41 protein-coding genes and 1 tRNA gene (2 of these 42 running past the window's edge) are annotated in these 57,671 nt (G+C 71.5%); 20 read left to right on the top strand and 22 right to left on the bottom strand.

The window, feature by feature from the left end; translation table 11 throughout:
- Together HNR57_RS28000 and rpsA are read right to left on the bottom strand one after the other, a co-directional pair.
- On the bottom strand, positions 1-43 hold the 5' end (the start) of the coding sequence (locus tag HNR57_RS28000) for a PAC2 family protein (protein ID WP_184564157.1). 896 nt of this gene lie to the left of the window's left edge; only the first 43 of its 939 coding nucleotides appear in the window; its start codon is at positions 41-43; the stop codon falls past the left edge of the window.
- Positions 44-269: 226 nt separating this feature from the next.
- Entirely contained in the window at positions 270-1,763 is a 1,494-nt protein-coding gene (gene rpsA / locus HNR57_RS28005; RefSeq protein WP_033310631.1) for a 30S ribosomal protein S1, read from the bottom strand.
- 314 nt (positions 1,764-2,077) lie between these two features.
- Here rpsA and HNR57_RS28010 point away from each other — a divergent pair, with 314 nt between their 5' ends.
- Both HNR57_RS28010 and hrpB read left to right on the top strand, forming a co-directional pair.
- Positions 2,078-2,938 carry a class I SAM-dependent methyltransferase gene (locus HNR57_RS28010; protein WP_376772296.1) on the top strand — a complete coding sequence of 287 codons (861 nt, stop codon included), beginning with the start codon at positions 2,078-2,080 and terminating at the stop codon, positions 2,936-2,938.
- Between the two features lie 36 nt (positions 2,939-2,974).
- Positions 2,975-5,515: an ATP-dependent helicase HrpB gene (gene hrpB, locus HNR57_RS28015; protein WP_184564159.1), complete on the top strand. Its 2,541-nt coding sequence runs from the start codon at positions 2,975-2,977 to the stop codon at positions 5,513-5,515.
- Here hrpB and pgfA read toward each other — a convergent pair.
- The 3 genes from pgfA to HNR57_RS28030 form a co-directional block, all read right to left on the bottom strand.
- Positions 5,505-6,497: a cell envelope lipid trafficking protein PgfA gene (pgfA, locus tag HNR57_RS28020; protein ID WP_184564161.1), complete on the bottom strand. Its 993-nt coding sequence runs from the start codon at positions 6,495-6,497 to the stop codon at positions 5,505-5,507. The genes hrpB and pgfA overlap by 11 nt on opposite strands.
- 25 nt (positions 6,498-6,522) lie before the next feature.
- A complete protein-coding gene (locus HNR57_RS28025) occupies positions 6,523-6,657 on the bottom strand; it encodes an SPW_0924 family protein (RefSeq protein ID WP_114251457.1) in 135 nt (44 codons plus the stop codon).
- A 161-nt stretch (positions 6,658-6,818) separates the two neighbouring features.
- A complete protein-coding gene (locus tag HNR57_RS28030; protein ID WP_184564163.1) occupies positions 6,819-8,561 on the bottom strand; it encodes a lytic transglycosylase domain-containing protein in 1,743 nt (580 codons plus the stop codon).
- 342 nt (positions 8,562-8,903) lie between these two features.
- Between HNR57_RS28030 and HNR57_RS28035 the strand changes: the two genes are divergently transcribed.
- Positions 8,904-9,761: a DUF4184 family protein gene (locus HNR57_RS28035; protein WP_184564165.1), complete on the top strand. Its 858-nt coding sequence runs from the start codon at positions 8,904-8,906 to the stop codon at positions 9,759-9,761.
- Here HNR57_RS28035 and HNR57_RS28040 read toward each other — a convergent pair.
- Both HNR57_RS28040 and polA read right to left on the bottom strand, forming a co-directional pair.
- Positions 9,679-10,404, bottom strand: coding sequence for a hypothetical protein (locus HNR57_RS28040; RefSeq protein ID WP_184564167.1), 726 nt, complete (start codon positions 10,402-10,404; stop codon positions 9,679-9,681). The genes HNR57_RS28035 and HNR57_RS28040 overlap by 83 nt on opposite strands.
- Before the next feature lie 255 nt (positions 10,405-10,659).
- The gene (gene polA / locus HNR57_RS28045) at positions 10,660-13,386 is read right to left on the bottom strand and encodes a DNA polymerase I (protein WP_184564169.1); all 2,727 of its coding nucleotides are present in this window, start codon (positions 13,384-13,386) and stop codon (positions 10,660-10,662) included.
- Positions 13,387-13,595: 209 nt separating this feature from the next.
- On the opposite strand from polA, the gene HNR57_RS28050 reads away from it, so the two are divergent.
- The 8 genes from HNR57_RS28050 to HNR57_RS28085 all read left to right on the top strand — a co-directional run bounded on the left by HNR57_RS28050 (position 13,596) and on the right by HNR57_RS28085 (position 23,985).
- Positions 13,596-15,875: an FdhF/YdeP family oxidoreductase gene (locus tag HNR57_RS28050; protein ID WP_184564171.1), complete on the top strand. Its 2,280-nt coding sequence runs from the start codon at positions 13,596-13,598 to the stop codon at positions 15,873-15,875.
- Positions 15,876-15,930: 55 nt separating this feature from the next.
- Positions 15,931-16,419 (top strand): PaaI family thioesterase, encoded by a 489-nt coding sequence (locus HNR57_RS28055; protein ID WP_161366572.1) that lies wholly within the window; start codon positions 15,931-15,933, stop codon positions 16,417-16,419.
- Between the two features lie 119 nt (positions 16,420-16,538).
- Positions 16,539-17,411, top strand: coding sequence for a trypsin-like serine protease (locus HNR57_RS28060; protein WP_184564173.1), 873 nt, complete (start codon positions 16,539-16,541; stop codon positions 17,409-17,411).
- Positions 17,412-18,270: 859 nt separating this feature from the next.
- A complete protein-coding gene (locus HNR57_RS28065) occupies positions 18,271-19,500 on the top strand; it encodes a branched-chain amino acid ABC transporter substrate-binding protein (RefSeq protein WP_184564449.1) in 1,230 nt (409 codons plus the stop codon).
- A gap of 142 nt (positions 19,501-19,642) precedes the next feature.
- A complete protein-coding gene (locus HNR57_RS28070) occupies positions 19,643-20,572 on the top strand; it encodes a branched-chain amino acid ABC transporter permease (RefSeq protein WP_184564175.1) in 930 nt (309 codons plus the stop codon).
- A gap of 4 nt (positions 20,573-20,576) precedes the next feature.
- Complete coding sequence (locus HNR57_RS28075) at positions 20,577-22,391, top strand: branched-chain amino acid ABC transporter permease (protein ID WP_184564177.1); 1,815 nt, start codon at positions 20,577-20,579, stop codon at positions 22,389-22,391.
- Between the two features lie 5 nt (positions 22,392-22,396).
- Positions 22,397-23,272 carry an ABC transporter ATP-binding protein gene (locus tag HNR57_RS28080; protein WP_246555035.1) on the top strand — a complete coding sequence of 292 codons (876 nt, stop codon included), beginning with the start codon at positions 22,397-22,399 and terminating at the stop codon, positions 23,270-23,272.
- Entirely contained in the window at positions 23,269-23,985 is a 717-nt protein-coding gene (locus HNR57_RS28085; protein ID WP_184564179.1) for an ABC transporter ATP-binding protein, read from the top strand. The genes HNR57_RS28080 and HNR57_RS28085 overlap by 4 nt, the downstream gene beginning before the upstream one ends.
- Before the next feature lie 76 nt (positions 23,986-24,061).
- Here the strand turns inward: HNR57_RS28085 and HNR57_RS28090 are convergent, their stop codons facing one another.
- A complete protein-coding gene (locus HNR57_RS28090) occupies positions 24,062-24,718 on the bottom strand; it encodes an ANTAR domain-containing response regulator (protein WP_033310604.1) in 657 nt (218 codons plus the stop codon).
- A 102-nt stretch (positions 24,719-24,820) separates the two neighbouring features.
- Here HNR57_RS28090 and HNR57_RS28095 point away from each other — a divergent pair.
- A tRNA-Leu gene (locus HNR57_RS28095) sits at positions 24,821-24,895 on the top strand.
- Positions 24,896-25,001: 106 nt separating this feature from the next.
- Positions 25,002-25,745, top strand: a complete 744-nt coding sequence (locus HNR57_RS28100; RefSeq protein WP_184564181.1) for a helix-turn-helix domain-containing protein — start codon at positions 25,002-25,004, stop codon at positions 25,743-25,745.
- 5 nt (positions 25,746-25,750) lie between these two features.
- Here HNR57_RS28100 and pyk read toward each other — a convergent pair whose 3' ends face one another.
- Positions 25,751-27,172, bottom strand: a complete 1,422-nt coding sequence (pyk, locus tag HNR57_RS28105; protein WP_184564183.1) for a pyruvate kinase — start codon at positions 27,170-27,172, stop codon at positions 25,751-25,753.
- A gap of 163 nt (positions 27,173-27,335) precedes the next feature.
- Complete coding sequence (locus tag HNR57_RS28110) at positions 27,336-28,052, bottom strand: SIMPL domain-containing protein (RefSeq protein ID WP_184564185.1); 717 nt, start codon at positions 28,050-28,052, stop codon at positions 27,336-27,338.
- Between the two features lie 161 nt (positions 28,053-28,213).
- On the opposite strand from HNR57_RS28110, the gene HNR57_RS28115 reads away from it, so the two are divergent.
- Positions 28,214-30,010: a bifunctional metallophosphatase/5'-nucleotidase gene (locus HNR57_RS28115; RefSeq protein ID WP_184564187.1), complete on the top strand. Its 1,797-nt coding sequence runs from the start codon at positions 28,214-28,216 to the stop codon at positions 30,008-30,010.
- A 13-nt stretch (positions 30,011-30,023) separates the two neighbouring features.
- Here the strand turns inward: HNR57_RS28115 and HNR57_RS28120 are convergent, their stop codons facing one another.
- From HNR57_RS28120 to HNR57_RS28145, 6 genes are all read right to left on the bottom strand, one after another.
- Positions 30,024-31,442: a lysine N(6)-hydroxylase/L-ornithine N(5)-oxygenase family protein gene (locus HNR57_RS28120; RefSeq protein ID WP_184564189.1), complete on the bottom strand. Its 1,419-nt coding sequence runs from the start codon at positions 31,440-31,442 to the stop codon at positions 30,024-30,026.
- On the bottom strand, positions 31,439-32,839 hold the full coding sequence (locus HNR57_RS28125) for a pyridoxal phosphate-dependent decarboxylase family protein (protein WP_184564191.1): 1,401 nt from the start codon (positions 32,837-32,839) through the stop codon (positions 31,439-31,441). The genes HNR57_RS28120 and HNR57_RS28125 overlap by 4 nt, the downstream gene beginning before the upstream one ends.
- Positions 32,840-33,159: 320 nt before the next feature.
- Positions 33,160-35,652 (bottom strand): aminopeptidase N, encoded by a 2,493-nt coding sequence (gene pepN, locus HNR57_RS28130; protein WP_184564193.1) that lies wholly within the window; start codon positions 35,650-35,652, stop codon positions 33,160-33,162.
- Between the two features lie 67 nt (positions 35,653-35,719).
- Complete coding sequence (locus tag HNR57_RS28135) at positions 35,720-36,271, bottom strand: response regulator (RefSeq protein WP_184564195.1); 552 nt, start codon at positions 36,269-36,271, stop codon at positions 35,720-35,722.
- Between the two features lie 138 nt (positions 36,272-36,409).
- A complete protein-coding gene (locus tag HNR57_RS28140; RefSeq protein ID WP_184564197.1) occupies positions 36,410-36,760 on the bottom strand; it encodes a chorismate mutase in 351 nt (116 codons plus the stop codon).
- A 20-nt stretch (positions 36,761-36,780) separates the two neighbouring features.
- Positions 36,781-37,254, bottom strand: a complete 474-nt coding sequence (locus HNR57_RS28145; protein ID WP_313674975.1) for a GNAT family N-acetyltransferase — start codon at positions 37,252-37,254, stop codon at positions 36,781-36,783.
- A 125-nt stretch (positions 37,255-37,379) separates the two neighbouring features.
- Here HNR57_RS28145 and HNR57_RS28150 point away from each other — a divergent pair, with 125 nt between their 5' ends.
- Positions 37,380-38,267 (top strand): hypothetical protein, encoded by an 888-nt coding sequence (locus tag HNR57_RS28150; RefSeq protein ID WP_184564199.1) that lies wholly within the window; start codon positions 37,380-37,382, stop codon positions 38,265-38,267.
- Between the two features lie 39 nt (positions 38,268-38,306).
- On the opposite strand, the gene qcrB is transcribed toward HNR57_RS28150, so the two are convergent.
- From qcrB to HNR57_RS28165, 3 genes are all read right to left on the bottom strand, one after another.
- On the bottom strand, positions 38,307-39,962 hold the full coding sequence (gene qcrB / locus HNR57_RS28155) for a cytochrome bc1 complex cytochrome b subunit (RefSeq protein WP_184564201.1): 1,656 nt from the start codon (positions 39,960-39,962) through the stop codon (positions 38,307-38,309).
- A 111-nt stretch (positions 39,963-40,073) separates the two neighbouring features.
- Positions 40,074-40,808 (bottom strand): vWA domain-containing protein, encoded by a 735-nt coding sequence (locus tag HNR57_RS28160; RefSeq protein WP_184564203.1) that lies wholly within the window; start codon positions 40,806-40,808, stop codon positions 40,074-40,076.
- Between the two features lie 13 nt (positions 40,809-40,821).
- On the bottom strand, positions 40,822-41,553 hold the full coding sequence (locus HNR57_RS28165) for an ABC transporter ATP-binding protein (protein ID WP_184564205.1): 732 nt from the start codon (positions 41,551-41,553) through the stop codon (positions 40,822-40,824).
- A 138-nt stretch (positions 41,554-41,691) separates the two neighbouring features.
- Between HNR57_RS28165 and HNR57_RS28170 the strand changes: the two genes are divergently transcribed.
- From HNR57_RS28170 to HNR57_RS28180, 3 genes are read left to right on the top strand one after another with little or no spacing between them, the layout of a single operon-like run.
- Positions 41,692-45,027, top strand: a complete 3,336-nt coding sequence (locus HNR57_RS28170) for an FtsX-like permease family protein (RefSeq protein WP_184564207.1) — start codon at positions 41,692-41,694, stop codon at positions 45,025-45,027.
- Entirely contained in the window at positions 45,027-47,759 is a 2,733-nt protein-coding gene (locus HNR57_RS28175; protein ID WP_184564209.1) for a thioesterase domain-containing protein, read from the top strand. The genes HNR57_RS28170 and HNR57_RS28175 overlap by 1 nt, the downstream gene beginning before the upstream one ends.
- Positions 47,756-48,736, top strand: coding sequence for an ABC transporter ATP-binding protein (locus tag HNR57_RS28180; RefSeq protein ID WP_184564211.1), 981 nt, complete (start codon positions 47,756-47,758; stop codon positions 48,734-48,736). The genes HNR57_RS28175 and HNR57_RS28180 overlap by 4 nt, the downstream gene beginning before the upstream one ends.
- A 101-nt stretch (positions 48,737-48,837) precedes the next feature.
- Here HNR57_RS28180 and HNR57_RS28185 read toward each other — a convergent pair whose 3' ends face one another.
- From HNR57_RS28185 to HNR57_RS28195, 3 genes are all read right to left on the bottom strand, one after another.
- Positions 48,838-50,301 carry a glutamate synthase subunit beta gene (locus HNR57_RS28185; RefSeq protein ID WP_184564213.1) on the bottom strand — a complete coding sequence of 488 codons (1,464 nt, stop codon included), beginning with the start codon at positions 50,299-50,301 and terminating at the stop codon, positions 48,838-48,840.
- On the bottom strand, positions 50,294-54,892 hold the full coding sequence (gltB, locus tag HNR57_RS28190) for a glutamate synthase large subunit (RefSeq protein WP_184564455.1): 4,599 nt from the start codon (positions 54,890-54,892) through the stop codon (positions 50,294-50,296). Before gltB ends, HNR57_RS28185 begins: the two co-directional genes overlap by 8 nt.
- 381 nt (positions 54,893-55,273) lie before the next feature.
- Positions 55,274-56,005 carry a VIT1/CCC1 transporter family protein gene (locus HNR57_RS28195; RefSeq protein WP_184564215.1) on the bottom strand — a complete coding sequence of 244 codons (732 nt, stop codon included), beginning with the start codon at positions 56,003-56,005 and terminating at the stop codon, positions 55,274-55,276.
- A 215-nt stretch (positions 56,006-56,220) separates the two neighbouring features.
- Here HNR57_RS28195 and HNR57_RS28200 point away from each other — a divergent pair, with 215 nt between their 5' ends.
- On the top strand, positions 56,221-57,228 hold the full coding sequence (locus HNR57_RS28200) for an ADP-ribosylglycohydrolase family protein (protein ID WP_184564217.1): 1,008 nt from the start codon (positions 56,221-56,223) through the stop codon (positions 57,226-57,228).
- A protein-coding gene (locus HNR57_RS28205) for an ADP-ribosylglycohydrolase family protein (protein ID WP_425583471.1) crosses the window boundary here: on the top strand, positions 57,153-57,671 show its beginning. 801 nt of this gene lie beyond the right edge of the window; only the first 519 of its 1,320 coding nucleotides appear in the window; it begins with the start codon at positions 57,153-57,155; its stop codon lies off the right edge, out of view. Before HNR57_RS28200 ends, HNR57_RS28205 begins: the two co-directional genes overlap by 76 nt.

Genomic DNA, 57,671 nt, shown 5'->3' on the forward strand with positions numbered 1-57,671 from the left:
GCCCCTTCGGCTCCCAGGCGTACAAATCCTGCGGATCAAGCACAGTGACCGCTCCTCCTCGTGTTCACACTCCACAACGCCGTTACGGGCGTGGGCATTCCCGCAGGAGGAGATTCATGATCTTGACAGTGGGGGCAGCGCCCCTCAGGGCGCGGGGAACTGCGCGACACGCCCCCACGGCCCGCAGCCGAACGACGGCCCGAAAACACCAAGGGGCCGCACCTCGAAAGGTACGGCCCCTTGATCAGGAACTACAGCTCAGTGGGCGTTCAGCTCTGCCCACCGGCCAGCTTCTCGCGCAGCGCGGCCAGCGCCTCGTCCGAAGCCAGCGCGCCGGAGTTGTCCGGGCCCTCGGAGGAGTACGAACCGCCACCGGACGCGGCCGGAGCGGCGGCCTCGCCACCCTCGGCAGCGGCCTTCTCGTCCGCCTCGCGGGACTTGATGACCTGCGCCTGGTGCTGCTCGAAGCGCTGCTGCGCCTCGGCGTACTGGGTCTCCCACGCCTCGCGCTGGGTCTCGTAGCCCTCGAGCCAGTCGTTGGTCTCGGGGTCGAAGCCCTCGGGGTAGATGTAGTTGCCCTGGTCGTCGTAGGACGCGGCCATGCCGTACAGGGTCGGGTCGAACTCGACCGAGGCCGGGTCGGCACCGAAGGACTCGTTGGCCTGCTTCAGCGAGAGGCTGATGCGACGGCGCTCGAGGTCGATGTCGATGACCTTGACGAAGATCTCGTCGTTGACCTGGACGACCTGCTCCGGGATCTCCACGTGGCGCTCGGCCAGCTCGGAGATGTGGACCAGACCCTCGATGCCCTCGTCCACGCGGACGAACGCACCGAACGGAACCAGCTTCGTGACCTTGCCGGGCACGACCTGGCCGATCTGGTGGGTGCGGGCGAACTGCTGCCACGGGTCTTCCTGGGTCGCCTTCAGCGACAGGGAGACACGCTCGCGGTCCATGTCGACGTCGAGGACCTCGACGGTGACTTCCTGGCCGACCTCGACAACCTCGGACGGGTGGTCGATGTGCTTCCAGGAGAGCTCGGAGACGTGGACCAGACCGTCGACGCCACCCAGGTCCACGAAGGCACCGAAGTTGACGATCGAGGAGACGACGCCGGAACGAACCTGACCCTTCTGGAGGGTCGTGAGGAACGTCTGGCGGACCTCGGACTGGGTCTGCTCCAGCCAGGCACGGCGGGACAGGACCACGTTGTTGCGGTTCTTGTCCAGCTCGATGATCTTGGCCTCGAGCTCCTTGCCCACGTAGGGCTGGAGGTCGCGGACACGGCGCATCTCGACCAGGGAGGCCGGGAGGAAGCCACGGAGGCCGATGTCGAGGATGAGACCACCCTTGACGACCTCGATGACGGTACCGGTGACGATCCCGTCCTCTTCCTTGATCTTCTCGATGGTGCCCCAGGCACGCTCGTACTGGGCGCGCTTCTTCGAGAGGATCAGGCGGCCTTCCTTGTCCTCCTTCTGGAGAACAAGGGCTTCGATCTCGTCACCGACGGCGACGACCTCGTTGGGGTCGACGTCGTGCTTGATCGAGAGCTCGCGGCTCGGGATCACGCCTTCGGTCTTGTAACCGATGTCGAGCAGGACCTCGTCCCGGTCGACCTTCACGATGACGCCGTCGACGATGTCGCCGTCGTTGAAGTACTTGATCGTCTCGTCGATCGCGGCGAGGAAGGCTTCCTCGTTACCGATGTCGTTGACCGCTACCTGCGGGGTGGTGGCGGTGGTCTCGGTGCTGCTCGTCATGTGGGAAAGGGCTCCGGTACGGACATTGAAGTCGTAGGTACTGCTACGCCGGGAGCCCGTTTCGCTCTGCAGAAGCCGGACAGCCAAGGAAGCGCCACGCGGAAACGGTGGCGCCTCGACAACCGAGGGGACATACATACAGATGCGAGCGCAGCCTGCTACGTCTGAGGTGCGCAGGCCCGCAGCGCAACTTGTAGCATACGGGGGCAGCCGGGCAGGGTCAATGCGCGAAGCCGCCCACGCGGGGCGGATCGCCGCATTCCCGGCACAAGTCGTGTCGTCCGAGGCCACGCGGGCCGTACGACGCCCCCTTTGTGCCACCGCCGGGACCGGCTGGACGGAAGAGTACGACGAGGGAGCCGATCATCCAAGAGTCCGAAGCGTCCGAACCCGAGGCCACCCGGCGTGATGCCGATGGCGCGGAAAGTTCCCGGGCCAATCGTGGCTGGTGGGACCGCAACGCGGACGAGTACCAGATCGAGCACGGCACGTTCCTCGGCGACGACCGCTTCGTCTGGGGGCCCGAGGGCCTGGACGAGGTGGAGGCCGAACTGCTCGGCCCGCCGGAGGGGCTGAAGGGCCGCGACGTGCTGGAGATCGGCGCCGGCGCCGCCCAGTGCTCGCGCTGGCTGACCGCCCAGGGCGCGCGGCCGGTCGCCCTGGACATCTCGCACCGGCAGCTCCAGCACGCGCTGCGGATCGGCGGTTCCTTCCCCCTGGTGTGCGCCGACGCCGGTGCGCTGCCCTTCGCGGACGGCTCGTTCGACCTGGCCTGCTCGGCGTACGGGGCGCTGCCCTTCGTCGCCGATCCGCGCCAGGTCCTGCGGGAGGTGCGCCGGGTGCTGCGGCCCGGGGGCCGGCTCGTCTTCTCGGTGACGCATCCGATCCGCTGGGCCTTCCCGGACGAGCCGGGGCCGGAGGGCCTGTCGGTGTCGGCTTCCTATTTCGACCGCACTCCTTATGTCGAGCAGGACGACGAGGGCCGGGCGGTCTACGTGGAGCACCACCGCACGCTGGGCGACCGCGTCCGGGACGTCGTGGCGTCGGGCTTCCGGCTGGTCGACCTGGTGGAGCCGGAATGGCCCGTCTGGAACACGTCCGAGTGGGGCGGCTGGTCTCCGTTGCGCGGGAACCTGATCCCCGGCACGGCGATCTTCGTGTGCGAGCGGGACTGACCTACGGGCTCTTCCCCGGCGTACGACACTGAGGGCGTGATCCGTGACGACGCCCTGGCCTCCCTGCCCGTACGCGCTGCCCTGCCCGCACTGCGCGAAGCCCTCGACGGGCACGGCACCGCCGTCCTCGTGGCGCCGCCCGGCACCGGCAAGACGACCCTGGTGCCGCTGGCGCTGGCGGGACTGCTCGGGGAGGGGCCCGGGCGGCGGGTGATCGTGGCCGAGCCGCGGCGGATCGCCGCCCGGGCCGCGGCACGGCGGATGGCATGGCTGCTGGGTGAGAAGCCCGGCGAGAGCGTCGGCTACACCGTGCGCGGGGAACGAGTCGTCGGCCGGCACACGCGCGTGGAGGTCGTGACGACCGGCGTGCTCGTCCAGCGGCTGCAGCGGGACCAGGAGCTGGCCTCTGCCGACGTGGTGGTGCTCGACGAGTGCCACGAGCGGCACCTGGACGCGGACACGGCCGCGGCCTTCCTGTGGGACGTGCGTCAGACGCTGCGTCCGGAGCTGCGGCTGGTGGCCGCCTCGGCGACGACCGACGCGCGGGGGTGGGCGCGGCTGCTGGGCGGGGCGCCGGTGGTGGAGGCGCAGGGCACGGCGTATCCCGTGGAGGCCGTGTGGGCGCCGCCGGTGCGGCCCGTACGCCCGCCGCACGGCATGCGGGTCGATCCGGCGCTGCTGGCGCATGTGGCGTCGGTGGTGCGGCGGGCCCTGGCCGAGCGCGAGGGGGACGTGCTGTGCTTCCTGCCGGGGGTGGGCGAGATCGCCCGGGTCGCCGGGCAGCTCGGGGGGCTCGGGGATGTCGAGGTGCTCCAGGTGCACGGGCGGGCGCCGGCGGCCGTACAGGACGCGGTGCTGGCGCCCGGGGAGCGGCGGCGGGTCGTGCTGGCCACCTCCGTCGCGGAGTCGTCTCTGACCGTGCCGGGGGTGCGCGTGGTCGTGGACGCTGGGCTGGCGCGCGAGCCGCGGGTGGATCACGCGCGCGGGCTGAGCGCGCTGACGACGGTGCGGGCGTCGCAGGCCTCCGGGCGGCAGCGGGCCGGGCGGGCCGGACGTGAGGCGCCGGGGACGGTGTACCGGTGCTGGGCGGAGGCCGAGGACGCGCGTCTGCCGCGGTATCCCTCGCCGGAGATCAAGGTGGCCGACCTGACGGCGTTCGCGCTCCAGGTGGCGTGCTGGGGGGATCCGGATGCGTCGGGTCTGGCGCTGCTGGACGGGCCGCCGAGCGGGGCGATGGCGGCGGCGCGGGACGTACTGGCGGCGGTGGGCGCGGTGGACTCCGCCGGGCGGGCCACGGAGCGGGGAGTCCGGCTGAGCCGGGTGGGGGTGCATCCCCGGCTGGGGCGGGCGCTGCTCGACTCCGTCCCGTTCGTGGGGGCGGAGAGGGCCGCGGAGGTCGTGGCGCTGTTGAGCGAGGAGGCTCCGCGGGAGTACGGCGATGATCTGGCCGGTGCTTTGCGTCGTGCCCGGCGTGGGGGTGACGCCTATTCCGGGCGGTGGCGGAGTGAGGTCCGGCGGCTGCGGGCCTCCGCCGGGGAGATGTCCCGCCCCCCTGCCGGTGACGGGCGTCCGGAGGCCGGGGCAGACGGCCTCGGGAAACTCTCCGAAGATCGGCAAGTGGGCCTCGTCGCCGCTCTCGCCTTTCCCGAGCGGGTCGCCAAGGCCGAGGGCGGGTCGTATCTCATGGTGTCCGGGACGCGTGCGGAGGTCGGCGCGGGGAGTGCGCTGCACGGGGCGCAGTGGGTGGCCGTCGCCGTGGCGGACCGGCCCGTCGGCAAGGGGCACGCGCGTGTGCGGTCGGGGGCGGTCGTGGACGAGGACGTGGCCCGGCGTGCCGCAGGGTCGCTGCTCGGTGAACGGGACGAGGTCCGGTGGGACGGCGGGGACGTCGTCGCCCGGAGGGTGGAGCGGCTGGGGGCCGTGGAGCTGGCGGTGCGGGCGCTGAAGGACGCCGCGCCCGGGCTCGTGCGCGACGCGCTGCTCGACGGGCTGAGGCGGGAGGGATTCGGGCTGCTGCGGTGGTCGGCGGAGGCCGATGCCCTGCGGCAGCGGCTGGCGTTCCTGCGGCTCCATGTCGGGGCGCCCTGGCCGGACGTGTCCGACGGGGCGCTGCACGCGCGCGTGGAGGAGTGGCTGGAGCCTGAGTTCGGGCGGGCGCGGCGGCGGGCCGATCTGGCGCGGATCGACGCCGGGCAGGCGCTGGCCCGGCTGCTGCCCTGGGCCTCCGGAGAGGCGGGGCGGCTCGACGAGCTGGCCCCGGAGCGGATGACCGTGCCGAGCGGTTCGAGGATCCGGATCGACTACTCCCGGCCCGAGCAGCCCGTGCTGGCGGTGAAGCTGCAGGAGATGTTCGGGCTCCAGGAGTCGCCCCGGGTCGCCGGGGTGCCGCTGCTCGTGCATCTGCTGTCCCCGGCCGGGCGCCCGGCCGCCGTCACCGCGGATCTCGCCTCGTTCTGGCGGGACGGCTACCGGGGCGTGCGGGCGGAGCTGCGGGGGCGGTATCCGAAGCATCCGTGGCCCGAGGACCCGGCGGGTGCCGAGCCGACCCGGCACACCAACGCGCGGCTCAGGCGCTGACCGACGACGGTTCCTCGGCCGCCGTGGGTGCCGGGCCCGAGAGCCGGCGGCCGCGGGCCTCCAGGTACAGCGCGAGGGCCAGCAGGAGGACGCCGAGGGTCAGGAAGCCCCAGGGCAGGTAGGACGTCATCACCAGGACGAGCAGGCGCTGGGACTTCACCAGGTCGACGGTGTGCGTGATGTAGTCCTCGCGCATCTTCACGTGGCCGGCGAACGCGGTCACCTTGTCGCGGTCGCCGAGGAGAGTGCCGCCGCGCAGTTCCTCCCGGTGGATCTCCTCTCCGTACACGGGGGCGCCGGTGAGGGGTTCGACCCAGAACTTGCGGACCGTGGTGTACCAGCGGGTCGTGCCGGTCTGTGCCACCGCCTCGGGGGTGAGGCCCTCGACGGGCAGGGTCTTGGGGATCTTCACCTTGGTCCAGGGGATGGTCTGCTCGAAGTAGTAGACCTCCAGGCCGCGGAAGTCCTGGGTGCCCTCGTACGTGATGGGCGCGGTGACGCGGGCCTGGGCGTCGAAGTACTCGTAGTCCCGTTTCTCCGTCAGGAAGGGCCACTTGAACTCGATGCCCGTGCGGCGCACCGGGTCACCGTCGACCATTTCGCCGGTGGCGTGGACGGGTTCCTGGGTGTGGGCGTCGAAGATGTAGCGCTCGGGGATCTTGGAGACCATCTCGCCGTCGGGGCCGACGACGTAGGACAGGCCGTCCCAGACGACGACGTCCCGCCCGGCCGACTCCTCGATCCGCTCGGAGGCCTCCACGTTGCCCTTGAGGGTCTGGACGATGGTGACCTTGGGGACCTTCTTCGCCCGCATGGTGCCGTAGTCGAGGAGGGTGGCGTCCTTCGCCTCCAGGACCATGTCCTGGTACTGGTTCGCGGGGACCTTGGCGAGGCGCGGGAAGGCGTACCAGCGCAGCAGCGGGGACAGGGCCGCGAAGAACACGGCGAGGGCGAGCAGGACCAGGCCGGCCTTGCGGCGCATCTCGGCCTCCCTCCCGGGCGGGCGGTCAGGGGTGTGCGGGCACGGTCGTCAGCAGCGGCTTCGGGGACGTCCCGCCCGAGGGCGAGCCGAGGGCGGTCAGCGTCAGGACCACCGCGAACGCGACGGCGAGACCGGTGGCGGCGGCGATGAGGGCGCGCATACGGAGCCTCCCCACGGGTCGTGAAGGGTCGTGACGGAACGAGAACTGATACTCCGTCAGGTTTCTCGGCACCGTAGCAACGCGCGGCGGAGATGAGAACACGTTGCACACACAACGACGCCCCTCCGTATAAGAGGGGCGTCGTGTGTCGTACCTGAGAGCTATGCGCTCGGACTGGCCGACGGGCTCGGCGAGGACGTCTCGGCCGCCGCCACGGTCAGTTCGACGGTGAGCGTCGCTCCGCCGGCCGTGGTGATGCGCAGCAGGAACGTGCCGGTCGTGTCGTCCGCGTACAGCTTCGGCAGCTTCAGCAGGCCCTTCGCGTCCGTCTTCAGGCCCGTGAGGGTGCGGACGGTCTTGCCGTCGGCGTCCTTGAAGTAGGGGCCCTTGCCGTTGGCGGTCGGGTTGTCCGCCGACGTGATCAGCGTGGCGGTGGCCGCGACACCGTCGGCGACGGCGCCCTGGTAGGTGGCCTTCACCTCGACCTGGTTGGCGAACTCGCCGCCGGGGGCGCAGGTCAGCGCGGTGTCGCCGGTGCGGGCGAGGGCGTCCGCGGCGCGCTCGGTGACGGTGGCCTTGTAGTCGAGGCCCGGGACGGTACGGCCCACGACGGTGGCGCGGACGGTGACCGCTCCGGTCTTCTCCCCTGCCTGCAGGGCGGGTGCCACGGCGACGCCGGAGCTGTTGGTGGCGACCGTGGCCACGCTCTCACCGCCGGTGAAGGTGGTGTCCGTGTCCCCGACGATCGTGAAGCGGACCCTGACCTTGGCGACGGCCTTGCCGGCCTCCGTCTCGGCGCGGGTGCTGATCCGCTTGCCGAACGTGTCGCCGGCCATGGCGGTGAGCTTCGCCGTTCCGGCGTCCTCCAGGTGGTCCACCGTGTCGGTGGGAGTGGGGGGCGTCGTGGGCGGCGGCGTGGACGGCGGGCCGGGCGGGGTCGTGGGCGGCTTCGGGGTCGTCGTACCGCCGCCGGGCTTGCCGGGATTGCCGGGCTTGGAGCGCTCGGGACCGGGTGTCGGGCTGCCGGGAGCGGTGGTGCCCGGCGTGGTGGGCGTGGGGCTCGCGCCCGCGCCGTCGTCGCTGCGGTTGCCGGGCAGCGTGCCGGTGCCGTCCGGGACCTCGTGCGTGCCCTTGCGGTAGTACTCCAGCCACCTCATGACGAGGTTCAGGTACTCCCGCGACTGGTTGTAGCTGAGGATCGCCCGGTCGAGGTCGTCCTGGTCGGACAGGTCCCAGTTGTTGCGGCAGAGGTAGTGGCCGGCGGCGAGCGCGGCGTCGTAGATGTTGTTGGGGTCCTTCTTGCCGTCGGCGTTGCCGTCGCGGCCGGCCCAGGCCCAGGTGGAGGGGATGAACTGCATGGGGCCGACGGCCGAGTCGTACGTGCTGTCGCCGTCGTACGCGCCATCGTCGGTGTCCTTGATGAGGGCGAAGCCGTTGCCGTCGAGCTGGGGGCCCAGGATCGGCTTGAGGGTGGTGCCCTCGGCGTCGACCCGGCCTCCGCGGGCCTGTCCCGACTCCACCCGGCCGATGGCGGCGAGGAGTTGCCAGGGCAGGTTGCAGCCGGGCTTCTTCTCGCGCAGCGCGGACTCGGCCTTCTTGTAGGCGTCGAGGACGGTCGCGGGGATGCCGGCTTCCGTGGCGCCGGTGCCGCCCGGGCCGGGGCCCGTGGACGGTGACGGGTTGGGACTCTTGAGCGGAGGCAGATCCGTGTAGTACGGCGAGTTGCCGGTGGCGCTGCCGTCGGAGGCACTCGCTTCGGGTGAGGGCGTGGCGTCGGCAGCGGTCTGTCTGCCGTGGTCGTTCACACCCGGAGCCTGGGAGGCGGACAGGGCCGCGACCGCGACCGCGGCCACGGCGGTGGTCGCCGCTCCCTTGCGCAGCCTCCTGCCGAATTGCGCCGCCATAGAGTGAACCCCTCCCGTGGACGCCCGAGCGCCCGGTCTACGTCTGCAGTGTTCGCCCTGTTGTGACGATCCAACCGCCCGAGGGGTTGCCCTTGGACGGCCACAACTCTGTTCTCTTGCGTGCTCTGCTCTTAACCGCGTTCACGTCATCGACGCGCTCCCCGCGCGGCGACTCTGGCGACCCTACGACAACTTCCTTTGCTCGGGCACCCGTTCGTGACCGTTTTTCACCAGTTGGTCATGTGCTCATGGGAACGCCGTCGACGGAGCGGCATCCCGCATACTGGGCCACTGACCGCCGGGCGTACCGGCCTGGTGCAACGACCGTCACGGGGAGCCGAGTTGCCGTTCACGCTGAGCCATGCGGCAGCCGTGCTGCCCGCCGTCCGCACCGACGGCACCGGCCGGGGCCCGCTGGTGCCCGCCGTGCTCGTGGCGGGTTCCTTCGCACCCGACATGACCTACTACGCGGCGAGTGTGCTGTCCGGGGCGATGCAGTTCGGCGACGTCACGCACGCCCTCCCGGGTGTCTTCACGGTCGATGTCCTCATCGCCTGGGCGCTGGTGGGGCTGTGGCTGCTGGTGCGCGAGCCGCTCGTCGCGTTGCTGCCGCGGGCCCGGCAGGGACAAGTGGCGGCCCTGCTGCGGTGCGGGGCGCCGCGCGAGCGGGTGCGGCCGTCGCTGGTGGCGCGGTGGTACCTGTCCGCGGTGCTCGGTGCGCTGACCCATGTGGTGTGGGACGCGTTCACGCATCTCGACCGGTGGGGCATGCGGTTGTTTCCGGCGCTGGGCCGGGAGGTGGCGGGCTCGCCGCTGTACTGGTACCTGCAGTACGGCGGTTCGGCGGTGGCCGCGGTCGTGATCGCCGTGTTCGTGGCGCGAGCCCTGCGGCGGGTGCCCGTGGGCGAGCCGGTGGGGGTCCCGCTCCTCGCGGTACGGGACCGGTGGGCGGCCGCCGCCCTGATCGGCGGCTTCGCGCTGGTGGGGGCCGTGCAGCGGGCGTGGCGGTGGTGGGCTTACTGGGGCTCGGCCGCGAAGCCGTGGGAGATCATTCCGACGGTGTGTTTCGGCGCGGGCGCGGGACTCGTCCCGGCGCTGCTGCTCTACGCCGTGGGGGTCAGGGCGCGGCGTCCGGTTCCGTTCCCCACCGGTCCTGCCCCGGCCACCGAGACGGAGCCGAGCCGCCCGGCCGCTCACTGAGCGTGCTGTCCGTCGTGATGTACACGGTGATGGTGGTGTGCGCGGGGCGGGGACGTGGCAGCAGGGTGAGGACGAGAGCCAGGCAGTCGCGGGCCAGCCGGGCCCAGGGGCGGGAGGGTTTGCCCGGCGTACCGGACATGCCGGCGGGCCGGGTCCCGGTGAGTGGGTGACCGGCGACGGCGGACAGGTCGGCGATGGTCAGCGTGTTGTCGACGCCGATGACGCCGGCGAGGGCGGCCAGAGCGTCGGTGCCGGTGAGGCCGGTGAGTGCGGCGAGGGCGTCCGTGTCGGCGGGACCGGTCAGGGCGAACAGGGCATCGGTGCTGGTGAGGCCCAGCAGAGCAGCGGTTTCGGCGAGGCCGGTGAGGGCCGCCGGAGCGTCGTTGCCGGCGAGCGCGGGGGTGGCGGGCGGGCCGTCCGCACCGGGAAGAACCGTGGCGGCGGTCAGGGCGCCGGTGCCGGCGGAGCCGGTCAGCCGCCGTCGGCGCGTGGCCGAGCGCTGCCGGAGGTCCGCCGTCGCGTGGCGCAGGGCCGTGGTGAAGGTGACGGGGACGCGAACCGTACTCGCGGCGGCCTCGAACGCCGGGACCGGCGGCAGTGCCGCGCCTGGTGCCCTGCGGCTGAGGAGCGTGCGTATACCCATGCCCCGCATCTTTGCGAGCACCATGGGCGCAGGCGTCTTCTCGGGGGCCACGCGAGTGACGGTTTCAGTGGTGGCCGGGGCGGGGGCGGGTGACCAGGGCGGGCCGGTGCCCCGGCTGAGGCGGGCCCCCAGGGCCCGGCCCGGGCAGGGCTCCGGCGCCTCGGGCATGCCGGCCCTCGGCACCCCGGCCGGCACGGGGCCCGGGCCACGGGAGACTCCCCCCACCCGGGCCACCGCTCTGTTCCACCCGGCGGGCTAATGCGCCGCCGACTCCCAGTCCGGGCCCGCGCCCACCGAGACGCCCAGGGGGACGCGGAGGTGGACGGCGTTCGCCATCTCCCGGCGGACCAGTTCCTCGGCGGCCGCCCGCTCCCCGGGGGCGATCTCCAGGACGATTTCGTCGTGGACCTGGAGGAGCATGCGGGAGGCGAGACCGGCGTCCTTGAGGGCGTCGTCGACCTTGAGCATGGCGATCTTGACGATGTCGGCCGCGGTGCCCTGGATGGGCGCGTTGAGGGCCATCCGCTCGGCGGCCTCGCGGCGCTGGCGGTTGTCGCTGTTGAGGTCGGGCAGGTAGCGGCGGCGCCCGAAGAGGGTGGCCGTGTAGCCCGTGGCGCGGGCCTCGTCGACCGCCCGGCGCAGATAGTCCCGTACACCGCCGAACCGCTCGAAGTACGCGTCCATCAGGGCGCGGGCCTCCGCCGCCTCGATGTTCAGCTGCTGGGACAGGCCGAAGGCCGAGAGCCCGTAGGCCAGGCCGTACGACATGGCCTTGATCTTGCGGCGCATCTCGGCGTCGACCGCGGTCGGCTCGACCGCGAAGACCTGGGAGGCGGCCGTGGTGTGCAGGTCCTCGCCGGAGGTGAACGCCTCGATCAGGCCCTCGTCCTCGGAGAGGTGCGCCATGACGCGCAGCTCGATCTGGCTGTAGTCGGCCGTCATCAGTGACTCGAAGCCCTCGCCGACGACGAAGCCGCGGCGGATGGCGCGGCCCTCGTCGGTGCGGACCGGGATGTTCTGGAGGTTCGGGTCCGTTGAGGACAGGCGGCCGGTGGCGGCGACGGTCTGGTTGAACGTCGTGTGGATGCGGCCGTCCGCGGCGATCGTCTTGATCAGGCCTTCGACGGTCACGCGGAGCTTGGCCTGCTCGCGGTGGCGGAGCATGATCACCGGCAGCTCGTTGTCCGTCTGGGCGGCGAGCCAGGCCAGGGCGTCGGCGTCCGTGGTGTAGCCGGTCTTGGTCCGCTTGGTCTTGGGCAGGGCCAGCTCGCCGAAGAGGACTTCCTGGAGCTGCTTGGGCGAGCCCAGGTTGAACTCGTGCCCGGCTGCCGCGTGGGCCTCCTTGACGGCCTGCTGGACGGCACCGGCGAACATCTGCTCCATGGCCTCCAGGTGGGGCCGGTCGGCCGCGATGCCGTGCCGCTCCATGCGGGCGAGCAGCGCGGACGTGGGCAGCTCCATGTCGCGCAGCAGGTCGGCGGCGCCGACCTCCTCCAGACGGCTCTCGAAGGCCTCCCCCAGGTCGAGGACGGTCCGGGCCTGGATCATCAGGGCCTCGGCCTCGGCGCCGTCGTCCGCGCCGAAGGCGAGCTGGCCGTCGGCCGCGGCGGCCGGGGTCAGCTCGCGGTGCAGGTACTCCAGGGACAGCGCGTCCAGGTCGAAGGAGCGGCGGCCCGGCTTGACCAGGTAGGCGGCGAGCGCGGTGTCCATGGTGACGCCCTCGACGCTCCAGCCGTGCTCGGCGAAGACGCGCATGGCGCCCTTGGCGTTGTGGAGGACCTTGGGCCGGGTGGCGTCGGCGAGCCAGGCCGCGAAGGCCCTCTCGTCGGCCTCGTCCAGCTGGGAGGGGTCGAACCAGGCGGCGGGGCCGCCGGGCGCGGCGAGGGCGACCTCGGCGACCGAGCCGGTGCCGAGCGCCCAGGTGCCGACCGTGGCGATGCCGAGGGGCTGGGTGCCGTGCTCGGTGAGCCAGGCGGGCAGCTCGCCGGTGGAGAGCACCGTGCCGTCCAGCTGCACGCCCTCGGTGCTGATCGGGGTGGTCTCGGCCTCCTCGGCACCGGGGTCGACGGCGAAGAGCCGCTCGCGCAGCGAGGGGTTCCTGATCTCCAGGGTGTCCAGGATCATCGCGACGGCCTTGCGGTCGTAGGCCGTGCGCTCCAGATCGGTGACGCCCTTGGGGAGCTCGACCCGGCGCTCCAGCTCGGTGAGCCTGCGGTTGAGCTTGACGGATTCCAGGTGGTCGCGGAGGTTCTGGCCGGCCTTGCCCTTGACCTCGTCGACGCGCTCGACGAGCTCGGCGAACGAGCCGAACTGGTTGATCCACTTCGCGGCGGTCTTCTCGCCGACGCCGGGGATGCCGGGGAGGTTGTCGGAGGGGTCGCCGCGCAGGGCCGCGAAGTCGGGGTACTGCGCGGGCGTCAGCGCGTACTTCTCGAACACCTTCTCCGGGGTGAAGCGGGTCAGCTCGGAGACGCCCTTGGTCGGGTACAGCACCGTGGTGTGCTCGCTGACCAGCTGGAAGGAGTCGCGGTCGCCGGTGACGATCAGTACCTCGAAGCCCTCGGCCTCGGCCTGGGTGGCGAGCGTGGCGATGACGTCGTCCGCCTCGAACCCGTCCACCGCGAAGCGGGCGACGCCCATCGCGTCCAGGAGCTCGCCGATCAGCTCGACCTGGCCCTTGAACTCGTCGGGGGTCTTGGAGCGGTTCGCCTTGTATTCCGTGAACTCCTGGGACCGCCACGTCTTGCGGGAGACGTCGAAGGCCACCGCGAAGTGCGTGGGCGCCTCGTCGCGCAGCGTGTTGGCCAGCATCGACGCGAAGCCGTAGATCGCGTTCGTCGGCTGGCCCGTCGCGGTGGTGAAGTTCTCCGCGGGCAGCGCGAAGAACGCGCGGTAGGCCAGCGAGTGCCCGTCCATGAGCATCAGTCGCGGCCGGCTGCCGCCGGAGGTCTGGTCGGTCGTCTTCGATGCTGTCTCTGCCACGCCCCCGATCCTGCCACGCCCCACTGACAGTCGGCCCCGCCCGGCCCGTGCCGGAGCGCCCCGCCGGTGCCGGAGCCGGGCGCGTCCGGCCGGGGGCACCGCCCCCTCCCCCGTCCCGGCCTCACCCCCCGGCCCGCCCGCCGTCGCTGTCACCACCGCGTGCGAGGATCGGAGATGTACCTCACAGCGCGGTCGAAGGGGAGTGTGCGATGGCGTCGAAGCCGCCCAAGAGCGATCCGGTTCAGGACGCGCCGCAGGTCGCCGAGCCGAAGCGCGCGGCCGCCGGGCTCCCGGCGATCGGGCACACGCTGCGGATCGCCCAGCAGCAGATGGGCGTGAAGCGCACCGCGCTGACGCTGCTGAGCGTGAACCAGAAGGACGGCTTCGACTGCCCCGGCTGCGCCTGGCCGGAGCCGGAGCACCGGCACAAGGCAGAGTTCTGCGAGAACGGCGCGAAGGCCGTGGCCGAGGAAGCCACCCTGCGCCGGGTCACGCCCGAGTTCTTCGCAGCGCACCCGGTCGCCGACCTGGCCGGCCGCAGCGGTTACTGGCTGGGCCAGCAGGGCCGCCTCACTCACCCCATGTACCTCCCCGAGGGGGGTACGCACTACGAGCCGGTCACCTGGGAGCGCGCCTTCGACATCATCGGTGAGGAGATCGCCGCGCTCGCCTCCCCGGACGAGGCCGTCTTCTACACCTCCGGCCGCACCAGCAACGAGGCCGCCTTCCTCTACCAGCTGTTCGCGCGCGAGTTCGGCACGAACAACCTCCCCGACTGCTCGAACATGTGCCACGAGTCGTCCGGCTCGGCCCTGTCGGAGACGATCGGCATCGGCAAGGGCAGCGTCCTGCTGGAAGACCTGTACCAGGCCGACCTGATCATCGTCGCCGGGCAGAACCCGGGGACGAACCACCCGCGCATGCTGTCCGCACTGGAGAAGGCCAAGGACAACGGCGCGAGGATCATCAGCGTCAACCCGCTGCCCGAGGCGGGCCTGGAGCGCTTCAAGAACCCGCAGACCCCACAGGGCATGGTCAGGGGCGCCGCACTCACCGACCTGTTCCTGCAGATCCGCATCGGCGGCGACCAGGCCCTGTTCCGCCTGCTGAACAAGCTGATCCTGGAGACGGACGGCGCGGTCGACGAGGCGTTCGTGCGCGAGCACACGCACGGCTACGAGGAGTTCGCCGAGGCCGCCCGCGCCGCCGACCGGGACGAGACGCTCACGGCGACCGGTCTGGCCCAGGAGGACATCGACAAGGCCCTGCGGATGGTCCTGGCCTCGAAGCGCACCATCGTGTGCTGGGCGATGGGCCTCACGCAGCACAAGCACTCGGTCCCCACGATCCGGGAGGTCGTCAACTTCCTCCTGCTGCGCGGCAACATCGGCCGCCCGGGTGCGGGTGTGTGCCCGGTGCGCGGGCATTCGAACGTGCAGGGCGACCGCACGATGGGCATCTTCGAGCGGCCCGCCCCGGCGTTCCTGGAGGCGCTGGAGAAGGAGTTCGGCTTCGCGCCCCCGCGCGAGCACGGCTACGACGTCGTACGGGCGATCCGCGCGCTGCGCGACGGCGAGGCGAAGGTGTTCTTCGCGATGGGCGGCAATTTCGTCTCGGCGTCGCCGGACACGGACGTCACCGAGGCGGCCATGCGCCGGGCCCGGCTGACCGTGCACGTGTCGACGAAGCTGAACCGCTCGCACGCGGTCACGGGCGCGCGAGCCCTGATCCTCCCGACGCTCGGGCGTACCGAGCGCGATCTGCAGGGCAGCGGCGAGCAGTTCGTGACGGTCGAGGACTCGATGGGCATGGTGCACGCCTCCCGGGGCCGCCTGGAGCCCGCGAGCCGGCACCTGCTGTCGGAGCCGGCCATCGTCAGCCGCCTGGCCCGCCGGGTGCTGGGCGAGAACAGCCGTACGCCGTGGGAGGAGTTCGAGAAGGACTACGCGACGATCCGGGACCGCATCGCGCGCGTGATCCCGGGCTTCGAGGACTTCAACGCGCGCGTGGCGCGCCCCGGCGGCTTCGCGCTCCCCCACGCCCCGCGCGACGAGCGCCGCTTCCCCACCGCGACCGGCAAGGCCAACTTCACGGCCGCGCCCGTGGAGTACCCGCGGCTGCCGGAGGGCCGCCTGCTGCTGCAGACGCTGCGCTCGCACGACCAGTACAACACCACGATCTACGGCCTCGACGACCGCTACCGGGGCATCCGCAACGGCCGCCGGGTGGTGCTGGTCAACCCGGAGGACGCCCGGGACCTGAAGGTGGCGGACGGGTCGTACGTGGACCTGGTGAGCGAGTGGAAGGACGGCGTGGAGCGCCGGGCCCCCGGTTTCCGTGTCGTGCACTACCCCACGGCCCGGGGCTGCGCCGCCGCGTACTACCCGGAGACCAACGTGCTGGTGCCGCTGGACGCCACCGCGGACACCAGCAACACCCCGGCCAGTAAGTCCGTCGTGGTGCGTCTGGAACAATCGGCGACCGACTGAGCGTTTGCTCAGTGCCACAGCAGCCGAGTGACGAGGACGAACGGAGCCGGGCCCGATGGGTGAGCAGCAGCATGTGAAGTTCCCGCAAGAGGTCATCGACGAGTACGCCGCGCTCGGCGTGGACCTCCTGGCCCTGTTCTCCGCGGGCCACCTCGGCAACCGGATGGGCGTCCAGATCTCCGAGGCGTCGGCGGACCGGGTCGTCGGGACGATGCCGGTGGAGGGCAACACCCAGCCCTACGGACTGCTGCACGGCGGGGCCTCCGCGGTGCTGGCCGAGACGCTCGGCTCGATCGGATCGATGCTGCACGGCGGCAGCTCCAAGATCGCCGTCGGCGTCGACCTGAACTGCACCCACCACCGCGGGGTGCGCTCCGGGCTGGTCACCGGCGTGGCCACGCCCGTGCACCGGGGGCGCTCGACGGCCACGTACGAGATCGTGATCACAGACGAGAACGGCAAGCGGGTCTGCACCGCCCGGCTGACCTGCATGCTGCGCGACGTGCGGCCGGGCGACGAGGAGCTCATCCGCTCCGCGGGCTGATCCGGACACAGGGAAAACCCTGGAGGGGCGGGCGCGCTCTTGTCGCGACCGCCCCTCGGGCATTTCACTGGCGCTCCCCCCACAGGAGAAGACCCGTCCCACCCGCAGAAGGGTTTCTCTTGACCTCCGTACGCGTCCTTGCCGTCACGGCGGCGGCCTGCGCCACCGTGCTCGCCACCGCGCTGCCGTCCTCCGCCATCAACTCCTACAACGCCGCGCCCGCCCCCGAACGCACCGAGGTCGGCGCGCTCGTGGCCACCTGGGACGACGACGGCGACCCCGCCACCCCCGACCGGGCCGACTGGGTCTGCTCCGGCACCATGATCGACGCGGACACCTTCCTGACCGCCGCGCACTGCACCTCGGACTGGCCCGACAACGTGCGCTTCTACGTCTCCCTCGACCAGGACGTGCAGTCCGGGCTCGACGCGGCGGCGAAGAAGTACCCGGGCGACCCTGCCGCACAGGCCGCGGCCGTCGCCGTCCGGGGCACCGCCCACAGCCACCCCGCCTACCCCGGGCCCGCCTCCGACACCCACGACATCGCGGTGATCCAGCTGCCCGCCGCCGAGGTCAAAGCCCGCTGGAGCTTCACCCCGGCCACCCTGCCCACCGCCGGCCAGCTCGGCAAGCTCGGTCCGCAGGGCCTGAAAGCCACCGACTGGCTCGTCGCCGGATACGGCACCCAGGAGGCCGTCAACGGCCCCGGCGGCCAGACCCATCCCGGCGGCGGCGTCCGGATGAAGGCACCCGTCACCTTCGACGCCCTCAACGCCTCCTGGGCCCGGCTCGCGATGACCGCGCCGCAGGGCAACGGAGGCGCCTGCTACGGCGACTCGGGCGGCCCCAACTTCGCGACCATCGGCGGCAAGAGCATCCTCGCCGCCACCACCATCACCGGCGACACCCCCTGCTACGCGACCAACGTGACGTACCGCCTGGACACCCCCGGCGCCCGCGCCTTCCTCTCGCCGTTCGTGAAGCTGCCGTGACCCGTGACGCCGTGAGCCGGTGATCCGTGACGGCGTCATCCATGACGCCGTCATCCATACGCCGTCATCCGTGACGCCGGGATCCGCACCACCGGCCGCACGGCACGGCCGAAGGCCCCGCCGTATCCCGCGACCCGCGGGAGCGGCGGGGCGCCGGCCTCACCGAACCGCCCAACCCGGCTGCCGTGCAACAGAGTTGGCGCGCGGGCCCCCGCCCGGGGCCGCGGCACAGGCCCTCATCCCACGCCCCGCCCACGTCGCCGGCCGCCACCGCCCGGCCTCGCCGGCCCCCCAACTACCCTGAGAACACGGGCACGTTCCGGTTCGCCGCGACCGCTGAAGACCGCCGGACACGCCCCCGCCGGGATCACCGCCCGCACCGGCCGCACACCCCGCGGCACCACCCGGAAACCACCGATTCCGATTCCCGGCACTCCCCCGGGGCCGCCGACCGCTCTTTTCTCGGCGTAACGCTCCGTAACGCGCACGCAATACAACGCCACAGATTCATCGCCGCCCGCACCCACGGTCCGGAGCCTTTCCGATCTCTTCCCGGCCGCATGCGGCCCCACTACCGCACGATCTCAGCCATGGCCAACCGGAAGTGCGGGTTCTCAGAATGCGGACCTCGGCGAAAATCCACCAAACCCGTCGAGAGGGCCCGCCGCCGAGACCGGGCATCCACCACGTCATAACAAGAAAGTCACAAGCGAGCCCGCGCCGCTGACCCTGCCCTTACCCCGGGCTTAGAGTCACGGCCAGTCACCGCCTCCATCGGGAGTTCGGTACCAGCGCGGCACTCACCCCCCGACCAGGGCGGGGCCTGCCTGTGAAAGGACTGATTGTGCGACAGCGTTCCATGGTGATTCTTACCTCCGTTCTCACGACCGGAGCTCTGACTCTCACCGCCTGCGGCTCCCGAGACGACAGCGGTGACAAGGGCGGAGACAACGGGAGCGGCACCACGCTGACCATCGGCGTCGACGCCCCCCTCTCCGGTGAGAACTCCACCACCGGCCTCGGCATCCAGTACGGCGCCCAGATCGCCATCGACGACGCCAACAAGAACAACTGGGTCCCGGGCGTGAAGTTCAAGCTCAAGGCCCTGGACGACAAGGCGCAGCCCGCCACCGGCCAGACCAACGCCACCAACATCGTCGGCGACAAGACGGCCGTCGGCGCCGTCGGCCCGCTGAACTCCGGCGTCGCCCAGACGATGCAGCAGGTGTTCGCCTCGGCCAACATGGTCCAGATCTCCCCCGCGAACACGGCCCCCGAGCTGACCCAGGGCAAGAACTGGCAGACGGACAAGAAGCGCCCGTTCAAGACGTACTTCCGCACCGCCACCACCGACGAGCTGCAGGGCAGCTTCGCGGCCGGCTACGCGTACAACGGCCTCAAGAAGAAGAAGGCCTTCGTCGTCGACGACAAGCAGACCTACGGCGCCGGCCTCGCGAAGATCTTCAACGAGCAGTACAAGAAGCTCGGCGGCAAGGTCGTCGGCACCGACCACGTCAACACCGGCGACAAGGACTTCGGCTCCCTCGTCACCAAGATCAAGAACTCCGGTGCCGACCTGCTCTACTACGGCGGCCAGTACGACGAGTCCGCGCTGATCACCAAGCAGCTCAAGGACGCCGGCGTCAAGATCCCGCTGTTCGGCGGCGACGGCATGTTCGCCACCACCTACATCGAGGCCGCCGGCAAGTCCTCCGAGGGCGACCTCGCCACCGCCATCGGCGTCCCCGCCGACACCCTGCCGGCCGCCAAGACGTTCATCCAGACGTACAAGGACAAGGGTTACAAGGGCGACTACGGCGCGTACGGCGCCTACGCCTACGACGCCACCACCGCCATCATCAAGGCCGTCAAGGCCGCGGCCGACGCCAACGGCGGCAAGGTGCCCACCGACATCAACGACCTGCGCTCCAAGGTCGTCGACGGTGTCCAGAAGTCCGACTTCGAAGGCCTCACCGGCAAGATCGCCTTCGACCAGTACGGCGACACCACCAACAAGCAGCTGACCGTCTACCAGGTCGAGAAGGGCGCCTGGAAGGCCGTCGAGACCGGCACCGCCGACCTGCAGTAGGAGTACCGGCCCCCAGCAAGCCTCACCACGGGCCGCGCGGAAGGAGGACCCCGACCGCGCGGCCCGTTTTCACACCCCCACACAGCACGCGACCACGCACGCATCCAGTGCACACGACCACCAGCGACATGGAGGCCATGCGGTGAACACCCTGCCGCAGCAGCTGGCCAACGGGCTGCTTCTAGGCTCGATGTACGGGCTGATCGCCATCGGCTACACGATGGTGTACGGCATCGTCCAGCTCATCAACTTCGCGCACGGCGAGATCTTCATGACCGGGGCCTTCGGCGCCCTCACGGTCTACTTCTACATCCTCCCCGACGGCACCTCGATGGCCCTCGCCGTACCCCTCATGCTCCTCGGCGGAGCCATCGTCGCCATCCTCATAGCCGTCGGAGCGGAACGGTTCGCCTACCGACCACTGCGCGGAGCACCACGCCTGGCACCGCTCATCACCGCCATCGGCCTCTCCCTGGCCCTCCAGGAGGTCGTGCGCAACTTCTACCCCGGCGCCGACCGCGCCCGCGCCTTCCCCGGCCTCGACGCCACCCACGACATCGGCTCCGTCACCATCAAGGACGCCGACATCTTCCTCATCCTCGCCGCCGTCCTCTGCATGGCCGCCCTCGCCTTCTTCGTGCGCCGCAGCCGCACCGGCCGCGCCATGCAGGCCACCGCGCAGGACCCCGACACCGCACAGCTCATGGGCATCGACACCAACCGCATCATCGTCATCGCCTTCGCCATCGGCGGCTTCTTCGCCGCCGTCGCCGCCGTCGCCTACGGACTCAAGTACGGCAACGTCGACTACCGCATGGGCTTCCTGATGGGCCTCAAGGCCTTCACCGCGGCCGTCCTCGGCGGCATCGGCAACATCTACGGCGCCATGCTCGGCGGTGTCGTCCTCGGCGTCGCCGAAACCCTCGCCTCGGCCTACATCGACGAGATCCCCGGCATGAGCCAGCTCGGCGGCCAGAGCTGGGCGAACGTCTGGGCCTTCTGCCTCCTCATCCTCGTGCTCCTCTTCAGGCCACAGGGCCTGCTCGGCGAGCGCGTCGCGGACAGGGCGTGATCACATGACCGAGACGACCAAGACCCCGACGCCGGACGCCGCCCCCACCCCGACGCCCGCACTGCGCGGTCTCATCCCGCTGCCCCCCGCGGCCGCCCGCGGCCTCCTGCTCGCCGGCGGCATCGCCACCGCCGCCTCCGCGTTCCTCGCCTGGACCTGGACCGCCGAATTCCCGGGCGACCTCACCATCAACGGCTACCCCGGTGGCCTGCAGTGGCTGACCTTCACCGCCGGCATCCTCACCGCCCTGTTCGCCCTCGCCTCCTACGGCGTCCCCGGACTCGGCTGGCTGCTGCCCGCCCGCAACAACGCACCGCTCGCCCTCACCGCCCTCGGCGGCTTCGCCGTCACCTGGTTCACCGTCATCGCCATCAGCACCAAACTCGGCGGCGTCGTCAACCTCGAACCCGGCGGCTGGATCGCGGCCATCGCCTCCCTGCTGCCCGTCATCGGCGCCTTCGCCCTCCCCCAGGAGCGCACCGGCACCGACGGCACCAAGGAAGCCGTCAAGGCCTACCTCGCCAAGCCCGAGCGCATCCCCGCCCCCCAGGCCACCGCGCCCTGGATCCAGCGGGCCGTCATCACCGTGGTCACCATCATCGGCCTCGGCGTCTTCACCTACGGCATCGACACCGAGTACGGCGAACTCTTCGTCGGCTACCTCTTCGTCGTCACCTTCGCGGTCTGGGCCCTGCACACCGCAGGCCTCCTCGACCGCTTCTCCGCACTCGTCGCCGCCAACCGCAGCTTCACCCTCGCCATGGGCTTCGCCGCGGCCATCGCCTTCCCCTTCACCCAGACCGACGACCACTACGCCAACATCGGCGTCAACATCCTGATCTTCGGGACCGTGGCCCTCGGCCTCAACATCGTCGTCGGCCTCGCCGGACTCCTCGACCTCGGATACGTCGCCTTCCTCGGCGTCGGCGCCTACACCGCCGCCCTCGTCTCCGGCTCCGAGTTCTCCACCATCTCCGGCGTCCACCTGCCCTTCTGGGCCTCCGCCCTGGCCGGCGCCGCCGCCTCCCTCGTCTTCGGCGTCCTCATCGGCGCCCCGACCCTGCGGCTGCGCGGCGACTACCTCGCCATCGTCACCCTCGGCTTCGGAGAGATCTTCCGCATCGCCGTCAACAACATGGACGGCCAGTCCGGACCCGACGTCACCAACGGCCCCAACGGCATCCCCTCCATCCCCGACCTGAAGCTCCTCGGCTTCAACTTCGGGCAGTCGCACGACATCGGCGGCTTCACCCTCGGCCGGTTCGCCAACTACTACCTGCTGATGGTCCTCATCATGGCCATCGTGGTCCTGGTCTACACGCGTGCAGCGGACTCCCGCATCGGCCGCTCCTGGATCGCCATCCGCGAAGACGAGACCGCCGCCACCGCCATGGGCATCAACGGCTTCCGCGTCAAGCTCGTCGCCTTCGCCCTCGGCGCCGCCCTCGCCGGCCTCGCCGGCACCGTCAGCGCCCACGTCACCTACAGCGTCGTCCCCACGCCCTACCAGTTCGCCGGCTCCACCCCGCCCAACTCCGCGTTCCTCCTGGCCGCGGTCGTCCTCGGCGGCATGGGCACGGTCGCAGGGCCCCTCCTCGGCGCGGCCCTGCTCTACCTCCTCCCGGAGAAGCTCGTCTTCCTCCAGGAGAAGTCGCTCCTCGCCTTCGGCGTCGCGCTCATCCTCCTGATGCGCTTCCGCCCCGAAGGCATCATCGCCAACCGCCGGCGCCAGCTCGAATTCCACGAGACCGGCCAACTCGACGTACCCAAACAAACCACGCTGACCGACGAACCGGCCGTCACCAAGGCGGGGGCGTAACCACGATGACCACCACACAGCCCACACCTGTACTCGAAGCACGCGGCGTCACGATGCGCTTCGGCGGCCTCACCGCCGTACGCTCCGTCGACTTCACGGTCAACTCAGGCGAGATCGTCGGACTCATCGGCCCCAACGGCGCCGGCAAGACCACCTTCTTCAACTGCCTGACCGGCCTCTACGTCCCCACCGAGGGCACCGTCTCCTACAAGGGCACCGTGCTCCCGCCCAAGCCCCACCTGGTCACCCAGGCCGGCATCGCCCGCACCTTCCAGAACATCCGCCTGTTCGCCAACATGACGGTCCTGGAAAACGTCCTCGTCGGACGCCATACCCGCACCAAGGAAGGCCTCTGGTCCGCCCTCCTGCGCGGCCCCGGCTTCAAGAAGGCCGAACGCCACAGCGAAGAACGCGCCATGGAACTCCTCGAGTTCATCGGTCTCGCCCACAAGCGCGACCACCTGGCACGCAACCTCCCCTACGGCGAACAGCGCAAGCTCGAGATCGCACGCGCCATGGCCTCCGAGCCCGGCCTGCTCCTCCTCGACGAGCCCACCGCCGGCATGAACCCCCAGGAGACGCGGGCCACCGAGGAACTCGTCTTCGCCATCCGCGACAAGGGCATCGCCGTCCTGCTCATCGAGCACGACATGCGCTTCGTCTTCAACCTCTCCGACCGCGTCGCCGTCCTCGTCCAGGGCGAGAAGCTCGTCGAGGGCACCTCCGACGTCGTCCAGGCCGACGAGCGTGTCATCGCCGCGTACCTCGGAGAACCGTTCGAAGGCGACCCCGGCGAGGCCGAAGCCGCCGAGGTCGAGGCCGCCGAAGCCGCCGCGGAAGCGCCCAGCACCACCAGCAGCACCAAGGGAGAAGCCAAGTGACCGCACTCCTCGAAGTCGAGGACCTCCGGGTCTCCTACGGCAAGATCGAAGCCGTCAAGGGCATCTCCTTCAGCGTCGAAGCCGGCCAGGTCGTCACCCTCATCGGCACCAACGGCGCCGGCAAGACGACCACCCTGCGCACGCTGTCGGGCCTGCTGAAGCCGACGTCCGGGAAGATCCTCTTCGACGGCAAGCCCCTGAACGGGGTCCCCGCCCACAAGATCGTCTCCCTGGGCCTGGCCCACTCCCCCGAAGGCCGGCACATCTTCCCGCGCCTCACCATCGCGGAGAACCTCCAGCTCGGAGCGTTCCTCCGCAAGGACAAGGAAGGCATCGAGAAGGACATCCAGCGCGCCTACGACCTCTTCCCCATCCTCGGGGAACGCCGCAAGCAGGCGGCGGGAACCCTGTCGGGCGGCGAACAGCAGATGCTCGCCATGGGCCGCGCCCTGATGTCCCAGCCCAAGCTCCTCATGCTCGACGAGCCCTCCATGGGCCTCTCCCCGATCATGATGCAGAAGATCATGGCGACGATCTCGGAGCTGAAGTCCCAGGGCACGACGATCCTGCTCGTCGAACAGAACGCCCAGGCCGCGCTGTCCCTGGCGGACCAGGGCCACGTCATGGAGGTCGGCAACGTCGTCCTCTCCGGCACCGGGCAGGACCTGCTCCACGACGAGTCGGTACGCAAGGCGTACCTGGGCGAGGACTGAGGTCCCGCGCCGCCGTACGCCGAGAGGCCCGCGTCCCTTCCGTTCGGAAGGGACGCGGGCCTCTCGCGTCGCGTTCTCAGCCCTTGTTGGCCTTCTTCTCGTCGGCGTCCTGAATGACCGCCTCCGCGACCTGCTGCATCGACATCCGGCGATCCATCGACGTCTTCTGGATCCACCGGAAAGCAGCCGGCTCCGACAGCCCGTACTCCGTCTGCAGAATCGACTTCGCCCGGTCCACCAGCTTGCGCGTCTCCAGCCGGAGCGTGAGGTCGGCGACCTCCTTCTCCAGCTCCTTCAGCTCCGTGAACCGCGAGACGGCCATCTCGATCGCCGGCACGACGTCGGTCTTGCTGAACGGCTTCACGAGATAAGCCATGGCACCCGCGTCCCGAGCGCGCTCCACCAGATCCCGCTGCGAGAACGCGGTCAGCATCAGCACCGGCGCGATGCTCTCCTCCGCGATCTTCTCCGCCGCGGAGATACCGTCCAGCTTCGGCATCTTCACGTCGAGAATGACGAGGTCCGGCCGGTGCTCACGGGCCAGCTCCACCGCCTGCTCACCGTCCCCGGCCTCACCGACGACGGTGTAGCCCTCCTCCTCCAGCATCTCTTTGAGATCGAGCCGGATCAGCGCCTCGTCCTCGGCGATGACGACCCGCGTCGTCATCGGAGGCACGTGCGACTTGTCCTCTTCAGGCACGTCAACAGGCTGGGGCGACTCGGGGGCACTCACGTGGGCTCCTTGGTAGGGGCAGGCCGGTACTGCTCCCAAGAGCGTACCTAGCTGCGGTATGGTGGTCAGGCAGTGGGTCGAGGTCAACCTTGGATTCACCGGGCCCCGGTAGCCCAATTGGCAGCAGGCAATGGATTCAAAACCCATACAGTGTCGGTTCGAGTCCGACCCGGGGCACTTTTCCTTGGTTTCCAAGGTCGCCACTTCGAAGCGGATGTCCACGTTCTCGTGAACATCCGCTTTTTGCTGCGTGTCGACGTGATCACAGTTCCACAGTGGCCCCATGTACGACCTCAGCACACGCAAGCGAGCGCTCGCGCTGGTGGCCCAGGGCCGAAGCCTGAATTCGGCGAGCCGGGAAACAGGCATTTCACGGGCCGCGATCCGCTCCTGGCAGGACCGCATCGAGCCGCGCCCTCGTATGCCACATCCCGACCCCGGCCCGCCCTCTGACGAGTCCGCATACGCATACCTGCTGGGCCTCTACCTCGGTGACGGTTGCATCAGCCCCCACCCTCGTGGCGGCTACTACCTCAGGATTGCTTGCGCGGACGTCTGGCCCGGGCTCATCGAGGAGTGCCGCGAGGCCATCGGGAAAGTGCGCCCGGGTGTGGGCGTCCACGTCGCGCAGAAGCAGGGCTGTGTCGCGGTCACCAGCTATTCCCGGAGCTGGCCGATTCTCTTCCCCCAGCACGGACCCGGCAAGAAACACGAACGCCGTATCCTCCTCGAACCCTGGCAACAGGCCATCGTCGACGGCCATCCCTGGGAGTTCATCCGCGGTCTCATCCACTCCGACGGTTGCCGCATCACGAACTGGACGACCCGGAGCGTGGCCGGCGAGCGGAAGCGCTACGAGTATCCGCGGTACTTCTTCACCAACCGCTCCGCCGACATCATCCGTCTGTTCACCAAGGCCTTGGACCAGGTCGGCGTCGACTGGAAGCGGGCAAACCCGTTCAACATCTCCGTCGCCCGCAAAGCCTCCGTCGCCCTCATGGACGCCCACGTCGGCCCCAAGTACTGACGTGGCTACTCCGCGATGTGATGGACGCGGACCATGTTCGTCGAGCCGGAGACGCCGGGCGGGGAGCCTGCCGTGATGACGACCATGTCGCCCTTCTCGCAGCGGCCGGAGCGCAGCAGTAGTTCGTCGACCTGGTCGACCATCGCGTCGGTGGAGTCGACGCACGGGCCGAGATACGTCTCCACGCCCCAAGTGAGGGCGAGTTGTGAGCGGGTGGCCTGGTCGGGGGTGAAGGCGAGGAGGGGGATCGGGGAGCGGTAGCGGGAGAGGCGGCGGGCGGTGTCGCCGGACTGGGTGAAGGCGACGAGGAATTTCGCGCCGAGGAAGTCGCCGATCTCGGCGGCCGCTCGGGCGACCGCGCCGCCCTGGGTGCGGGGTTTGTTGCGTTCCGTCAGGGGCGGGAGGCCCTTCGCCAGGATGTCCTCCTCCGCCGCTTCGACGATGCGGGCCATCGTGCGGACGGTGTCGATCGGGTGTTTGCCGACGCTGGTCTCGCCGGAGAGCATCACCGCGTCGGTGCCGTCGATGACGGCGTTGGCGACGTCGGAGGCTTCGGCGCGGGTGGGGCGGGCGTTGTCGATCATCGAGTCGAGCATCTGGGTGGCGACGATGACCGGTTTGGCATTGCGCTTGGCCAGTTTGATGGCTCGCTTTTGGACGATCGGCACCTGCTCCAGTGGCATTTCGACGCCGAGGTCTCCGCGGGCGACCATGATGCCGTCGAAGGCGGCGACGATGTCGTCGATGTTCTCGACGGCCTGGGGTTTTTCGACTTTGGCGATGACGGGGAGGCGGCGGCCTTCTTCGTCCATGATGCGGTGGACGTCCTGGATGTCGCGGCCGGAGCGGACGAAGGAGAGAGCGATGACGTCGAAGCCGGTGTTCAGGGCCCAGCGGAGGTCGTCTTCGTCTTTTTTGGAGAGGGCGGGGACGGAGACGGCGACGCCGGGGAGGTTGAGGCCTTTGTGGTCGGAGATCACGCCGCCTTCGAGGACGGTGGTGTGGACCCTGGGGCCGTCTACCGAGGTCACCTTGAGGCAGACCTTGCCGTCGTCGACGAGGATGCGTTCGCCTGTGGTGACGTCGGTGGCGAGGCCGGCGTAGGTGGTGCCGCAGATATGGCCGTCGCCTTGGACGCCGTCTTCGACGGTGATGGTGAAGGTGTCGCCGCGTTCGAGGAGTACGGGGCCTTCGGTGAAGCGGCCGAGGCGGATCTTCGGGCCTTGAAGGTCGGCGAGGAGGCCGACGCTGCGGCCGGTCTCGTCTGCGGCTTTGCGGACCCGGTGGTAGCGCTCCTCGTGTTCGGCGTGGCTGCCGTGGCTGAGGTTGAAGCGGGCTACGTCCATTCCGGCGTCGACCAGGGCTTTGATCTGGTCGTACGAGTCGGTGGCGGGTCCCAGGGTGCAGACGATTTTTGCTCGGCGCATGGAAAGAGCTTATGAGTTACCGGCTGGTAGGGAATTGGTCGGGGATGACCACCCAACGGACTGTGGGTTAAGCGTTATTGACAAGTGTTGAATTGTGCGGCGGGGCGCTCCGATGAGCATCCGAGGAATTCGGTCATGCTTTCGTGAATTCGCCCGGCGGGGCTCACAGCCGCGGCGGCACCATCGTGAAGCGGGCGTTGATCTGGGCGTGGACGCGTTGGCGCTGGGGTTCGAGGTCGAGGGGGGCGGGGGTGTCCTCGGGGGCGCCGGCGTAGGCGGCGGAGCGCATGCGGCCGGGGGCCTGGGGGTAGGCCGGCGGGGCACTCTCGGCGCCGATGTCGGCGAGTTCGACGAGGGCGGAGAGGGTGGTGCCGAGGGCGTCGGCGTATTCGCGGGCGCGTTGGACGGCTTCGTGGACAGCCTTCTTGCGGGCTTCGCGGTGGGCGGGTGAGTCGGGGCGCAGGGCCCACCAGGGGCCGTCGACCCGGGTGAGGTCGAGGTCGGCGAGGCGGGTGGTGAGTTCGCCCAGGGCGGTGAAGTCGGTGAGTTCGGCGGTGACGCGGACGCTGCCGTGGTACGTGCGGACGCGTTCGCCGCGGCCGTGTTTGGTGAGTTCCGGCGTGATGGAGAAGGCGCCGGTCTCCAGGCGTTCGACGGCATCGCCGTAGGTCTTGACGAGGTCGAGGACGACGGCGTTGCGGCGGGTGAGGTCGTCGAGGGCGGAGCGGCGGTCGCGGCCGCGGGCGGCGACGGTGATGCCGATGCGGGCGATCTCGGGGTCGACTTCGAGGCGGGCTTCGCCGCGGACGGCGATGCGGGGGGCCTCGGGTGTGCCGTAGGGGACGGCGGGCTGGGAGGCGTCTGGGGTGGCCGCGGTCATACGCCCCACTCTGTCATGTCTGGGCTGGTTGGCGGCCGGGAGGCGGAGGCCGAGTCATCAGATCGCAACCTGCCGGGTCTGTTGCGGCCGGTCATGGACGGGTCAGAATCTACGCGCGTTATCTACGCGCGTCGTTCACAGATTCCGCAGGGGAGCCAGACATGCCGTTGAACCGCCGGAAGTTCCTGGAGAAGTCCGCCGTGACCGGGGCGGGGGTGGCGCTGGCCGGTGCGGTCTCGGCGCCGGGTGCGCAGGCGGCCGAGGCGAAGCGGGGTGCCAAGCGGTACGCGTTCACCGTCCTGGGGACGACGGACCTGCACGGCAACGTCTTCAACTGGGACTACTTCACGGACAAGGAGTTCGACGACAAGGACCACAACGACGTGGGCCTCGCGAAGGTCTCGACGCTGGTGAACCGGGTCCGTGCGGAGAAGGGCCGTCGCAACACGCTGCTGATCGACGCGGGCGACACCATCCAGGGCACGCAGCTGTCGTACTACTACGCCAAGGTCGACCCGATCACGGCCGAGGGCGGCCCGGTGCATCCGATGGCGCAGGCGATGAACGCCATGGGGTATGACGCGGCGGCGCTCGGCAACCACGAGTTCAACTACGGCATTCCGGTGCTGCGGAAGTTCGAGCAGCAGTGCCGATTCCCGCTGCTGGGGGCGAACGCGCTGGACGCGAAGACGCTGCGGCCGGCGTTCGCGCCGTACAGCATGCACCGGCTGCGTACGCCGTTCGGGCGGGACGTGAAGGTGGCGGTGCTGGGGCTGACCAACCCGGGCATCGCGATCTGGGACAAGGCGAACGTGCAGGGGAAGATGACGTTCCCGGGTCTGGAGGAGCAGGCGGCGAAGTGGGTGCCGAAGCTGCGTTCGATGGGTGCGGACGTGGTCATCGTGTCGGCGCACAGCGGTTCGTCGGGGAAGTCGTCCTACGGTGACCAGCTGCCGTACATCGAGAACGCGGCGGGTCTGGTGGCGGAGCAGGTGCCGGGGATCGACGCGATCCTGGTCGGGCACGCGCACACGGAGATCCCGGAGTACTTCGTCACGAACAAGGAGACCGGCAAGCAGGTCGTGCTGTCGGAGCCGCTGAAGTGGGGTCAGCGGCTGACGCTGTTCGACTTCGAGCTGGTCTGGGAGAAGGGCTGCTGGAAGGTCGAGAAGGTGGGCGCGAAGGTCCTCAACTCCAACACCGTGGAGGAGGACCCGAAGATCACGAAGCTGCTCTCGGACGAGCACGAGAAGGTCGTGGCGTACGTCAATCAGGTCATCGGCACGAACGCGGCGGAGATGGCGTCGGCCGAGGCGCCGTACAAGGACGTGCCGATCATCGACCTGATCAACCACATCCAGGCGGACACGGTGAAGCAGGCGCTGGCGGCCACGGAGTACGCCGCGCTGCCGGTGCTGTCGCAGGCGGCGTGCTTCTCGCGCAGTGCGCGGATCCCGGCCGGTGAGGTGACGATCCGGGACGTCGCGGGTCTGTACGTCTTCGAGAACACGCTGGAGGCGCGTCTGATGACGGGTGCGCAGATGAAGGCGTATCTGGAGTATTCGGCGAACTACTTCGTGCAGACCGCGCCGGGCGCTCCGGTGGATCCGGCGAAGCTGACGAACGCGAACGGCACGCCGGACTACAACTACGACGTGGTGAGTGGTCTGACGTACGAGATCGACATCGCGAAGCCGGCCGGTTCACGGGTGACGAATGTGCGGTTCGGGGGGCAGCCGCTCGCGGACGACGCGAAGTTCGTGTTCGCGGTGAACAACTACCGGGCCAACGGCGGCGGGAACTTCCCGCATGTCGCCGCGGCCCCGTTGCTGTGGTCGAACTCGGACGAGATCCGCAACACCATGATCGCCTGGGTGAAGGCGAAGGGGTCGATCGACCCGGCCGTCTTCGCGGCGGTGGACTGGAAGCTCACGCGCGAGGGCACGCCCGTCTTCTGAGAGGCGCGCCTCGTCACCTTCGGTCGTCGACGAGCGGGGTCAGTGCGGGTGCCTCGCGGGGCGGCGGGACGTGTGCCCGCTGGGTGAGGCCGAAGGTGGTGAAGGCGGTGCGGGCGGGGAGGGCGTAGGCCTCCCCGCCCGTCAGTGTGTTGAGGATGATCGCGCTGCGCCAGGCGGCGAGGCCGAGGTCGGGGGCGCCGACGCCGTGGGTGTGGGTTTCGGCGTTCTGGACGTACACCGTGCCGGTGACGGACGGGTCGAGGACGAGCCGGTAGTCCTCGTCGATGCGGGGGCGTTCGCTGTTGTCGCGGCGCATGTAGGGGTCGAGGCCGGCGAGGATCCGGTCGTGGGGGCATTCGCGGTAGCCGGTGGCGAGGACGACGGCGTCGGTGGTGAGGCGGGAGCGGCTGTTCTGCAGGTCGTGCTCCAGGTGCAGTTCGACTTTGGTCGTGGCGATCCGGCCGGCGGTGCGGAGGTGGACGCCGGGGGTGAGGACGGCGTCGGGCCAGCCGCCGTGCAGGGTGCGGCGGTAGAGCTCGTCGTGGACGGCGGCGATGGTGGCGGCGTCGATGCCTTGGTGGAGCTGCCACTGGCCGTCGAGGAGCCGGTCGCGGGTGGGTTCGGGCAGGGCGTGGAAGTAGCGGGTGTGGTCGGGGGTGAAGTGCTCCAGGCCGAGCTTGGAGTACTCCATGGGGGCGAACGCTTCGGTGCGGCCCAGCCAGTGGAGTTTTTCGCGTCCGGCGGGCCGGTTGCGGAGCAGGTCGAGGAAGATCTCGGCGCCGGACTGTCCGATGCCGACGACGGTGACGTGCTCGGCGGCGAGGAGGGCGGCGCGGTGGTCGAGATAGTCGGCGGCGTGCACGACGGGCACGCCGGGGGCTTCGACGAGAGGCTTCAGGGGGTCGGGGACGTAGGGCTCGGTGCCGATGCCGAGGACGACGTTGCGCGTGTAGGTCCGGCCGAGGGCTTCTGCTTCTCCGTCGGTGTCGAGCTGGGTGAAGTCGACTTCGAAGACGTCGCGTTCGGGGTTCCAGCGGACGGCGTCGACCTGGTGGCCGAAGTGGAGTCCGGGGAGGTTCTCGCTGACCCAGCGGCAGTAGGCGTCGTATTCGGCGCGCTGGATGTGGAAGCGCTCGGCGAAGTAGAAGGGGAACAGCCGTTCGCGGGACCTGAGGTAGTTGAGGAAGGTCCAGGGGCTGGTGGGGTCGGTGAGGGACACCAGGTCGGCGAGGAACGGGACCTGGATGGTGGCGCCGTCGATGAGCAGGCCGGGGTGCCAGCCGAAGGCGGGGCTCTGGTCGTAGAAGACGGTGTCGAGGCCGCCGAGGGGGTGGGCGAGCGCGGCGAGGGAGAGGTTGGCGGGGCCGATGCCGATGCCGACCAGGTCGCGGGGGGCGTCGGGCTCTTGGTGCGGGTGCGGAGCGGGGTTCATCTGGGGGTGTGTCCTTCCACGAGTGTGGCTCGGCTCGCTGCCGCGAGGTGCAGCAGGGCGGCCAGGTCGTCGGGCCCGGTGGCCGGGTTGAGGAGGGTGGCTTTGAGCCAGAGCCGGCCGTCGAGGCGGGCCCGGCCGAGGACGGCGTGGCCGTCGGTGAGCAGCGCGCGGCGTACGGCGGCCACGGTGGTGTCGGTGGCGCCGGTGGGCCGGAACAGCACCGTGCTGATGGCGGGCGGGGCGTGCAGGTCGAAGCCGGGGTGGGCGTCGACGAGGTCGGCGAACTGCCGGGCGTGGGCGCAGACTCGGTCGACGAGTGCGCCGAGGCCGGTGCGGCCGAGGGTCTTGAGGGTGACGGCGAGTTTGAGGACGTCGGGGCGGCGGGTGGTTCTGAGGGACCGGCCGAGCAGGTCGGGCAGGCCGGCCTCGGTGTCGTCGTCGGCGTTGAGGTAGTCGGCGCGCTGCCGCAGAGCGGCGAGATCGCGGCCGTCCCGGACCGCCAGGAGCCCGGCGGCGACCGGCTGCCAGCCGAGTTTGTGCAGGTCGAGGGTGACGGTGTCGGCGGTGCCGAGTCCGGTGAGGCGGGTGCGGTGCCGGTCGCTGAAGAGGAGGCCTGCGCCGTAGGCGGCGTCCACGTGCAGCCGGGCGTTGTGGGCGGCGCAGCGGGCGGCGATCTCGGGCAGCGGGTCGATGAGGCCGGCGTCGGTGGTGCCGGCGGTGGCGGCGACGAGCAGCGGGCCGTTCAGGCAGGTGAGGGCCTGGTCGAGCGTGTCGGGGTCGAGTGTGCCGTGCGGGGTGGGTACGACGACGGGCTGGGGCAGGCCGAGCAGCCAGGCGGCGCGGGGCAGGGAGTGGTGGGCGTTGGCGCCGCAGACGAGCCGGACGCTTGCGCCGTGGGTCTCCCGGGCGAGGAGCAGGGCGAGCTGGTTGGATTCGGTGCCGCCGGTGGTGATGAGGGAGTCGGGGGTCGCGGGAGTGCCGCTTCCGTGGATCTCGCGGGCCAGGGCCGCCGTGACCAGCCTCTCCAGCTCCGACGCTCCCGGGGCCTGGTCCCAGGAGTCCAGGGAGGGGTTGAGGGCGGAGGCCGCCAGGTCCGCCGCGGTGGCCACGGCGAGCGGGGGGCAGTGGAGGTGGGCGGCGCACAGGGGGTGGGCGGGGTCGGCGGCGGTCTCGGCGAAGGCGTGGACGAGGGTGCGGAGGGCGTGTGGGTCGCCCCGGTCCGGGAGGATGTCTCCCACCGCGTTCCGCAGCCGCGCGGCGACCTGGTCCGGGCCGCCCGCGGGCAGCGGCCCGCCGCGGGCCCGGGAGCCGGTGTCCAGCGCGTCGAGCACGGTGTGGAGCAAGGACCGCAGGGCGTGCGGGCCGTCGGGGCCCGATGCGAGGGGCGGCGTGCTCATGGGCTGACCTCCGGGGCGCGGGTGGCGGCACGCCCGACAGCCCAACGATCCAACCCGGGTGGAGGTATTTCTGTGCGCGGGTGTCAGTTCCCGAACCCGGCGGCGTGACCGCCGGGGCGGGGCGGGTGGCGTCCCGGAACCCGCGCTTCAGGTCGTCCAGTCGGCCGAAGGTTTCGCGGCGCAGGGCGCCATAGGGCCCTCGGACCCGGGCCGGGGTCGCGTTCCCGACGGCTGTATCGCCCTCAAGGCCGGGCCGGGGCCCAGGGCTGGGGGCGGCCGGTCCGCCGCTGCGGCGGGAGGGCGGCCGCCCGAGCCCCCGGTCAGGCCCCCTGCGCTCCCCGCACCCGCAGCGCCCGCTTCAAGTCGTCCAGCTGGTCGACGAGTTTGCGGCGCAGCGCGGGGGTCGGGTCGCCGTCGTGCAGGCAGGTCTCGCCGAGGTGGAGGTTGTCCTCGTCCACGGCGTGGGCGGGGAAGGCCCAGCGGCCTGCCGCCTCCGCCATCGCGGGGCCCCGGCGGTCGGCGACGGCGACCGCGTCGGGGTAGTAGCGCGCGACGTACTCGCGTACCAGGTCGGCCTGTTCGGGCTGCCAGAAGCCACGGGCGGTGGCGGTGAAGAGGTAGTTGGACAGGTCGTCGGAGCCGAACATGGCCTCCCAGGCGCGGGCCTTGGCCTCCGGGTCGGGCAGGGCGGCGCGGCAGCGGGCGGCGCCCTCCTGGCCGGTGGCGCTGGGGTCGCGTTCCAGTTCGGCGGCGATGGCGGGCTCGTCGGTCGCGCCGAGGACGGCGAGCCGGGCGAGTACGCGCCAGCGCAGCTCGGGGTCGAGTTCCGGGCCGCCGGGGACGGTGCCGTCGGCGAGCCAGGCGGCGATGGTGTCGGGGTGGGCGGCCACGTCGATGCGGTGGCGTACTGCGATCAGGCGCAGGCCGGGGTTGTCGCCGTCCTCGGTGCGGCGGATGAGGTCGCGGCACAGTTCGGAGAGGGTGGCGAGGGCGGCGGGCCGCTCGTCGGGGGTGAGGTAGCGGTCGGCGATGTAGGCGGAGGCGAAGGCGAGTACGCCCTGGACGATGGCGAGGTCCGTCTCCAGCGGGAGGTGGGCGCGGGCGGTCTCCAGGTAGGCGCCGGGGGCGAGTTCGCCGTCGCGGACGGCGTCCCGCAGGGCGTTCCAGACGACCGCGCGGGTGAGCGGCCGGGGCAGGCCGGACAGGTCCTTGCGGACGGTCTCGAAGGACTCGGGGTCGAAGCGGACCTTGGCGTAGGTGAGGTCGCCGTCGTTGAGGAGGAGCAGGGCGGGCCGCTTGCCGATGGGGTGAGGGCCGGTCTGCGGGAGGTCCAGGTGGAGGCTTTCGCGCAGGACGAGCTGCCCGCCGTCGTCGCCGAGGTCGCGGTCGTAGAGGCCGGCGGCGATGCGGTGCGGGCGGCTGCCGGCGCGGTCGACGGTGAGGGCGCAGGTGCCGTGCTCGCCGGGGGTGATCCGCGGGGTGAGGGTGTCGACGCCGGTGGTGCGCAGCCAGGCGTCGGCCCAGGCGTGGACGTCACGGTCGGTGGCGCTCGCGAGGTTGTCGATGAAGTCGGCGAGGGTGGCGTTGGCGAACCTGTGCCGGGCGAAGTGGGTGTTGATGCCGGCGAGGAAGTCCTTCTCGCCGAGCCAGGCGACCAGTTGCCGCAGCGCGCTGGCGCCCTTGGCGTAGGAGATGCCGTCGAAGTTGAGCAGGGCGGAGGCGGTGTCGTCGACGGCCTCGGGGGCGACGGGGTGGGTGGAGGGGCGCTGGTCGGCGTCGTAGCCCCAGGACTTGCGGGTGACGCCGAAGTCGGTCCAGGTGTCGGTGAAGCGGGTCGCTTCGGTGAGGGTCTGGTAGCCCATGTACTCGGCGAAGGACTCGTTCAGCCAGATGTCGTCCCACCACTTGAGGGTGACGAGGTCGCCGAACCACATGTGGGCCATCTCGTGGGCGATGACCATGGCGCGGGTCTGGCGTTCGGTGTCGGTGACGGCGGAGCGGTAGACGAACTCGTCGCGGAAGGTGACCAGGCCCGGGTTCTCCATGGCGCCGGCGTTGAACTCGGGGACGAAAGCCTGGTCGTAGGAGTCGAACGGGTAGAGCTCGTCGAACTTCTCGTGGTAGCGGTCGTAGCACGCGCGCGTGACGTCGAGGAGTTCGTCGGCGTCGGCGTCGAGGTAGGGGGCGAGGGAGCGGCGGCAGTGCAGGCCGAAGGGCAGGCCGCGGTGCTCGGTGCGTACGGAGTGCCAGGGGCCGGCGGCGACGGCGACGAGGTAGGTGGAGATGAGCGGTGTGGGGGCCGCTTTCCATACGCCGTCCGTCTGTTCGGTGATGCCGTTGGCGAGGACGGTCCAGTCCTGCGGGGCCTTCACCGACAGTTCGAAGACGGCTTTCAGGTCGGGCTGGTCGAAGGCGGCGAAGACGCGCTGGACGTCGTCCATGAACAGCTGGGTGTAGACGTAGGTCTCGCCGTCGGTGGGGTCGGTGAAGCGGTGCATGCCCTCGCCGGTGCGGGAGTAGCGCATCCGGGCGTCCACGAGCAGTTCGTGCTCGCCGGCGGTGAGGTGCGGCAGGGCGAGCCGGTTGCCGTCCAGGGATTCCGGGTCCAGGGGGTGTCCGTCGAGGGTGACGGTGCGCAGCTCGGCGGGCTTGAGCTCGACGAAGGTGTTCCCGTCCACGCGGGTGGCGAACCTGATCAGGGTGCGGGAGTCGAAGGTCTCGTCTCCGCCGGTCAGGTCGAGTTCGATCGTGTAGTGGTGGACGTCGAGGAGCTCTGCTCGGGTCTGCGCTTCGTCGCGCGTCAGTACGGACATGCGTGACATGCTGCCTGATGGCGTGGGCGAGGCACAGAGGCGGATCGGTACGTGCCCAATGTCCGCTCTAGGTGCGGTCCTTTTCGAGCTCCCCGGCGTGCGCCCCCATGGGCCGCTGCGTGGGCACGCGCGCGTCGGGATGCGGCAGTCCGGGGCGCGCGGGGTGTGCGGCGGTCTCGGTGTGCTCCCCCGCGAGGGCGCGCAGGCGGTGCACCTCCCTCTCCAGGGCGAGATGGCGCCGGTGGGCGTCGTAGAGGTAGCGGACCTTGGTGCGCAGGGCCCAGGGGTCGACGGGCTTCATGACGAGGTCGGCGACGCCGAGCCCGAAGGCGGTCGTGGTCAGTTCGTGGTCGGCGCCGAAGCCGGTGAGCAGGATGACGGGGATGTGCTGGGTCTGTTCCACGCGCCGCATGTAGCGCACGACTTCCAGTCCGCTGACGCCGGGCATGCGCACGTCGAGCAGCAGCAGGCCGACCTGGCCGCGGAGGACCTGCTTGAGTGCCTCGTCGCCGCTGGTGGCCCGGCCGAGCTGGTAGCCCAGCGGGGCCAGGGCGCTCTCCAGCGCGTACAGCGTGTCCTCGTGGTCGTCGACGATGAGGATCCTGGTATCCGACGGCATGGCCCGACGCCCCTCCCTGTGGAGGACCAGAGTAAGTCCGGGACGCTGACGCGGTGTGCTCGTCAGCTGACATGCTGTGCACAGCGCAGCATGCCGCGCGCGGGCCGTCGTGTCACTCCCCCCGGGGCGTGCGCGAGGTCAGCCAGCGCCGGTGGAGGAGCCGTTGAGCGCCTCGTCCGCGATGCGCTCGTGGTGGCGGATGACCTCGCCGACGATGAAGTTGAGGAACTTCTCGGCGAAGGCCGGGTCCAGCTTGGCGTTTTCGGCCAGGGCGCGCAGCCGGGCGATCTGGCGGGCCTCGCGAGCGGGGTCGGCGGGCGGCAGCTGGTGGCGGGCCTTGAGGTGGCCGACCTGCTGGGTGCACTTGAAACGCTCGGCGAGCATGTGGACGACGGCCGCGTCGATGTTGTCGATGCTGTCGCGCAGCCGGGCGAGCTCTTCGCGGACGGCGGGGTCGGCGTCGGGGGAACCGGTGTTGCTGGTGGTCATGGGGCGTCAGCCTACGGGGATCACGCAGGGTGGCCGCCGGCCGTCTCATCCTTCGGCAGGGAGATCCGTTTGTGGAAATGGACGTCCTCGTGGCCGCCGGGGACGCCGGGGATGCGGGCCCGTTCCCGGAAGCCGAGCGCCGGGTAGAAGCGGGGTGCCTGGAAGCCGTACGTGGAGACGATCATGTCGGTGCAGCCGCGCCGGGCCGCTTCGGCCTCCGCCGCGCGCATCAGCCGGCCGCCCCAGCCGGAGTGGCGCTGGTCCTCGCGGACCCAGAGCATGTCCACCGAGCACAGGGTGCCCCAGGTCCAGGCGGTGAGCCCGCCGACCAGGTCGCCGGCCTCGTCGGTGACGCGCACGGAGAGAGGTTCGGTGACGGCTCCGCCGGCGGCGGCGGTGTTGAAGGCGGTCAGCTCCTCGTCGAGCCGCTTTTCGAGATCGTCGTCCTGGCCGCCCACCCGGAGCGCGGCGACGGTGTGCTGTTCGCTGGTCACGGCGCGGATTCTGCCCGAGGTGCCGGGCGGTGACGACCGGTTTTCGCCGTCTTCGCGCCCGTCCGCGGCGGGTCGCGTCCTCGTACAGTGGAACCGGGTTCCGGGGCGTCCTTTGGGGGTGAGGCGTGGCGAGCGGCGGGCCGGTCGAGCACGGCTACCCGCATCTGGAGACGGTGCGGGCGGCCATCACGGCACTGTACAAGCGGCTGTCGTACGACACCGTGCGGACGTTCGCGACGAGCGTGCTCCCGGCGGATGTGGCTTTCTGCGACACCGACGACCTGTATCTGGGGGCGCAGCGGGTGGCGCACGAGCTGGTGCGGCACTACCGGCTGCCGGATGCCCGGCTGGTCGTGAGCTTCCGGGAGATGCGGCACGCGGCGAGCGTGGAGCTCGCGGCCGGGCCGGAGTACTTCGTGGAGCTGAACGACCGGTTCCGTACCCATCGGCGGGACATCGGGGCGGCCCTGGCGCACGAGGTGATGCACGTGTACCTGCACCGTCTGGACCTGTCCTTCCCGGGCGTGCGGGACAACGAGATCCTCACGGACACGGCGACGACGTACCTGGGCGCGGGGTGGCTGCTGCTGGACGCGTTCCGGGAGGACGGGGCGTCGTCGCAGAAGCTGGGGTATCTCACGCCGGAGGAGTTCGGGTACGTGCTGGCGAAGCGGTCGCTGGTCTTCGGTGAGGACCCGTCGGTGTGGTTCACCAGTGCGCAGGCGTACACGGCGTATGTGAAGGGGATGGAGCTGGCCCGCCTCGACGAGCGGCAGCCGCCGCTGACGGCGGCGGGGTGGGCGGGGCGCCGGCGGTACGCCCGGGACCGGCGTCACGGGCCGTCGGATTCGCCGCAGCCGGGGGTGCGGTACGCGTTCTCCCCCGACGGGGTCGGGCGGTTGCGGGTGTCGTTCCCCTGCCCCACGTGCCACCAGCGCATCAGGGTGCCGGTCCGGGGACGGGTCCGGGCACGGTGCGCGCTGTGCCGGAGCGTGCTGGAGTGCGACACGTAGGGCGCGCCGGGTGGGAGTGCACGCGCCGGGGCCCGGTCGTCAGTGCTGGTGGTCGCCGCTGGTGATCTCCCGGTACTCCTCCACCGTCGGCTTCTCGATCCGTGCGTCGGGGCCGAACATGGCCTTGGCGAGACGGGCTCGCAACCGCTCGGACCGCTTGACCTTGCGGCGGACGCCCCCCGCGTCGACCTCGCGCCCGACCTCGTACGGCGGGTTCTGCTCGTGCTGGGTGAGGGTGAACCGCTCGGCCTGGGCGAGGGGCTCGTGCACCTCGATGTACTCGCCGGTCGGCAGCCGTTTGATGGTGCCGGTCTCCCGGCCGTGCAGAACTTTGGCGCGGTCGCGGCGCTGCAGGCCCATGCAGATCTTCTTCGTGACGACGAAGGCGACGACCGGCAGCACGAAGACGCCGATCCGCACGAACCAGGTGATCACGTTGATGGACAGGTGCAGATGGGTGGCGACGATGTCGTTGCCGCCGCCGATCAGCAGCACCGCGTACAGGGTCAGCCAGGCCACGCCGAGGCCGGTGCGCACGGGTGCGTTGCGCGGCCGGTCGAGGATGTGGTGCTCGCGTTTGTCGCCGGTGATCCACGCCTCGATGAAGGGGTAGAGGCCGAGGGCGAGCAGGATCAGGGGGAAGAGGGCGAAGGGGATGAACACACCGAGGACGAGTGTGTGGCCCCAGAGGTTGATCTCCCATCCCGGCATCACCCGGATCAGGCCCTCGGAGAAGCCGAGGTACCAGTCGGGCTGGGCGCCGGTGGTGACCAGGTCGGGGCGGTAGGGGCCGAAGGCCCACACGGGGTTGATCTGGGCGATCGCGCCCATCACCGTCAGCACGCCGAAGACGAGGAAGAAGAAGCCCCCGGCCTTGGCCATGTAGACCGGCAGGAAGGGCATCCCGACGACCGACCGCTCCTTGCGTCCGGGGCCCGGGAACTGGGTGTGCTTGTGGTAGAAGACCAGGATCAGATGGGCGGTCACCAGGCCCAGCATGATGCCCGGCAGCAGCAGGATGTGGACGGGGTACAGCCGCGAGATGATGTCCTCGCCCGGGAACTCCCCGCCGAACAGGAAGAACGACAGGTACGTCCCGACGATCGGGATGGACAGGATCGCGCCCTGCGCGAAGCGGATGCCGGTGCCGGACAGCAGGTCGTCGGGGAGGGAGTAGCCGGTCAGGCCGGTGATGATGCCGAGCATCAGCAGGGTCCAGCCGAAGACCCAGTTCAGCTCGCGCGGCTTGCGGAAGGCGCCCGTGAAGAACACCCGCATCATGTGCACCAGCATGCCGGTGATGAAGACCAGTGCCGCCCAGTGGTGGATCTGCCGGATCAGCAGCCCGCCGCGCACGTCGAAGCTGATGTCCAGCGTGGACTCGAACGCCCTGCTCATCAGGACGCCGTTGAGCTCCGTGTAGGAGCCGTTGTAGACGACCTCCTGCATGCTGGGCTCGAAGAACAGGGTGAGGTAGACGCCGGTGAGGATCAGCACGACGAAGCTGTAGAGGGTGACCTCGCCCAGCATGAACGACCAGTGGTCCGGAAAGACCTTGCGCATGTTGGCCTTGGCCAGGGCGTACAGCCCGAGCCGCCCGTCCGCCCAGTCGGCGAGCTGCTCGCCCTTGCCCGCGGGCGGCCTCCGGTGGGCGGAGTCCGTCCCGTACACCCGTCGTGCGCCGTCGTCGCCCATGCGTCGTCGCCTCCCCGTCGGATCCTTCCCAGCGTGGCACGGCCTCGCGACCGTGCAAGCGGGGCGTGGGCCAAGGGGCGGGGCGGCTGGGCCAAGGGGGCGAGCGGGCGGTCAGCGGCCGGCGGGGTCCCGGACGATCCTCTGCGCCCGGGCGGCCACGAGCCACTTGGGGAACTCGCCCGTCAGCCGGTCGTAGAGCTCGGCGTCCGAGACCTTCCGCGGGTCCTTGCCCGCGTGGAAGAACCCGGCGTTGTCGACGATCCGCTTGCCCGGTACGGCCAGCTCGTCGAGCTTGCGCAGGAAGTCGAACTGCTTGCTGCCCGGGTCGCCGAACCCGATGAACTGCCAGAACAGCGGAAGCCCGGCGGCCTTGCACAGGTACCGCTCCGCGGCGAGTTTGTTGATCGGCCCGCCGTCGGTCTGGAACACCACCAGGGCGGGCTCGGCCGTCCCGCTGTCGAGGTAGTGGTCGATCACGGCGTCCATGGCCAGGTGGTAGCTCGTCTTGCCCATGTGCCCGAGCCCGGCGGCGATCCTCTCGATCCTGCCCCGGTGGTCGGCGAGCGCGATGTCGGTGACGGCGTCGACGTCGGTGGAGAAGAACACCACGGGCACGCTGCCGTCGTCGTCCAGATGCGCCGACAGCCCGAGGACCCGGTCGGCCAGCGCCTGGACACTGCCGTCCTGGTAGTAGGGCTTCATCGAGCCGGAGTAGTCGACGACGAGGTAGACCGCGGCCCGCACTCCGGTGAGGCCGTGCCCGGCGAGGGACGCCCCGGCGCTCTTGTAGAGGTTCACCAGCGCGGGAGCGGTCTCCTGGACCTTGCTCAGACTGATCGCGACCATGGCCCGCATCCTCTCACTCCTCGGTGACCACCCCGTCGCTCAGCTCCAGCACCCGGTCGGCCAGACCGAGGAGTTGAGGGTCGTGGGTGGCGACGAGGGCCGAGACGCCCTCGCTGCGGACCACGGCCCGCAGCAGCTCCATCACCGCCAGGCCGGTGGCGGCGTCGAGCTGGCCGGTCGGCTCGTCGGCAAGCAGCAGGGCCGGCCGGTTGGCGAGGGCCCGGGCGATGGCGACCCGCTGCTGCTGTCCGCCGGACAGCTCGGCTGGCCGCTGTGTCTCATGGCCGGCGAGACCCACCAGGGCCAGCAGCAGCGCCACCCGCTCCTCGCGTTCGCGCGGCTCGGCCCGGCGCAGCCGCAGCGGCACGCCCACGTTCTCGGCGGCGGTGAGGATGGGGATGAGCCCGAAGGACTGGAAGACGAAGCCGATCCGGTCGCGGCGCAGTTCCAGCAGCTCGCTCTCGCCGAGCGCCGACAGGTCGGTGCCGTCCACGACGACACGGCCGCTCCGCGGGGTGTCGAGGCCGCCGATCAGATGGAGCAGGGTCGACTTGCCGGAGCCCGACCGGCCCTTGAGAGCGACCAGTTCCCCGCTGCGGACGGTGAAGGAGGCCCCGCGCAGCGCGTGCACGGCCCCGGCCCCGGTGCCGTAGGAGTGGTGCAGGTCCTCCACCCGCAGCATCGGCCCGCCGGACGCGTCGCCGACGAGGGCGGCGCCGGTTCCCGGACTGGTGTTCTCGGTCATCACCGCATCCCATACGGAACCGGTCCGCATGGTCAAGAGCGGGGCGACCCGGGTTCGAACTCATGTGCCGGGTGGGGAACTCCGTGATATGCATGCCGGGTTGGGGGATCAGAGGCTCGCGCATCGGGTGGGGGAAGAGTGACGGGCTTACTGCTGCTGCGCCTGCGCGCGCACCGGCTGCTGCTCACGGCCGCCCTGCTCGCCGTCCTGCTGACCACCTCGGTGCTCGCCGCGCTCACGGCCTACTCCGGCTCCGTCGGGGACGCGGCGCTGCGCGGCGCCCTGGGCGGCCGGGCCGCGGCCTCCGCCTCCCTCGTCGTCGAGGCGGACGTGCCCCGGGAGCGGCGGGACGCGGCGCAGCGGGCGGTGGTGCGCGGGGCGCGGGATGCGTTCGGCGGGCTGCCGGTGACCGTGCGGAGGCTGGAGCGGTCCGGGCCGTACGCGCTGCCCCGGTCCCTGCAGGGCGCCGAGGCCGGCGCCGGGGAGCCCGACCTCACGCACCTCGCCGCCCTCGACGGGTCACGGATCAAGCTGCTTTCGGGCACCCTGCCGGGCCCGGCCCCGGCGTCCCGCTCGGCCGCCGTGCCCGTGGCGCTGCCCGAGGCTGCCGCCGACCGGCTGGGGCTGCGCCCCGGAGCGCGGGTCACGCTGACCGACCGGCTGGGCGGCGATCCGCTGCGGGTCCGGGTGACCGGCGTGTACCGGGCGGCCGACAGCTCCGATCCCTACTGGCAGGCCGACCCCCTCGGCGGACGGGGCATCCGCACCGTCGCCTTCACCACGTACGGGCCGCTGCTGGCCCACGGGTCGGTGCTCGCCTCGGGCCGCGTCTCCGAGGACGCCACCGGCTGGGTGGCGACGGCCGGCTTCCGCACCCTGACGACCGACGGCATCGGCACGCTCCGCTCGGCGGCCGTCCGGGCGGCCGGGGCGCTGCGCGAGGACCCGGCGCTCGGGGGCGACGCGGATGTGCGGACGGGGCTGCCCGAGGTGCTCGACCGGACCGAGCGTGGCCTGCTGGTGTCCCGGTCCACGCTGCTGATCGTCTCGGTGCAGCTGGTGCTGCTCGCCGGGTACGCGCTGCTGCTGGTGGCCCGGCTGCTGAGCAGCGAACGGGCGGGTGAGACCGAGCTGCTGCGGGCCCGAGGCGGATCGCGCGGGCGGATCGCCGGGCTCGCCGCGCTGGAGGCCCTGCTGCTGGCGGTCCCCGCCGCCGTCTGTGCCGCGCTGCTGTCCGGCCCGCTGGCCCGGCTGCTCGCCCGGTGGTCCTCGCTCGACCGGATCGGCCTGGGGCTCGACACCGCCCCTGTGGGTCCGGTGTGGCTGGTCGCGGGCGGGGTGGCGGCGGCCTGTGCGATGGCGGTGGTGGCACCCGCGCTCGCGGCGACGACGGGAACGCCCGTACGGCTGCGGCGGGTCCGGGCCGCGGCGTCGGCCGCGCCCGTGCGGGCCGGAGCCGACGTGGGGCTGCTGCTGATCGCGGGAGTGGCGTACTGGCAGCTGGACCGGCAGACCGACGCGACCGGCGGCGGAGTGCTCAGCCGGGACCGGGCCGGGGAGCTGGGCATCGATCCGCTGCTGGTCGCGGCGCCCGCGCTGGCACTGCTGGCGGGCACGGTCCTGACGCTGCGTCTGCTGCCGTTCGTGGCCCGGCTCGCGGAGCGGCGGTCCGCGAGCGGGCGTGGACTGCCGGCGGCGCTGGCGGGCTGGCAGTTCAGCCGGCGTCCGCTGCGCGGGGCGGGCCCGGTGCTGCTGCTGGTCATCGCCGTGGCGACGGGCATGCTGGCGATCGGGCACGGCGCGTCCTGGGACCGGTCGCAGGACGACCAGGCCGACTTCAGGACGGGCGCCGACGTACGGGTGCTCGACTACCGGCCGGGCAGCCCCGGGCAGACAGGCCTTTACGCGGCGCTGCCCGGCGCCGTGGACGCCGCTCCCGCGCACCGCGCCACCCTGAGCCTGTCCGGGGACCGCCGGGCGACGGTCCTCGCCCTGGACACGGCACGCGCCCGGGACGGGATGCTCATGCGCCAGGACCTCTCCGAGGAGCCCCCGGCGCGGCTGCTGCGGGCCCTGGCGCCGCCCGAGCCGGACCAGGACCGGGCCGTGCGGCTCCCCGACGGCACCCGGCGGATCGCCCTCGACATGCGGATCACCGACGAGCGGGCCCCGGCGAAGCGCTCCCCCTCCGATCGCGCGCCGCTGCTCACGGTGGTCGTCGAGGACCGGTACGGCATCGCGTACCGGCTGGGCGGCGGCATCGTCCCGGTGGACGGCCGGGTCCACCGGATCGCGCTCGACCTGGACGGGACGGCGGCGGGCCGCCGGGCGGCCCCGGCCGGGCCGTTGCGGCTGACCGGGTTGCAGCTCGACGACACCTCCCCCGTCAACCGTCCCGAACGACACCGTTTCACCGTCGAGCGGTTGCTCGCGACCGGCCGCGACGGCTCCGCGCGGACCGTCCCGGTGCCCGCCGGGACGCGCTGGCAGGGCAGCCGGACCGTGACGCAGAACGGCGAGGTCGTCTCCCGTGCGGCCACCAGGCCCGCCGCGTCGGGGAACGCGCCGCTGGCCGTGTCGTACGGCACCGGCGCCGACCGCGACGACGGCTACGGCGCCCAGCCGATCTACACCGTCCGCGTCGACACCACCGGAGCCGAGGTGCCGCGCAGCCTCTCCGCCGTCGCCAGCCGGGACTTCCTGCGGGCGGCGGGAGCCCGGCCGGGCGACACCATCGACGTGCCGCTGTCCGGGGAACAACTGCGGGTGCGGATCGTGCGGTCGGTCCAGGAGCTGCCGACCACCGCCACCGACCTGGCCGGGGAGACCCTGTCCGGCGGGGCACTGCTGCTCGATCTGCGGGCCGTCGACGCCGTGCTGGCGCAGCGGGCCAGCACGCCGCTCACCCCCACCGAGTGGTGGGTGAGCACCACGCCGGGCAAGGAGGCCGAGGTCGCCGCGGCGCTCAGGGCGCGCCCCGACGTCGAACCCGGGCAGGTGCTGGTGCGGGACGAGACCGCGGCCGAGCTGCTGCGCGATCCGCTCGGCGCCGGGCCGCGCTCGGCACTGACGGCGGTGGCGGTGGCCGCCGTGGCCCTCGCCGCCGGGGGGTTCGCGGTGAGCGCCGCCGGTGCGCGGCGGGAGCGGTCCGCGGAGTTCGCGGTGCTGCGCGCCCTGGGTACGCCCCGCCGGGATCTCGCCCGGCTGGTCGTGACGGAGCAGAGCCTGCTCATCGGTGCCGGTCTGCTCGCCGGGCTCGGCCTCGGCACGGTCCTGACCCGGGCCGTCGTCCCGCTGATCGTGCTGACCTCCGGTGCCGCACGGCCTCTCCCGCCGGTCCTGGTCGAACTGCCGGTGTCCCAGGTGGCTCTGCTCCTCGCGGGGGTGGCGGCCCCGCTGCTGCTGATCACCGTCGCGGCGGCGCTGCGGCGTGCCGAGCCGGCGGTCGCGCTGCGCCACCAGGGGGAGGACTGATGCCGCCGAACGCACAGGGAGCCTCCTGGGTGCGGACCCGGTTGCGGGCCGCGCCCTGGCCGGCCGTCGTCTTCGGTGTGCTGGTGCTGGTCACGGCGTTCCTCGCGGCCGTCCTGCCCCGGGCCGTCGAGGCGTACGAGACGGACGGGCTGCGCGAGGCCGTCGCGACCGCCGCCCCCGAGTCGACCGTGCTGGAGCTGAAGACGGAGCAGCCCGGTCTCAACCGTCCGGAGGAGGCCCGGGCCGACGAGTTCCGGCCGGAGGCCCTCGCGGCGGTCGACGCCCGGGCGCGGGCGCTGCTGCCCGAGCCGCTGCGGGTGGACCCGGCCGAGTCGGCGTACGGGGTGCGGACCGGCAAGAGCCTGCAGGCGCTGGACGCGTGGCTGCCCCGGCCCGACGGGCTGCTGCCCCGGTTCACCCTGCTCGCGCAGTCGGGTGCGGCCGGCCACGCCACGGTGCGGGAGGGCCGGCTGCCCACCGCCGACGGCTCGGTGAGCGTGGACACCCGGACGGTGGAAGGGGCCGTGACCGCAGAGACGGCCCGCACGCTGCGGCTGCGGGCCGGCTCCACCCTCACGCTGGACGGCTTCATGAACGGGCCGCTGACCGTCCGCGTCACCGGCGTCCTCCAGCCCCGGCATCCGGAGCGGAGCTACTGGTCCGCGGAACCGGTGCTGCGGACACCGGCCATGGCGAGCAACGGCGGCCGTCCGCCCCAGTTCTACTGGGAGGCGGGCGTCCTGCTGGCGCCGGGTGCCGCCCCGGCCCTGCTCGGCGGGCAGGGAGAGCCGGAGCGGTACTGGCGGTTCGCGCCCGCGACCGGCCGGCTCACCGGGGCGGACACCTCGGCGCTGGTCGAGCGGATCGCGTCCCTGGAGGACGGGCCCGCCCTGGTGCGGATGCGCGCCGTCGCCGGACCGACGGCGCAGTTGTCCACCGGCCTGGAGCAGGTCGTGGGCGCCTACACGGAGACGCGTGACGCCGTCGCGCCGGTGGTCGCCGTGGCGGCCTTCGGGATCACCGCGGTCGCCTTCGTCGTCCTGGTGATGAGCGGTGGCCTGGCGGCCGCCCGCCGCGAGGGGGAACTCGCCCTGCTGCGGGCCAGGGGCGGTTCCCTGCGCGGCATCGCCGGGCGGCTGCTGGCCGAGAACGCGGTGCCGGCGGTGCCCGCGGCGGTGTGCGGTCTGCTGCTCGCCGTGCTCGTCGTGGACGAGGCCCGGCTGCTGCCCGCCGTGCTCGGGGCGGGTGCCGTGGCCATGCTGGCCTGTGCCGCGCTGCCGGTGCGTGCGGCGGTGGCGCATCGCAGGCCGCGGGCGCACCAGGGGCGCGACGACCTGGCCGGGGCCAGGCCCGGTGGGCGTCGTACCGTCGCCGAACTGACCCTGCTGGTCCTGGCGGCGGGCTCGGTGCTGACGCTGCGCCGCCGCGGGCCGGCCGGGGACGGTGATCTGCTGGTGAGCGCCGCCCCGGTGCTCGTCGCCCTGGTGGCGGCGCTGGTCCTCGTCCGGCTGTATCCGCTGCCCCTGCGGTGGGCCGCGGGCCCGGCCGGACGGCTGCGCGGTGTGGTGGGGTTCCTGTCCCTGGCCCGCGCGGGCCGCTCACCGGCGACGGTCGCCACGCTGCCGCTGCTCGCCCTGCTGACGGCCCTGACGACGGCCGCGTTCGGGGGGTCCGTGCTGGCGGGCGTGGCGGACGCCCGGGACCGGGCCGCGCTGCTGGAGACGGGCGCGGACGCGCTGATCACCACTCCCGACGGCTCCCCGCTCGCGGCGGGACTGGCACGGTCGGTGGGGGAGGTGGCGGGCGTGCGGCAGGTGACGGCCGTGGGCGTCGAGTTCGCCTCGGAGCGCGCCTCCGACGAGGCGCGTTCGCTGACCGTGGCCGGGGTCGAGCCGGACTCGTACGGGGAGCTGGCAGGGCGGATGGGGCTCGGGGGCTTCTCGGCCGACCGGCTGCGGATGCGGGGCGGGGTGCTGGACGCGGTCGCCTCCCCGGAGGTCGCCGAGCGGCTCGGGCGGGCGCCGCGCAGGATCGTGACCGACGCGGGGCCCCTCACGGTGCGGATCACCGCGGTGCGCCCCCGCACCCCGGCCGTCCCCGAGGGCGAGTTCCTCCTGGTCGACGCGGCCGGGCTGAAGGGCTCGGCCGGTCCCTCGATGCTGCTGGCAGCTGGTGCCGGGCTCGACACGAAGGCGCTGCGGGCGGCCGTGCGCGGCGCCGGTTCCGGCCTCTCGGTGACCCTGCGGAGCGCGGAACGGGCGGCGCTGTCCGACGCACCGTTGCAGGCCGGTGCCGAACGGATCTACGTCTGGGCCGTCGCCGCGGGCGCGGGCTATGCCGTACTCGCCCTGGTGCTCGGGCTGGTGCGGTCCGCGCCGGAGCGGGCGGCGCTGCTGGCCCGGCTGCGCACCCTCGGTATGACGACCCGCCAGGGGCGGCGCCTGCTGAGCCTGGAGGCGCTGCCCCAGACGCTGCTCGCCGCGGGCGGGGGCATGGCCGTCGGCTGGGCGACGGTACGGCTGCTCGCCCCCGGCATCGACCTGGACCGGCTCGCCCTGGCGGACACGTCCGGTGTCACGCCGCCGGACGCCGTGCTGCGGACCGACCTGTGGTCGCTGGCCCTGCCGGCCGCGGGCGCGGTGCTGCTGGCGGGGGCGGTGGCCGTCGCGCAGGCCTGGTGGGCGGGACGCCGGACACCGATCAGCCACCTCAGGGCAGGAGACATGCGATGAGCGGTACGACGGAGTCGCTGGAGGAACTGGAGCGCCGGGTGGCGCGGCGCCGCGACCGGCCCGCGTACGGGCACGACGCCCTGATCGCCTGCGACCGGCTGGTGCGGATCTTCTCCCGGCGCGGCGGCGGCGACGCGGTGGAGGTGCAGGCCCTCCAGGGGCTCGATCTCCTGGTGCGCGAGGGCGAGTTGATGGCGCTGGTGGGAGCGTCCGGCAGCGGCAAGTCGACGCTGATGAACATCCTCGCCGGCCTGGACGTCCCGACCGCGGGTGCCGCGAAGGTCGCGGGCCGGGATCTGCTGACGATGGACGGGAAGGCGCGGTTGCGCTACCGGCGTGAGGTGGTGGGCTTCGTCTGGCAGCAGACGGCCCGCAATCTGCTGCCGTATCTGACGGCAGCACAGAACGTCGCCCTGCCCATGCAGCTGGCGGGCACCTCCCGGCGCAAGCGGGCCGGGCGGGCGGACGAGCTGCTGTCCCTGCTCGGCGTCGCCGACTGCCGTGACCGGCGTCCGCAGGCGATGTCCGGTGGCCAGCAGCAGCGCGTCGCGATCGCCGTCGCCCTCGCCAACGCCCCCGCCGTCCTCCTCGCCGACGAGCCGACCGGCGAGCTGGACTCGGCGACCGGGCAGCAGGTCTTCGCGGCGTTCCGCCGGGCCAACGAGGAGCTGGGCACGACGATCGTCATCGTCACGCACGACCAGGCGGTCGCCGGTGAGGTCCGCCGCACGGTCGCGATCCGCGACGGCCGCACCTCGACGGAGGTCCTGCGCCGCACGGAGGTCGACGAGGCGGGCCGGGAGTCGCTGGTGTCGCGTGAGTACGCGATGCTCGACCGCGCGGGCCGCCTCCAGCTGCCGGCCGAGTACACGGCGGCCCTGGGCATGGCGGACCGGGTGCTGCTGGAGCTGGAGGAGGACCACATCCAGGTCTGGCCGGACGCGAACGGCGACGAGAGCGGCGACGAGACCGGCTGAGGAGGTGCGACAGCGCCTGCCCGGTCGTCCGGTCGGGGACTGTTGGGCAGACGCTGTCGGTGTTCCGTACGCCGTTGTACGGGACGTCTGGTGGGGTGCTGTCAGACCATCAGCGCGCGGTCCGTCGGACGGATGGGCGCCGGCAGCTCGCTCGCGCCGGTGAGGGCACGGTCCACCCCGCGGGCCGCCGAGCGGCCCTCGGCGATGGCCCAGACGATGAGCGACTGGCCGCGGCCGGCGTCACCGGCGACGAACACGCCCGGCACGTTGGTCTGGAAGTCGGCGTCGCGGGCGATGTTGCCGCGCTCGTCGAGCTCCAGGCCGAACTGGTCGACCAGGCCGTTCTCCCGGTCGGTGCCGGTGAAGCCCATGGCGAGGGTGACCAGCTGCGCGGGGATCTTGCGCTCGGAGCCGGGCTTCGGGGTCAGCTTGCCGTCGATGAACTCCACCTCGGTGAGGTGCAGCCACTGGACGTTGCCGTCCTCGTCGCCCTCGAAGTGGGTCGTCGAGACCGAGTAGACCCGCTCGCCGCCCTCCTCGTGCGCCGAGGTGACCTTGTACAGCATGGGGAAGGTCGGCCAGGGCTGGGAGGCCTCGTTCCGCTCCTCGCCCGGGCGGGGCATGATCTCCAGCTGCGTGACGGAGGCCGCGCCCTGGCGGTGGGCGGTGCCGACGCAGTCCGCGCCGGTGTCGCCGCCGCCGATGACCACGACGTGCTTGCCCTCGGCCGAGATCGGAGTGGTGACGTAGTCGCCCTCCTGGACCTTGTTGGCCAGCGGCAGGTACTCCATGGCCTGGTAGATGCCCTTGAGCTCGCGCCCGGGCACCGGCAGGTCACGGGCCGTGGTGGCGCCGACGGCCAGGACGACCGCGTCGTAGCGCTTCTTCAGGTCCGTGGCCTTGAGGTCGCGGCCGATCTCGATGCCCGTGCGGAAGCGGGTGCCCTCCGCGCGCATCTGCTCGATGCGGCGGTTGATGTGCCGCTTCTCCATCTTGAACTCGGGGATGCCGTAGCGGAGGAGGCCTCCGATGCGGTCCGCGCGCTCGTAGACGGCGACGGTGTGGCCGGCCCGGGTCAGCTGCTGGGCGGCGGCGAGACCCGCCGGGCCGGAGCCGATGACGGCGACGGTCTTGCCGGACAGGCGCTCGGGGATCTGCGGGGCGACGTCCCCGGTCTCCCACGCCTTGTCGATGATCGAGACCTCGACGTTCTTGATGGTGACCGGCGGCTGGTTGATGCCGAGCACACACGCCGACTCGCAGGGAGCGGGGCACAGGCGGCCCGTGAACTCCGGGAAGTTGTTCGTCGCGTGCAGGCGCTCCGAGGCGGCCGCCCAGTCCTCGCGGTAGGCGTAGTCGTTCCACTCGGGGATCAGGTTCCCGAGCGGGCAGCCGTTGTGGCAGAACGGGATGCCGCAGTCCATGCAGCGGCTGGCCTGCTTGCTGATGATCGGCAGCAGGGAGCCGGGGACGTAGACCTCGTTCCAGTCCCGGACGCGCTCCTCGACGGGGCGGGACCTGGCGAGTTCGCGCCCGTGGTTCAGGAAGCCCTTCGGGTCAGCCATTGATCGCCGCCTCCATCATCTTCTCGTGGGTCTCGGTCTCGGAGAGACCGGCTCGCTCGGCGGCTTCCTTGGCGGCGAGCACTGCCTTGTACGTGCTGGGGATGATCCTGCTGAAGCGCTCGACGGCGGTGTCCCACTCGGCCAGGAGCTTCTCGGCGACGGTCGAGCCCGTCTCCTCCTGGTGGCGGCGGACCACGTCGTGCAGCCACTGCTTGTCGGTGTCGTCGAGCGGCTCGACGGCGTCGAGGTTGCCGACGTTGACGTTGTCGCGGTCCAGGTCGATCACGTAGGCGATACCGCCGGACATGCCGGCCGCGAAGTTGCGGCCCGTCTCGCCGAGCACCACGGCGTGGCCGCCGGTCATGTACTCGCAACCGTGGTCGCCCACGCCCTCGGAGACGACCGTCGCGCCGGAGTTGCGGACGCAGAACCGCTCACCGGTCTTGCCGCGCAGGAACATCTCGCCGCCGGTGGCGCCGTAGCCGATGGTGTTGCCGGCGATGACGCTGTACTCGGCGAGGTGGTCGGCCGCGCGGTCCGGGCGGACGACGATCCGGCCGCCGGACAGGCCCTTGCCGACGTAGTCGTTGGCGTCGCCCTCCAGGCGCAGCGTGACACCGCGCGGGACGAAGGCGCCGAAGGACTGGCCGGCGGAGCCGGTGAAGGTGATGTCGATGGTGTCGTCGGGCAGGCCCGCGCCACCGAACTTCTTCGTCACCTCGTGGCCGAGCATGGTGCCGACCGTGCGGTTGATGTTGCGGATCTGCACCTGGGCGCGCACCGGCTGGGCGTCGGTGGCGCCGGACGCGGCGAGCGCGTCGGCGGCCAGCTTGATCAGCTCGTTGTCGAGCGCCTTCTCCAGGCCGTGGTCCTGCGCGATGACCTGGTGGCGCACCGAGCCCTCGGGCAGCTCGGGCACGTGGAACAGCGGCTCCAGGTTCAGGCCCTGCGCCTTCCAGTGGTCGACGGCCCGCGTGACGTCGAGGGCCTCGGCGTGGCCGACGGCCTCCTCGATGGAGCGGAAGCCCAGCTCGGCCAGGATCTCGCGGACCTCTTCGGCGATGAACTGGAAGAAGTTCACGACGTACTCGGCCTTGCCGGAGTAGCGCTCGCGCAGGACCGGGTTCTGCGTGGCGATGCCGACCGGGCAGGTGTCGAGGTGGCAGACGCGCATCATGACGCAGCCGGAGACGACGAGCGGCGCGGTCGCGAAACCGAACTCCTCGGCGCCGAGCAGCGCGGCGATGACGACGTCGCGGCCGGTCTTCAGCTGGCCGTCGGTCTGCACGACGATGCGGTCGCGCAGGCCGTTGAGCAGCAGCGTCTGCTGGGTCTCGGCGAGGCCGAGCTCCCAGGGACCGCCGGCGTGCTTCAGCGAGGTGAGCGGGGAGGCACCGGTGCCGCCGTCGTGGCCGGAGATGAGCACGACGTCCGCGTGCGCCTTGGACACACCCGCGGCGACCGTGCCGACGCCGACCTCGGAGACCAGCTTCACGTGAATCCGCGCCTGCGGGTTCGCGTTCTTCAGGTCGTGGATCAGCTGGGCGAGGTCCTCGATGGAGTAGATGTCGTGGTGCGGCGGCGGGGAGATCAGGCCCACGCCGGGCGTCGAGTGCCGCGTCTTGGCGACCCACGGGTAGACCTTGTGGCCGGGCAGCTGGCCGCCCTCGCCGGGCTTGGCGCCCTGGGCCATCTTGATCTGGATGTCGTCGGAGTTGACCAGGTACTCGGAGGTCACACCGAAGCGGCCGGAGGCGACCTGCTTGATGGACGACCGGCGGGCCGGGTCGTACAGGCGCTCCGGGTCCTCGCCGCCCTCACCGGTGTTGGACTTGCCGCCCAGCTGGTTCATGGCGATGGCGAGGGTCTCGTGCGCCTCCTGGGAGATGGAGCCGTACGACATGGCGCCGGTGGAGAAGCGCTTGACGATCTCGGAGACCGGCTCGACCTCGTCGATGGAGATCGGCTGCCGGTCCGACTTGAAGCCGAACAGGCCGCGCAGCGTCATCAGCCGCTCGGACTGCTCGTTCACGCGCTCGGTGTACTTCTTGAAGATGTCGTACTTGCCGGAGCGCGTGGAGTGCTGGAGGCGGAAGACGGTCTCCGGGTCGAACAGGTGCGGCTCGCCCTCACGGCGCCACTGGTACTCGCCGCCTATCTCCAGGGCGCGGTGCGCCGGGGCGATGCCGGAGGCCGGGTAGGCCTTGGCGTGGCGGGCGGCGACCTCCTTGGCGACGACGTCGATGCCGACTCCGCCGATCTTGGTGGCCGTGCCGTTGAAGTACTTCTCGACGAAGGCCTCGTCGAGACCGACGGCCTCGAAGACCTGGGCGCCACGGTAGGAGGCGACGGTCGAGATGCCCATCTTGGACATGACCTTCAGCACGCCCTTGCCGAGGGCGTAGATCAGGTTGCGGATGGCCGTCTCGGCCTCGATGCCGGGGAGGAACGTCCCTGCGCGGACCAGGTCCTCGACGGACTCCATCGCCAGGTACGGGTTGACGGCGGCGGCGCCGTAGCCGATGAGCAGGGCGACGTGGTGGACCTCGCGGACGTCGCCGGCCTCCACCAGCAGACCCACCTGGGTGCGCTGCTTGGTGCGGATGAGGTGGTGGTGGACGGCCGCGGTGAGCAGCAGCGACGGGATCGGCGCGTGCTCGGCGTCGGAGTGGCGGTCCGACAGGACGATCAGGCGGGCGCCGTTGTCGATGGCGGCGTCGGCCTCGGCGCAGATCTCCTCGATGCGCGCGGCCAGCGCGTCACCGCCGCCGTGCACCCGGTACAGGCCGGACAGCGTCGCGGCCTTGAAGCCGGGCATGTCGCCGTCGGCGTTGATGTGGATGAGCTTGGCCAGCTCGTCGTTGTCGATCACCGGGAAGGGCAGCAGGACGCTGCGGCAGGAAGCCGCGTTCGGGTCGAGCAGGTTGCCCTGGGGACCCAGCGAGGAGCGCAGGGAGGTGACCAGTTCCTCGCGGATGGCGTCCAGCGGCGGGTTGGTGACCTGCGCGAACAGCTGGGTGAAGTAGTCGAAGAGCAGACGCGGGCGGTCCGACAGCGCGGCGATCGGCGAGTCGGTGCCCATCGAGCCGATCGGCTCGGCACCGGCCTTGGCCATCGGCGCGAGGATGACGCGCAGCTCCTCCTCGGTGTAGCCGAAGGTCTGCTGGCGGCGGGTGACCGAGGCGTGCGTGTGGACGATGTGCTCGCGCTCGGGCAGGTCCTCCAGCTCGATCTCGCCGGCCTCCAGCCACTCCGCGTAGGGGTTCTCGGCGGCGAGCTCGGCCTTGATCTCGTCGTCCTCGATGATGCGGTGCTCGGCGGTGTCGACGAGGAACATGCGGCCGGGCTGGAGGCGGCCCTTGCGGACGACCTTGGAGGGGTCGATGTCCAGGACGCCGACCTCGGAGCCGAGGACGACGAGGCCGTCGTCGGTGACCCAGTAGCGGCCGGGCCGCAGGCCGTTGCGGTCGAGGACCGCGCCGACCTGGGTGCCGTCGGTGAAGGTGACGCAGGCCGGGCCGTCCCAGGGCTCCATCATCGTGGAGTGGAACTGGTAGAAGGCGCGCCGGGCCGGGTCCATGGAGTCGTGGTTCTCCCACGCCTCCGGGATCATCATCAGCACGGAGTGCGGCAGGGAACGGCCGCCCAGGTGCAGGAGTTCGAGGACCTCGTCGAAGGAGGCGGAGTCGGAGGCGTCCGGCGTACAGACCGGGAAGATCCGGTCGATGGCCTTGTCGTCGGAGCCGAACAGGTCCGAGACGAGCTGGGACTCGCGGGCCACCATCCAGTTGCGGTTGCCCTTGACGGTGTTGATCTCACCGTTGTGCGCGACGAAGCGGTACGGGTGGGCCAGCGGCCACGACGGGAACGTGTTCGTCGAGAACCGGGAGTGCACGAGCGCGATCGCGGAGGCGAAGCGGCGGTCGGACAGGTCCGGGAAGAAGGGCTCCAGCTGGCCGGTGGTCAGCATGCCCTTGTAGACGATGGTCCGTGCGGACAGCGACGGGAAGTACACGCCGGCCTCGCGCTCGGCGCGCTTGCGCAGCACGAAGGCCTTGCGGTCGAGGGCGATGCCCTCCGAGGTGCCGTCGCTGACGAAGATCTGACGGAAGACCGGCATGGTCGACCGGGCGGTGGCACCCAGCAGCTGGGGGGCGACCGGCACCTCGCGCCAGCCGAGGACGGTGAGGCCCTCGTCGGCGGCGATCGTCTCGATCTGCGAGACGGCGTCGGCGGTGGCGTCCTCCGGCAGGAAGGCGATGCCCACGGCGTAGGAGCCCGCGGCGGGCAGTTCGAATCCGGCCACGTCACGGAAGAAGGCATCCGGAACCTGCGACAGGATGCCGGCGCCGTCGCCGGAGTCGGGCTCGGAGCCGGTGGCGCCGCGGTGTTCGAGGTTGCGCAGAACGGTCAGAGCCTGTTCCACCAGGGTGTGGGACGCCTCGCCGGTGAGGGTGGCGACGAAGCCGACGCCGCAGGCGTCGTGCTCGTTGCGGGGGTCGTACATACCCTGCGCAGCAGGGCGAGCATCCATGAACGACCAGTTCTGGCCATTCGCGGAATGCTGGGACGGCTGGCGCGGCGTACGCATCGGCTCTCCCGTCGTCGTCATGTGGCATATGCAAGTGCCGAGGGACGACGTTGGCCCTCGCGTGATCGCAAAATTTCGTGCAGGTTACATGATGGAGCGGTTCTCGGGAACCGGGATAATCCGTTCCAGCATGCGGACACCGCGGGTTCGCGGCGGGGGTACCGCGCCAGCAGTGGAAGCTATGGAGGGGCCGCGTGAATCGATCGGGTCAGATCGGTTTCCATCGGCCCGGGGAGCGGGAGGGGCGGCTTCGCCCACCCCGCTGGGGTGCGCGGCGAGCGTCATTGCCCGCAGCGCTTACGGCTCATGCCCAGTGGTCGCACAGTCGAAACCAGTGAGTAACGGCTACTTATGCGGTCCCTTGCATAAGTCTGAGCCGCGCTATCCTACGGCCGTTCCGAACAAGGTGCCCAGGGCGTACGTCACACCGGCCGCCGCGCCTCCCAGGAAGAGCTGCCGCAGCCCGCTGTACCACCAGGTGCGCGCCGTCACCCGGGCCACCACCGCACCGCACAGGAAGAGCCCCAGCAGCGCCAGCAGCACCGCCGGCCACATGCTGCTCGCTCCCAGCAGATAGGGCAGCACGGGTATCAGCGCGCCCAGCGCGAAAGAGCCGAAACTCGACACCGCGGCCACCGTCGGCGAGGGCAGATCGCCGGGGTCGATGCCCAGTTCCTCGCGGGCGTGGATCTCCAGCGCCTGCTCGGGGTCCTTCGACAGCTGCCGGGCCACCTCCTGGGCCAGCCGCGGTTCCACACCCCGCGACTCGTAGAGCGCGGCGAGCTCGGCCTCCTCGTCCTTGGGGTGCTTGCGCAGCTGGCGCCGCTCCACGTCCAGCTCGGCCTCGACGAGCTCGCGCTGCGAGGCGACGGAGGTGTACTCGCCGGCGGCCATGGAGAAGGCGCCGGCGGCCAGGCCCGCGAGTCCGCTGAGGACGACGGTGTGCTGACCGGCCGCCCCGCCGGCGACACCGGTCATCAGGGCGAGGTTGGAGACGAGGCCGTCCATCGCACCGAACACCGCGGGACGCAGCCAGCCGCCGTTCACGTCCCGGTGTGTGTGGTTGTCCCGGTGCGCCTCGTGCAGCGTCGCCTCGGTCTCGATGATGGCCATGGAAGATCCCCACTCCCCGCTCTTTGGACACGTTCCAGAGTTTTACAACGCCAAAACTACGCCCTGGATTCCATCGCCGCCAGCAAGGAAAGGCTGCGCTAACCTGCGGTTTTACCCTTCGGCGCTCACTTGATGACCTCCGCGCGCAGATGTCGACCGGGTGATGCTGGGGCTCGTGAGGCTCGGCGGAGTCACCGGAGTGGGACAGATGCCGTATGGCATCGACCGCCTGCATCTCCTCCGTGCCGGCGCCCGGTGACGCCGCCGGACTTCGCGAACGGGCCCGCGGCGCGCTGCTGGGCCTGGCCGTCGGTGACGCCCTCGGGGCACCGGCCGAGAACATGAAGCCCTCCGACATCCGCGCGCGGTGGGGCCGGATCACCGGGTACGTCGCCGAGAAGCCGTCGGGCACGGACGACACCGAGTACGCGATCTTCTCCGGCCTTCTGCTGGCCCGGCACGGCTCCGCGCTGACCCCGGCCCATGTCGAGGCGGCCTGGCACGAGTGGATCGCCGACCGCGACGAGGGCCCCTTCCGGGGTGCCGGCTTCAGCGAACGCGGCACCCTGGAGAACCTGCGCCGGGGCCTTGCCGCCCCGATCTCCGCCCAGCACCGGCACGCCTGGAGCGACGGGCTGGCCATGCGCGCGGCCCCCTTCGGGGTGTTCGCGTCGGGCCGCCCTGCGGAGGCGGCCCGGCTGGTCGCGATCGACGGCTCGGTGAGCCATGACGGCGAGGGCATCTACGGCGGCCAGGCGGTGGCCGCGGGCGTCGCGGCGGCGATGGCGGGCGCCCCGCCGACCGCGGTCGTGGCGGCGGCCCTCGCGGTCGTGCCCGACGACTCCTGGACGGCCCGCAGTCTGCGCCGCGCGGTCGTCGTGGCGCACCGCGGGGAACGCGCGGTGCGCTCCGCGGTCGTCATCGGCGGCTACCCCTGGACCGACCTGGCCCCCGAGGCGGTCGCCCTCGCCTTCGGCGCGTACGCGGCGGCCGACGGCGACTTCGAGCAGTCCGTCCTGACCGCGGTGAACATGGGCCGCGACGCGGACACGACGGCGGCGGTGGCGGGGGCCCTGGCGGGCGCGACCCGGGGAGTGTCGGCGATCCCGCAGGCCTGGACGGACCCCATCGGCCCGGTCCACGGCCGATGTCTCCCGGCGATGGCGGGCTATCACGTCCTGGACGTGGCGGACCTGCTGACCCCGGCGGAGGTCCTCCCATGACGACGTACGGATACGAAACGGAAGCCGCCGACGGCGAGGCCGCCCCACGGGAAACCAGGACCTCCTCTCGGGTGACGGTCACAGGCGGTGCGCGGGCGGGAGACAAACGGGCCGAAGGCGAAGCCGAGGCCACGAGAAGAGCCGAAGGCCTCCTGCTCGGACTGGCCGCCGGCGACGCCGCCGGCTGGCCCGCGGCCCGCCACCGGGCCGCCCGCATGCCCGACTGGACCCGCCGCCTCACCCGCGAACTGGACACCTTCGCCGAACACAACGCCACGACCACCCTCCCCGTCCCCATCGCCCTGAACCAGCCCCCCGAGCCCCTCCGCCTCGGCCCCTCCGACGACGCCGAATGGGCGGCCTTCGCCGCCGAAGCCCTCCTGCGCGCCGGCGACGACACCGTCCTGAACGACCTCAGCCGGGAACGCCGCACCCGCGCCGCC

The sequence above is a fragment of the Streptomyces paradoxus genome (genome assembly GCF_014202475.1).
GTDB classification, from domain to species: Bacteria; Actinomycetota; Actinomycetes; order Streptomycetales; family Streptomycetaceae; genus Streptomyces; species Streptomyces paradoxus.

Excerpts from the sequence above, each read along its gene's own strand:
- rpsA (WP_033310631.1), bottom strand. The coding sequence starts at position 1,763 with ATGACGAGCAGCACCGAGACCACCGCCACCACCCCGCAGGTAGCGGTC.
- pgfA (WP_184564161.1), bottom strand. The coding sequence starts at position 6,497 with ATGCGCCGCAAGGCCGGCCTGGTCCTGCTCGCCCTCGCCGTGTTCTTC.
- HNR57_RS28025 (WP_114251457.1), bottom strand. The coding sequence starts at position 6,657 with ATGCGCGCCCTCATCGCCGCCGCCACCGGTCTCGCCGTCGCGTTCGCG.
- HNR57_RS28030 (WP_184564163.1), bottom strand. The coding sequence starts at position 8,561 with ATGGCGGCGCAATTCGGCAGGAGGCTGCGCAAGGGAGCGGCGACCACC.
- HNR57_RS28040 (WP_184564167.1), bottom strand. The coding sequence starts at position 10,404 with ATGGGTATACGCACGCTCCTCAGCCGCAGGGCACCAGGCGCGGCACTG.
- HNR57_RS28050 (WP_184564171.1), top strand. The coding sequence starts at position 13,596 with ATGGCGTCGAAGCCGCCCAAGAGCGATCCGGTTCAGGACGCGCCGCAG.
- HNR57_RS28055 (WP_161366572.1), top strand. The coding sequence starts at position 15,931 with ATGGGTGAGCAGCAGCATGTGAAGTTCCCGCAAGAGGTCATCGACGAG.
- HNR57_RS28065 (WP_184564449.1), top strand. The coding sequence starts at position 18,271 with ATGGTGATTCTTACCTCCGTTCTCACGACCGGAGCTCTGACTCTCACC.
- HNR57_RS28075 (WP_184564177.1), top strand. The coding sequence starts at position 20,577 with ATGACCGAGACGACCAAGACCCCGACGCCGGACGCCGCCCCCACCCCG.
- HNR57_RS28080 (WP_246555035.1), top strand. The coding sequence starts at position 22,397 with ATGACCACCACACAGCCCACACCTGTACTCGAAGCACGCGGCGTCACG.
- HNR57_RS28100 (WP_184564181.1), top strand. The coding sequence starts at position 25,002 with ATGTACGACCTCAGCACACGCAAGCGAGCGCTCGCGCTGGTGGCCCAG.
- pyk (WP_184564183.1), bottom strand. The coding sequence starts at position 27,172 with ATGCGCCGAGCAAAAATCGTCTGCACCCTGGGACCCGCCACCGACTCG.
- HNR57_RS28110 (WP_184564185.1), bottom strand. The coding sequence starts at position 28,052 with ATGACCGCGGCCACCCCAGACGCCTCCCAGCCCGCCGTCCCCTACGGC.
- HNR57_RS28115 (WP_184564187.1), top strand. The coding sequence starts at position 28,214 with ATGCCGTTGAACCGCCGGAAGTTCCTGGAGAAGTCCGCCGTGACCGGG.
- HNR57_RS28120 (WP_184564189.1), bottom strand. The coding sequence starts at position 31,442 with ATGAACCCCGCTCCGCACCCGCACCAAGAGCCCGACGCCCCCCGCGAC.
- HNR57_RS28125 (WP_184564191.1), bottom strand. The coding sequence starts at position 32,839 with ATGAGCACGCCGCCCCTCGCATCGGGCCCCGACGGCCCGCACGCCCTG.
- pepN (WP_184564193.1), bottom strand. The coding sequence starts at position 35,652 with ATGTCCGTACTGACGCGCGACGAAGCGCAGACCCGAGCAGAGCTCCTC.
- HNR57_RS28135 (WP_184564195.1), bottom strand. The coding sequence starts at position 36,271 with ATGCCGTCGGATACCAGGATCCTCATCGTCGACGACCACGAGGACACG.
- HNR57_RS28140 (WP_184564197.1), bottom strand. The coding sequence starts at position 36,760 with ATGACCACCAGCAACACCGGTTCCCCCGACGCCGACCCCGCCGTCCGC.
- qcrB (WP_184564201.1), bottom strand. The coding sequence starts at position 39,962 with ATGGGCGACGACGGCGCACGACGGGTGTACGGGACGGACTCCGCCCAC.
- HNR57_RS28160 (WP_184564203.1), bottom strand. The coding sequence starts at position 40,808 with ATGGTCGCGATCAGTCTGAGCAAGGTCCAGGAGACCGCTCCCGCGCTG.
- HNR57_RS28165 (WP_184564205.1), bottom strand. The coding sequence starts at position 41,553 with ATGACCGAGAACACCAGTCCGGGAACCGGCGCCGCCCTCGTCGGCGAC.
- HNR57_RS28175 (WP_184564209.1), top strand. The coding sequence starts at position 45,027 with ATGCCGCCGAACGCACAGGGAGCCTCCTGGGTGCGGACCCGGTTGCGG.
- HNR57_RS28180 (WP_184564211.1), top strand. The coding sequence starts at position 47,756 with ATGAGCGGTACGACGGAGTCGCTGGAGGAACTGGAGCGCCGGGTGGCG.
- HNR57_RS28185 (WP_184564213.1), bottom strand. The coding sequence starts at position 50,301 with ATGGCTGACCCGAAGGGCTTCCTGAACCACGGGCGCGAACTCGCCAGG.
- gltB (WP_184564455.1), bottom strand. The coding sequence starts at position 54,892 with ATGCGTACGCCGCGCCAGCCGTCCCAGCATTCCGCGAATGGCCAGAAC.
- HNR57_RS28195 (WP_184564215.1), bottom strand. The coding sequence starts at position 56,005 with ATGGCCATCATCGAGACCGAGGCGACGCTGCACGAGGCGCACCGGGAC.
- HNR57_RS28200 (WP_184564217.1), top strand. The coding sequence starts at position 56,221 with ATGGCATCGACCGCCTGCATCTCCTCCGTGCCGGCGCCCGGTGACGCC.